General features: G+C 71.0%; 52 protein-coding genes (1 of these 52 only partly in view). 27 read left to right on the top strand and 25 right to left on the bottom strand.

Annotated features, from left to right (window positions below):
• Positions 1 to 480: the 5' portion of an alpha/beta fold hydrolase gene (locus tag ACFSKW_RS41835; RefSeq protein WP_379579742.1), read on the bottom strand. 369 nt of this gene lie to the left of the window's left edge; only the first 480 of its 849 coding nucleotides appear in the window; its start codon is at positions 478 to 480; the stop codon falls past the left edge of the window.
• Positions 481 to 490: 10 nt separating this feature from the next.
• Positions 491 to 3,892, bottom strand: a complete 3,402-nt coding sequence (locus ACFSKW_RS41830) for a serine/threonine-protein kinase (protein WP_379579739.1) — start codon at positions 3,890 to 3,892, stop codon at positions 491 to 493.
• A 120-nt stretch (positions 3,893 to 4,012) separates the two neighbouring features.
• On the opposite strand from ACFSKW_RS41830, the gene ACFSKW_RS41825 reads away from it, so the two are divergent.
• Both ACFSKW_RS41825 and ACFSKW_RS41820 read left to right on the top strand, forming a co-directional pair.
• Positions 4,013 to 4,234 (top strand): hypothetical protein, encoded by a 222-nt coding sequence (locus ACFSKW_RS41825; RefSeq protein WP_379579737.1) that lies wholly within the window; start codon positions 4,013 to 4,015, stop codon positions 4,232 to 4,234.
• A gap of 23 nt (positions 4,235 to 4,257) precedes the next feature.
• Positions 4,258 to 4,929, top strand: coding sequence for a type 1 glutamine amidotransferase (locus tag ACFSKW_RS41820; protein ID WP_379579735.1), 672 nt, complete (start codon positions 4,258 to 4,260; stop codon positions 4,927 to 4,929).
• On the opposite strand, the gene ACFSKW_RS41815 is transcribed toward ACFSKW_RS41820, so the two are convergent.
• Positions 4,901 to 5,548 carry an HXXEE domain-containing protein gene (locus tag ACFSKW_RS41815; RefSeq protein ID WP_379579733.1) on the bottom strand — a complete coding sequence of 216 codons (648 nt, stop codon included), beginning with the start codon at positions 5,546 to 5,548 and terminating at the stop codon, positions 4,901 to 4,903. The genes ACFSKW_RS41820 and ACFSKW_RS41815 overlap by 29 nt on opposite strands.
• A gap of 74 nt (positions 5,549 to 5,622) precedes the next feature.
• On the opposite strand from ACFSKW_RS41815, the gene ACFSKW_RS41810 reads away from it, so the two are divergent.
• The 3 genes from ACFSKW_RS41810 to ACFSKW_RS41800 all read left to right on the top strand — a co-directional run bounded on the left by ACFSKW_RS41810 (position 5,623) and on the right by ACFSKW_RS41800 (position 10,722).
• Entirely contained in the window at positions 5,623 to 9,066 is a 3,444-nt protein-coding gene (locus ACFSKW_RS41810; RefSeq protein ID WP_379579731.1) for a bifunctional [glutamine synthetase] adenylyltransferase/[glutamine synthetase]-adenylyl-L-tyrosine phosphorylase, read from the top strand.
• A gap of 61 nt (positions 9,067 to 9,127) precedes the next feature.
• The gene (locus ACFSKW_RS41805) at positions 9,128 to 10,174 is read left to right on the top strand and encodes a hypothetical protein (protein WP_379579729.1); all 1,047 of its coding nucleotides are present in this window, start codon (positions 9,128 to 9,130) and stop codon (positions 10,172 to 10,174) included.
• 41 nt (positions 10,175 to 10,215) lie between these two features.
• Positions 10,216 to 10,722, top strand: a complete 507-nt coding sequence (locus ACFSKW_RS41800; protein WP_379579727.1) for a hypothetical protein — start codon at positions 10,216 to 10,218, stop codon at positions 10,720 to 10,722.
• Positions 10,723 to 11,087: 365 nt separating this feature from the next.
• Here the strand turns inward: ACFSKW_RS41800 and glnA are convergent, their stop codons facing one another.
• Positions 11,088 to 12,512, bottom strand: coding sequence for a type I glutamate--ammonia ligase (gene glnA / locus ACFSKW_RS41795; protein WP_379579725.1), 1,425 nt, complete (start codon positions 12,510 to 12,512; stop codon positions 11,088 to 11,090).
• Between the two features lie 95 nt (positions 12,513 to 12,607).
• Positions 12,608 to 13,531: a hypothetical protein gene (locus ACFSKW_RS41790; RefSeq protein WP_379579723.1), complete on the bottom strand. Its 924-nt coding sequence runs from the start codon at positions 13,529 to 13,531 to the stop codon at positions 12,608 to 12,610.
• A 72-nt stretch (positions 13,532 to 13,603) separates the two neighbouring features.
• On the opposite strand from ACFSKW_RS41790, the gene ACFSKW_RS41785 reads away from it, so the two are divergent.
• The 4 genes from ACFSKW_RS41785 (at position 13,604) to ACFSKW_RS41770 (ending at position 19,188) form a co-directional block, all read left to right on the top strand.
• On the top strand, positions 13,604 to 14,071 hold the full coding sequence (locus tag ACFSKW_RS41785) for an RDD family protein (RefSeq protein WP_379579721.1): 468 nt from the start codon (positions 13,604 to 13,606) through the stop codon (positions 14,069 to 14,071).
• Between the two features lie 151 nt (positions 14,072 to 14,222).
• Positions 14,223 to 18,470, top strand: a complete 4,248-nt coding sequence (locus ACFSKW_RS41780; RefSeq protein WP_379579719.1) for a GH92 family glycosyl hydrolase — start codon at positions 14,223 to 14,225, stop codon at positions 18,468 to 18,470.
• Positions 18,471 to 18,505: 35 nt separating this feature from the next.
• Positions 18,506 to 19,054: a TetR family transcriptional regulator gene (locus tag ACFSKW_RS41775; RefSeq protein WP_379579716.1), complete on the top strand. Its 549-nt coding sequence runs from the start codon at positions 18,506 to 18,508 to the stop codon at positions 19,052 to 19,054.
• A 2-nt stretch (positions 19,055 to 19,056) separates the two neighbouring features.
• Entirely contained in the window at positions 19,057 to 19,188 is a 132-nt protein-coding gene (locus ACFSKW_RS41770; RefSeq protein ID WP_379579714.1) for a hypothetical protein, read from the top strand.
• Here the strand turns inward: ACFSKW_RS41770 and ACFSKW_RS41765 are convergent.
• From ACFSKW_RS41765 to ACFSKW_RS41755, 3 genes are all read right to left on the bottom strand, one after another.
• A complete protein-coding gene (locus ACFSKW_RS41765; RefSeq protein WP_379579712.1) occupies positions 19,149 to 19,910 on the bottom strand; it encodes a class I SAM-dependent methyltransferase in 762 nt (253 codons plus the stop codon). The genes ACFSKW_RS41770 and ACFSKW_RS41765 overlap by 40 nt on opposite strands.
• Positions 19,910 to 20,590 carry a DUF4191 domain-containing protein gene (locus ACFSKW_RS41760; RefSeq protein WP_379579710.1) on the bottom strand — a complete coding sequence of 227 codons (681 nt, stop codon included), beginning with the start codon at positions 20,588 to 20,590 and terminating at the stop codon, positions 19,910 to 19,912. Before ACFSKW_RS41760 ends, ACFSKW_RS41765 begins: the two co-directional genes overlap by 1 nt.
• 333 nt (positions 20,591 to 20,923) lie before the next feature.
• Positions 20,924 to 23,290, bottom strand: a complete 2,367-nt coding sequence (locus tag ACFSKW_RS41755; RefSeq protein WP_379579708.1) for a beta-glucosidase — start codon at positions 23,288 to 23,290, stop codon at positions 20,924 to 20,926.
• A gap of 248 nt (positions 23,291 to 23,538) precedes the next feature.
• Between ACFSKW_RS41755 and ACFSKW_RS41750 the strand changes: the two genes are divergently transcribed.
• Both ACFSKW_RS41750 and ACFSKW_RS41745 read left to right on the top strand, forming a co-directional pair.
• Entirely contained in the window at positions 23,539 to 24,099 is a 561-nt protein-coding gene (locus tag ACFSKW_RS41750; RefSeq protein WP_379579705.1) for an RNA polymerase sigma factor, read from the top strand.
• Positions 24,092 to 24,352 (top strand): hypothetical protein, encoded by a 261-nt coding sequence (locus ACFSKW_RS41745; protein WP_379579703.1) that lies wholly within the window; start codon positions 24,092 to 24,094, stop codon positions 24,350 to 24,352. Before ACFSKW_RS41750 ends, ACFSKW_RS41745 begins: the two co-directional genes overlap by 8 nt.
• 104 nt (positions 24,353 to 24,456) lie before the next feature.
• Here the strand turns inward: ACFSKW_RS41745 and lipA are convergent, their stop codons facing one another.
• The 8 genes from lipA to ACFSKW_RS41705 all read right to left on the bottom strand — a co-directional run bounded on the left by lipA (position 24,457) and on the right by ACFSKW_RS41705 (position 33,550).
• Positions 24,457 to 25,386 (bottom strand): lipoyl synthase, encoded by a 930-nt coding sequence (lipA, locus tag ACFSKW_RS41740; protein WP_379579701.1) that lies wholly within the window; start codon positions 25,384 to 25,386, stop codon positions 24,457 to 24,459.
• An 18-nt stretch (positions 25,387 to 25,404) separates the two neighbouring features.
• Positions 25,405 to 26,382, bottom strand: a complete 978-nt coding sequence (locus ACFSKW_RS41735) for a M48 family metalloprotease (RefSeq protein WP_379579699.1) — start codon at positions 26,380 to 26,382, stop codon at positions 25,405 to 25,407.
• 32 nt (positions 26,383 to 26,414) lie between these two features.
• Positions 26,415 to 27,089: a lipoyl(octanoyl) transferase LipB gene (gene lipB, locus ACFSKW_RS41730; protein ID WP_379579697.1), complete on the bottom strand. Its 675-nt coding sequence runs from the start codon at positions 27,087 to 27,089 to the stop codon at positions 26,415 to 26,417.
• Positions 27,090 to 27,198: 109 nt separating this feature from the next.
• Positions 27,199 to 27,936, bottom strand: a complete 738-nt coding sequence (locus ACFSKW_RS41725) for a Type 1 glutamine amidotransferase-like domain-containing protein (protein WP_379579695.1) — start codon at positions 27,934 to 27,936, stop codon at positions 27,199 to 27,201.
• A 37-nt stretch (positions 27,937 to 27,973) separates the two neighbouring features.
• Positions 27,974 to 28,867: a TIGR01777 family oxidoreductase gene (locus ACFSKW_RS41720; RefSeq protein ID WP_379579693.1), complete on the bottom strand. Its 894-nt coding sequence runs from the start codon at positions 28,865 to 28,867 to the stop codon at positions 27,974 to 27,976.
• 307 nt (positions 28,868 to 29,174) lie between these two features.
• The gene (gene sucB, locus ACFSKW_RS41715; protein WP_379579691.1) at positions 29,175 to 30,656 is read right to left on the bottom strand and encodes a 2-oxoglutarate dehydrogenase, E2 component, dihydrolipoamide succinyltransferase; all 1,482 of its coding nucleotides are present in this window, start codon (positions 30,654 to 30,656) and stop codon (positions 29,175 to 29,177) included.
• 21 nt (positions 30,657 to 30,677) lie between these two features.
• The gene (gene lpdA / locus ACFSKW_RS41710) at positions 30,678 to 32,042 is read right to left on the bottom strand and encodes a dihydrolipoyl dehydrogenase (protein WP_379579689.1); all 1,365 of its coding nucleotides are present in this window, start codon (positions 32,040 to 32,042) and stop codon (positions 30,678 to 30,680) included.
• Positions 32,043 to 32,080: 38 nt separating this feature from the next.
• Positions 32,081 to 33,550, bottom strand: coding sequence for a leucyl aminopeptidase (locus ACFSKW_RS41705; RefSeq protein WP_379579687.1), 1,470 nt, complete (start codon positions 33,548 to 33,550; stop codon positions 32,081 to 32,083).
• Positions 33,551 to 33,646: 96 nt separating this feature from the next.
• Between ACFSKW_RS41705 and ACFSKW_RS41700 the strand changes: the two genes are divergently transcribed.
• Genes ACFSKW_RS41700 through ACFSKW_RS41690 form a run of 3 tightly spaced genes read left to right on the top strand, consistent with a single transcriptional unit; the run spans position 33,647 to position 35,828 of the window.
• Positions 33,647 to 33,994, top strand: a complete 348-nt coding sequence (locus tag ACFSKW_RS41700; RefSeq protein ID WP_379579685.1) for a GntR family transcriptional regulator — start codon at positions 33,647 to 33,649, stop codon at positions 33,992 to 33,994.
• On the top strand, positions 33,991 to 34,968 hold the full coding sequence (locus ACFSKW_RS41695; protein WP_379579683.1) for a hypothetical protein: 978 nt from the start codon (positions 33,991 to 33,993) through the stop codon (positions 34,966 to 34,968). The genes ACFSKW_RS41700 and ACFSKW_RS41695 overlap by 4 nt, the downstream gene beginning before the upstream one ends.
• Positions 34,968 to 35,828 (top strand): CPBP family intramembrane glutamic endopeptidase, encoded by an 861-nt coding sequence (locus tag ACFSKW_RS41690; protein ID WP_379579681.1) that lies wholly within the window; start codon positions 34,968 to 34,970, stop codon positions 35,826 to 35,828. Before ACFSKW_RS41695 ends, ACFSKW_RS41690 begins: the two co-directional genes overlap by 1 nt.
• Here the strand turns inward: ACFSKW_RS41690 and ACFSKW_RS41685 are convergent.
• The gene (locus ACFSKW_RS41685) at positions 35,821 to 36,573 is read right to left on the bottom strand and encodes an adenosylcobinamide-GDP ribazoletransferase (protein ID WP_379579679.1); all 753 of its coding nucleotides are present in this window, start codon (positions 36,571 to 36,573) and stop codon (positions 35,821 to 35,823) included. The genes ACFSKW_RS41690 and ACFSKW_RS41685 overlap by 8 nt on opposite strands.
• 724 nt (positions 36,574 to 37,297) lie before the next feature.
• On the opposite strand from ACFSKW_RS41685, the gene ACFSKW_RS41680 reads away from it, so the two are divergent.
• On the top strand, positions 37,298 to 38,122 hold the full coding sequence (locus ACFSKW_RS41680) for an ABC transporter ATP-binding protein (protein ID WP_379579677.1): 825 nt from the start codon (positions 37,298 to 37,300) through the stop codon (positions 38,120 to 38,122).
• A gap of 288 nt (positions 38,123 to 38,410) precedes the next feature.
• On the opposite strand, the gene ACFSKW_RS41675 is transcribed toward ACFSKW_RS41680, so the two are convergent.
• Positions 38,411 to 39,820 (bottom strand): bifunctional adenosylcobinamide kinase/adenosylcobinamide-phosphate guanylyltransferase, encoded by a 1,410-nt coding sequence (locus ACFSKW_RS41675; RefSeq protein ID WP_379579675.1) that lies wholly within the window; start codon positions 39,818 to 39,820, stop codon positions 38,411 to 38,413.
• Between the two features lie 3 nt (positions 39,821 to 39,823).
• The gene (locus tag ACFSKW_RS41670) at positions 39,824 to 40,456 is read right to left on the bottom strand and encodes an SCO2322 family protein (RefSeq protein ID WP_379579673.1); all 633 of its coding nucleotides are present in this window, start codon (positions 40,454 to 40,456) and stop codon (positions 39,824 to 39,826) included.
• An 80-nt stretch (positions 40,457 to 40,536) separates the two neighbouring features.
• Here ACFSKW_RS41670 and ACFSKW_RS41665 point away from each other — a divergent pair, with 80 nt between their 5' ends.
• Positions 40,537 to 40,743, top strand: coding sequence for a hypothetical protein (locus tag ACFSKW_RS41665; protein ID WP_379579671.1), 207 nt, complete (start codon positions 40,537 to 40,539; stop codon positions 40,741 to 40,743).
• A gap of 50 nt (positions 40,744 to 40,793) precedes the next feature.
• Here ACFSKW_RS41665 and ACFSKW_RS41660 read toward each other — a convergent pair whose 3' ends face one another.
• Positions 40,794 to 41,792, bottom strand: a complete 999-nt coding sequence (locus ACFSKW_RS41660; protein ID WP_379579669.1) for an aldo/keto reductase family protein — start codon at positions 41,790 to 41,792, stop codon at positions 40,794 to 40,796.
• Between the two features lie 37 nt (positions 41,793 to 41,829).
• Here ACFSKW_RS41660 and ACFSKW_RS41655 point away from each other — a divergent pair, with 37 nt between their 5' ends.
• Together ACFSKW_RS41655 and ACFSKW_RS41650 are read left to right on the top strand one after the other, a co-directional pair.
• Positions 41,830 to 41,970: a hypothetical protein gene (locus tag ACFSKW_RS41655; protein ID WP_379579667.1), complete on the top strand. Its 141-nt coding sequence runs from the start codon at positions 41,830 to 41,832 to the stop codon at positions 41,968 to 41,970.
• Positions 41,971 to 42,038: 68 nt separating this feature from the next.
• Positions 42,039 to 43,040 carry an SMI1/KNR4 family protein gene (locus ACFSKW_RS41650; RefSeq protein WP_379579665.1) on the top strand — a complete coding sequence of 334 codons (1,002 nt, stop codon included), beginning with the start codon at positions 42,039 to 42,041 and terminating at the stop codon, positions 43,038 to 43,040.
• A gap of 1 nt (position 43,041) precedes the next feature.
• Here the strand turns inward: ACFSKW_RS41650 and ACFSKW_RS41645 are convergent, their stop codons facing one another.
• Entirely contained in the window at positions 43,042 to 45,000 is a 1,959-nt protein-coding gene (locus tag ACFSKW_RS41645) for a multicopper oxidase family protein (RefSeq protein WP_379579663.1), read from the bottom strand.
• 107 nt (positions 45,001 to 45,107) lie between these two features.
• Complete coding sequence (locus tag ACFSKW_RS41640; protein WP_379580264.1) at positions 45,108 to 45,692, bottom strand: DUF3043 domain-containing protein; 585 nt, start codon at positions 45,690 to 45,692, stop codon at positions 45,108 to 45,110.
• 152 nt (positions 45,693 to 45,844) lie between these two features.
• On the opposite strand from ACFSKW_RS41640, the gene ACFSKW_RS41635 reads away from it, so the two are divergent.
• The 7 genes from ACFSKW_RS41635 (at position 45,845) to ACFSKW_RS41605 (ending at position 51,434) form a co-directional block, all read left to right on the top strand.
• A complete protein-coding gene (locus ACFSKW_RS41635) occupies positions 45,845 to 46,645 on the top strand; it encodes a PspA/IM30 family protein (protein WP_379579661.1) in 801 nt (266 codons plus the stop codon).
• A complete protein-coding gene (pspAA, locus tag ACFSKW_RS41630; protein WP_379579659.1) occupies positions 46,642 to 46,920 on the top strand; it encodes a PspA-associated protein PspAA in 279 nt (92 codons plus the stop codon). The genes ACFSKW_RS41635 and pspAA overlap by 4 nt, the downstream gene beginning before the upstream one ends.
• 3 nt (positions 46,921 to 46,923) lie before the next feature.
• On the top strand, positions 46,924 to 47,823 hold the full coding sequence (gene htpX / locus ACFSKW_RS41625; RefSeq protein WP_379579657.1) for a zinc metalloprotease HtpX: 900 nt from the start codon (positions 46,924 to 46,926) through the stop codon (positions 47,821 to 47,823).
• A 3-nt stretch (positions 47,824 to 47,826) separates the two neighbouring features.
• Positions 47,827 to 48,384, top strand: a complete 558-nt coding sequence (pspAB, locus tag ACFSKW_RS41620; RefSeq protein WP_379579655.1) for a PspA-associated protein PspAB — start codon at positions 47,827 to 47,829, stop codon at positions 48,382 to 48,384.
• Between the two features lie 57 nt (positions 48,385 to 48,441).
• Positions 48,442 to 49,755: an alpha/beta fold hydrolase gene (locus ACFSKW_RS41615; protein ID WP_379579653.1), complete on the top strand. Its 1,314-nt coding sequence runs from the start codon at positions 48,442 to 48,444 to the stop codon at positions 49,753 to 49,755.
• 132 nt (positions 49,756 to 49,887) lie between these two features.
• Positions 49,888 to 50,658, top strand: coding sequence for a maleylpyruvate isomerase family mycothiol-dependent enzyme (locus ACFSKW_RS41610; protein ID WP_379579651.1), 771 nt, complete (start codon positions 49,888 to 49,890; stop codon positions 50,656 to 50,658).
• Between the two features lie 56 nt (positions 50,659 to 50,714).
• Positions 50,715 to 51,434, top strand: a complete 720-nt coding sequence (locus ACFSKW_RS41605; protein WP_379579649.1) for an SIMPL domain-containing protein — start codon at positions 50,715 to 50,717, stop codon at positions 51,432 to 51,434.
• A 61-nt stretch (positions 51,435 to 51,495) separates the two neighbouring features.
• Here the strand turns inward: ACFSKW_RS41605 and nadA are convergent, their stop codons facing one another.
• Entirely contained in the window at positions 51,496 to 52,638 is a 1,143-nt protein-coding gene (nadA, locus tag ACFSKW_RS41600; protein WP_379579647.1) for a quinolinate synthase NadA, read from the bottom strand.
• Positions 52,639 to 52,960: 322 nt separating this feature from the next.
• Between nadA and erpA the strand changes: the two genes are divergently transcribed.
• The gene (erpA, locus tag ACFSKW_RS41595) at positions 52,961 to 53,314 is read left to right on the top strand and encodes an iron-sulfur cluster insertion protein ErpA (RefSeq protein ID WP_192776512.1); all 354 of its coding nucleotides are present in this window, start codon (positions 52,961 to 52,963) and stop codon (positions 53,312 to 53,314) included.
• Positions 53,315 to 53,413: 99 nt separating this feature from the next.
• The gene (locus tag ACFSKW_RS41590; protein WP_379579645.1) at positions 53,414 to 54,400 is read left to right on the top strand and encodes a carbohydrate kinase family protein; all 987 of its coding nucleotides are present in this window, start codon (positions 53,414 to 53,416) and stop codon (positions 54,398 to 54,400) included.
• 232 nt (positions 54,401 to 54,632) lie between these two features.
• Here ACFSKW_RS41590 and ACFSKW_RS41585 read toward each other — a convergent pair whose 3' ends face one another.
• Both ACFSKW_RS41585 and ACFSKW_RS41580 read right to left on the bottom strand, forming a co-directional pair.
• A complete protein-coding gene (locus tag ACFSKW_RS41585; RefSeq protein WP_379579643.1) occupies positions 54,633 to 55,064 on the bottom strand; it encodes a CBS domain-containing protein in 432 nt (143 codons plus the stop codon).
• Positions 55,065 to 55,191: 127 nt separating this feature from the next.
• On the bottom strand, positions 55,192 to 55,638 hold the full coding sequence (locus ACFSKW_RS41580) for a MarR family winged helix-turn-helix transcriptional regulator (protein ID WP_379579641.1): 447 nt from the start codon (positions 55,636 to 55,638) through the stop codon (positions 55,192 to 55,194).
• Between the last annotated feature and the right edge of the window lie 8 nt (positions 55,639 to 55,646).

Raw genomic sequence — 55,646 nt, 5'->3', positions numbered from 1 at the left:
CGCCCTGAAGAAGGCGACATACTCCTCGGGCGTCGCGAAAGTCCGGCTCAGCCTGGCGATCGCGGGTCCCAGTGTGGCCTCGATCTCCGCGTCCACGTCGGCGTCCGGCGCGGGCGAAGGGAACGGCAGCCCGCCGTCCACCAGCACCACCCTGTCGAAGGGGCGCCGAGCCGCCGCCAGGACCGCCACGTAGGCGCCCATCGAGTGACCGGTGAGCACCGCGTCGGGTCCGGCCCCGACGTGCTCGGCCACGCGCAACACGTCGTCGGCGTGCCTGGGCAGGCCGTAGGGGCCGGGCAGGTCACGGCTGTGACCGCGGCCCCGCAGGTCCATCGCCACGAGCGACCACTCCGGGGGCAGCCTGCGCGCCACCGCCGCCCACGCCATGAGTGAGGCGGTGATCCCGTGGACGGCGACGATCAGCCTGGGACCCGTCCCGAAGATGGCGATCCGCAGGCCTTCGACCTCTTCTTCCCTCATGCGCGCGATCTTAGGGGCAGACCTTCCTGTACGGCAGGGCGGGCACGTACGTCCGCCACTGCGCCTCGGTGAGCGTTCCTCCCGCGCGGGCGCAGACGGCGGCCAGCACCTTGGCGGGAGCCACCGGCTGTTCGCGCACCACCGCCTTGCCGTCCATGGTGAGCAGCGACGAACCGTCGGCGGTGAAGGCCACTGACTTGATCCACCCGCCGCCGGCGAACTCGGCCCCGCCCGCGTCGGGGTAGGTTCCGAGGCTCACCCCCTTGACCGGGTCGAACAGCAGCACCCTGCCCTTGCCGCCGACCGCGACGACGTCCTCGGTGGGGGAGTAGGCGGTGGCGTAGTCGGCGGAGTTGCCCTGGGCGCCCCTGGTGACGGGGTTGAGCCGGCGCCTGGTGGCCGCGTCCCAGAGCGTCAGCCGCCCGCGCGAGTCGAGCACGGCCAACTGCCTGCCCGAGCGGGTGAAGAACACCCGCATGCCTTCCCCTCCGAACGGAGCCCCCAGGGGCTTGCCCGTCGCCGCGTCGAGCAGCGACTGGCGTGGGCCGCTCAGGGCGAGCGTGCGGCCGTCGGGCGAGAGCGCGGCGTCGTTGGTCTCGGCCTGGTCGCCGCTCCACAGCCGTCGTCCGCGCTGCCAGTCCCAGACCTGGGCGGCGTGGCGGAGGTCGGGCCTGCCGTCGTCGGGACTGCGCAACACGATGGCCAGCCGCGCTCCGTCACGGCTGAAGACGGCCCGCACCGGCTCCATGTCGCCCGCGGCCAGCCGTAGCTCGGCGAGAGTGGCCCGCGAGCCCACGTCCACGATCGCGACCTTGCGGCGGAGGAAGAGGGCCAGCCGCTTGCCGTCACCGCTGAAAGCGAGGCCTTCGACGGAGGGCAGCGAGCCGAGGTCCTTGCCTCCGCGTGCCTGGCGCAGCTTCATGGCCCCGCTGTCGTCGGCGGTCACCAGATGGTGGCCGCCCGGGGAGAGCGTCGCCAAGTCCGAGTACGTGCTGTCCCCGTCCCGCCAGGCCAGGTCGGACAGATCCATGGAGAAGACCCTGTCGTCGACGAGATAGCGATAAGTACGGCCGTCGAAGAAGCCCTGCGGGAGGTCGAACTCGTCCGAGTCGCCCCGCACGGGCATGGTGGCGAGCAGCCCCGAGTCGCCCATGCGCCAGATCTGGATCTGCTTGGCGGCGGCGGAGGCGGCGAACCGGCCGTCCGCGCTGATCGCCACCGAGCCCTGGTTCCAGACCCCGTTCTCGCCCGCGCCGTCCCGCACGCCGAGCTCGACCTCGGCCTTGGTCCTGGAGTTGGTCAGGCGCAACACCCTGGTGTCGTCGGTCGTCCTCCACTCGCCCTTGGCGTCGAGCACGAAGTGGGGGACGGCCCGAGTCGTGGCTCCGGTCTCGAGGTCCCATCGCACGTCGGGTCGCTCGCTGACGGACAGGCCGGGACCGCGCTCGTCGGTGTAGAAGAGGTCGGCTCTGCCGTTGACCAGGTCGAGAGCTCGATCGAAGGTCCGCTCCCTGATGAGGCCGCCGTCGCGCAGGTCCCATGCCCTCATGCCCTTGTCGGTGACGACCGCCAGCGTCCGGCCCGAAGGCGACAGCGCGGCGTCCGCGATTCGCTGCGATCCGAGCCCGAGGTCGGGGATGCCTCCTGTGCGCTTTCCCGTCCGGACGTCCCACAGCCGAGCCGCGTTCTCGCTGACGCTCAGCAACGTCCTGCCGTCGGGCAACAGCTTTCTGATCGTGTCGCCGCTCGTGGCGGGATCCCTGAACATCGCCGACTCGCGCTGCGCCAGTGAGGCCACCAGGCCCGCCCTGGTCTGCGGGGCGTGGTCCAGGCTCCACGCCGCCGCGCTGAGCCGCATCGCCAGCCTCGGATCCGTGCCCCGCGTCGAGGCGGCCAGCGCCGTCAGCCTCGTCGCCTCGGAGCGCTCCAACTGCCTGCCGATCTCCGCGGCCCGGTTGTCGGCGACCATGCTCTGCTGGACGGCCAGGCCCCCGGCCACCAGCGAGATCACCAGCAGGCCGCCCAGGCTGAGCGAGACGAGCCTGTTCCTCCTCGCCCTGCGCCTGGTCACCCCCGCCGCCGCCTCGAGGAAGTCGCGCTCGGCGGGGGAGAGCGTGATGTTCCTGCGCGCCGTGGCCGCCCACTGCAGCGCGTTCTCCAGGCTGGAGCCGTGGAACAGGTCGCCGTCCTTGCGGCCGCTGACGTCCCACTGCCGGGCCGCGAGCAGGATCTGCCGATGTACGGCCAGGCCGTCCCTGTTGGTGTCGATCCACCTGCGGTACCTCGGCCACGCCTGGGGCAGCGCGGGACGGGCCAGCCAGATCTCCTCGCCGTCCCTGCCCAGCAGGTAACCGAACACCTTGAGGATCTTGGTGATCGCCGCGACCTCGGGCAGGGGCCTGCCCTCGATCAGTTCGGTCGCCGCGGCGTGCCGTACCGAGAGCTCGCCGCGCTCGTCGACGGTCACCAGGCGCAGGAACACCTCGGGCGCCAGCTCCTTCTCCATGGCGCCGAGCAGCGCGTAGGCCTCCTCTGCCAGCGTGCCGAGCGCAGGATCGTCGGCGGTGACGCTCATCAGCGCCGCCTCACGCCCGCCCCTGGCGAGAAGCCCGGCGGTGCCGAGCCGCGCGTCTCCGCTCACCAGCGCGAGCAGGAGCCTGCGCGAGTCAGGCCGCTGCGCGGGCTCCTTGCTGAGCGCGGCGCCGACCAGCGGGCGCAGTTGCTCGGGCAGGACGGTGAGGTCGGGGTTGGCCGACAGCACCCTGTGCATGATCCCGCCCAGGCTGTCGGCCTCGAAGGGGTCGGCGCCCGTCGCGGCGTACAGCGTGATCGCGCCCCACGCGAACACGTCGGCGGCGGCGCTCGCCCGCTGTCCCGTGAACACCTCGGGCGCCATGTAGCTCGGCGTCCCCTTGACCAGGCCGGTCTCGGTGAGCGACATCTCCTCCGTCCTGGCGATGCCGAAGTCGATCACACGCGGCCCGTCGGGGCCGAGCAGCACGTTGTCGGGCTTGAGATCCCTGTGGACCACCCCCGCCTCGTGGATCGCGGTCAGCGCGGTCGCCACCGCGGTGGCCAGCCTGACCAGGTCGCCGCCGCCGAACCTGCGGCCGTCCGCGACGGCCCTGCGCAGGCTCGGCCCCTCCACGTACTCGCTGACGATGTACGGCCGCGGGCCCCTCAGTTCGGCGGCGATCACCTTGGCCGTGCAGAACGAGGCGACCCGCTGGGCGGCCGCGGCCTCCCTGCCGAGCTGGGCGACCTGGTCGCCGTGCAGCACCTTGACGGCGACCCTGCGGCCGTCCTCCGTGTACGCCTCGTAGACCACGCCCTGGCCGCCCGCGCCGAGCCTGGCGGCGAGCCAGTAGTCGCCGAGCCGTTGCGGGTCCCCGTCGATCAGTGCCGTCGCCATCCGCCTTCTCCGTCATCGTGATCTCTGTGGCTTTTGATGCATAAGGCCGCAATAAGGTTCGATCTGGCGTTCTTGGGGTGGTCGGGCGACACTGAAGTTCCCCCACGAAGGGTGTCAGCGATGAGCAAGCGCTCACGCCGGCGTCGCGCGCTGACCAGCGGCGCGCCCGCCTGGATGCCGGGGTTCGGCCCCGGAGAGCCGCACTGGTCCGATGACCTTCCCGACGAGCCGCCGGGAGGCGAGGGTGGTGTCAGGGAGCCGAGGCGGCCCAAGCCGACACTTCCCGGCCTGTCCGAGTACCTGGACGAACCCGAAACGCCCATTTCCGTGAGGGTCGGATAGACGAAGGCCGGATAATTGCGCATATGCGCATCACCGTGATCGAGCACGAGGCCGGAGCCGGCCTGGGGTTTTTCGAGGACTGGCTCGGCGTCGACGTCAACGTCGTCCGGCCTTATCTGGGTGAGGACGTGCCCTCGCGCGCCGAGGACGGGCTGATCGTGCTCGGCGGCGAGGCCTCGGCGTGGGACGACGAGGGCTACCCCTGGCTGCCCGCCACTCGCGAGCTGCTGCGGGTCAGCGTGGCGGACGGCACGCCAACGCTGGGCATCTGTCTGGGAGCCCAGCTCATGACCATCGCGTGCGGCGGCACGGTGGAACGCGGCGGCGACGGGCTCGAGGTGGGCGCGCGCGAGGTGGCGGCGCTGCCGGAGGCGGCGGGGGACGCGCTGCTCGGCGGCCTGGACACGGCCGTGGCCGTGCAGTACCACCAGGACGCCATGACCGCCCTGCCCGACGGAGCGGTACGCCTGGCCACCGGCGAGCAGTACCCCAACCAGGCCTACCGTCTCGGCGAGCGGGCGTGGGCGATCCAGTTCCACCCCGAGGCCACCCCCGAGATCTTCGCGGGCTGGAATCCGCCTGAAGACCTGGTCGTCGAGGTGAAGAGGGCGGAGGAGGACCTGGTCGCCGCGTGGCGGCCGCTCGCCGCGGCGTTCGGCGAGGTGGTCAGAACCAGCGGTCGTGCCGCCTCGTGAGCAGGCGGCCCAGCACGCCGTCCCCGGGAGTCGTGAGCCGGCGTGCCGCCGCACGGGCACGGGGGCGCGGCGAAGCGGGCTGGGGAGGGGACGTGCCTTCGGCAACGGACGTGCGGTCGTGCGGCGTCGAAGGGTCCCGTGGGGCGATCTGATCCCGCCGTGTCGTGAGGATGTGGGCGGCGGCGTGGACGCCGCCGAGGGCCAGCGGCAGGAGCAGCCAGCTCGATGAGGACAGCCGCTTGTCCTCCATTCGCCGCCACGCCCACACCGAGTAGGGGATGACCACGAGCGGCGCGGTGACCACGCCCGGTGTGTAGCCGCGCACCACGGCCGCCTGCGCCAGGTGCACGACCCCGTGCGCCCCGAACGCGGCCAGCGCCGCCCGGTAGAAGCCGCTGCGCGGGCCGCTGGCCGCGGCGGCCGCCACCACCCCGCCCATGAGCCCGATGGCGACGTTGACGTGCCGCTGGTCGACGTCCATCGCATCCCAGACCCGATCGGGCACCCAGGGAAAGCGTTCGACCAGCCGCGGCCGCGCCCTGCGGGCCCACCCGGCCATCGTGGCCAGTTCCTCGGCGTCGTGCAGCGCCCATGCGGCGAGCAAACCCCAAGCTGCCATGACGTCTCCCCTCTCATAGCAACGCAACGTTGCGTTGCAGTTTTCACTATACGCATACCTGACAAGATGAGAAGGTGCCGAGGATCGAGTCCATCGCCGCCCGCCTGGCCAAGCTCGGCTTCGCCGACCCGGCTCGTGCCGAACGCCTGGTCGCGGAGATCGACGCGGCCTGGCTGCTCGACGCCTTCGCGGCCGTCGCCGATCCCGACCTGGCCCTGCTGTCGCTGACCAGACTGGCCGAGCGGGACCCGTCGGTCCTGGACCTGCTGCGCTCCGACGAGGGGCTGCGCGCACGACTGCTCGGCGTGCTCGGGGTGAGCGCGGCACTGGGCGAGCACGTGATCACCCATCCCGGCCACTGGCGGTCGCTGGCGGGAGAAGCCGCCCTCGCCAGACCGGGCGAGGGCGAACTGCGCGCCACGCTCCTTCGCGCCGTCGCCGCCGACCCGTTCGCTCAGGCGCCCCGCGCCGGCGACCCGGGATCACCCGCGAGCGAACCCCTCCCAAACCCCCCGTCCCCCGCCACACCCACCACCCCCGGGCGCGAAGCCGAGCCTCAGGCTGCCGCGCCCGCGTCCGCGACGTCCCAGTCAGACGCAGGACCGCGGGCCGCCGCGTCTGCGTCCATCGCCCCCGGGTCCGACGGCGAGCCTCAGGCCGTCGCACCCGCGTCCGCCACCCCTGGGTCCGACGGCGAGCCCCAGGCCGCCGCACCCGCTCCCGCAGGTCCTCGGGCCGACGCGCGTCCTCCCGATGCACCCCGGTCCGCCGCGACCCCGCCTGCCGAACTGCGGTTCGCCGCACCCTCACCGGCCGCGCGACACTCGGTCCAGCCCGCGCCTGGGGACACGGCCACCGGGCCCGGGCCCGGCGGGGGAGACCGGGCTCCGGCCGAGCCGGCCCCCGGCGCGGACTCGGCTGGGCTCCACTCCGGCGGAGGCGAGGCGGCCCCGGCCGAAGCCACCCTGAGCAGGGGAGAGGCGGCCCCGGCCGGGGATGCGGCGGGCCTGGCCCTCGCGGCGGACGACGACCCCGAGGGGTTGAAGTCCGCCTACCGGCGGCGGCTCATGCTCCTGGCCGCCCGCGACATCACAGGCGCGGCCTCCTTCGCCGAGGTCACCGCCGAACTGTCCGATCTGGCGGGAGCCGCGTTGGAGGCGGCCCTGGCCGTCGCGCGGGCGGAGGTGCCCGCCGACGACGTACGGCTGGCCGTCATCGGCATGGGCAAGTGCGGCGCCCGCGAACTCAACTACATCAGCGACGTCGACGTCATCTTCGTGGCCGAGCCCGTCGAAGGCGCCGACGAGACCAAGGCCCTGCGGACCGCCACGCGCCTGGCCCAGGCGATGATGCGCGCCTGCGCCGACCTGTGGGAGGTCGACGCGGGCCTGCGCCCGGAGGGCCGTTCGGGCCCGTTGGTGCGCACGCTGGCCAGCCACGTGGCCTACTACCAGCGCTGGGCCAAGACCTGGGAGTTCCAGGCGCTGCTCAAGGCCAGGCCGGTCGCCGGTGACGCCGCGCTCGGCGCGGACTACGTCGCGGCGGTCGACGAGATGGTCTGGCAAGCCGCCGCGAGGGAGAACTTCGTGGAGGACGTCCAGGCGATGCGCCGCCGCGTCGAGGCGAACGCGCGCGAGGACGGGGAGCGGCAGCTCAAACTCGGTCCTGGCGGCCTGCGCGACATCGAGTTCGCGGTGCAGCTGCTGCAACTCGTGCACGGGCGGCTCGACCCGATGCTGCGGCGCAGGGCCACGCTGCCCGCGTTGGCCGCCCTCTCGCGCGGTGGATACGTCGGCAGGGACGACGCCAGGGGCCTGGCCGAGGCGTACACCTTCCTGCGCCAGGTGGAGCACCTGCTGCAGCTGCACCGGCTGCGCCGTACGCATGTCGTGCCGTCGGGCACCGACGACCTGCGCAGGCTCGGCAGGGCGCTCAAGCTGGGCCCCGACCCCGCGGCGGAGTTCACCAGGCAGTGGAAGAAGCATGCGATGGAGGCGCGGCGGCTGCACGAGAAGCTGTTCTACCGGCCGCTGCTGCAGGCCGTGGCCAGGCTTCCCGACGCCGAGGCGCGCCTGTCGACCGCCGCCGCGACCGCCCGGCTCCAGGCGCTCGGCTACCGTGACCCCTCGGGCGCGCTGCGCCACATCGCCGCGCTCACCACGGGGGTGTCCAGGCGCGCGGCCATCCAGCGGACGCTGCTGCCGGTGATGCTGGACTGGTTCGCCGACACGCCCGATCCCGATGCGGGGCTGCTCGGCTTCCGCCAGGTCAGCGACCAGCTCGGCACCACGCCGTGGTACCTGAGGCTGTTGCGCGACGAGACGGCGGTGGCGGCCCGCATGGCGCGGGTCCTGGGCACCAGCCGTTACGCCACCGACCTGCTCACTCGCGCCCCCGAGGCCGTCGCCATGCTCGGCTCCGACTCCGAGCTGGCGCCGAGGCCGGTGGCGGCGCTGCACGCGGAGGCGGCCGCGGCAGTATCCCGGCAGGCCGGTGCCGAGGCCGCCGTCGCCTCCGTGCGGGGGCTGCGCCGCAGGGAGCTGTTCCGTACGGCGGTCGCCGACCTGTCGGACCTGTCGGACATCGAGCAGGTGGGCGTGGCGCTGTCGGAGCTGAACGACGTGACGATTCAGGCCGCGCTCGACACCGCGCTCGCCAAGGTGGGGCTGGAGAGCAGGGGTGAGCCGCCAGGGGCGTTCGCCGTCATCGCCATGGGCCGGCTGGGCGGCATGGAGTGCTCCTACGCCAGCGACGCCGACGTGATGTTCGTCTGCGAACGCCCGGAGGCAGGCTTCGCCGTGGCCAACGAGCTGCGGCGGCTGCTGGCGCTGCCCGCCCCCGATCCGCCGCTGCTGATCGACCCCGACCTGCGCCCCGAGGGCAGGCAGGGCCCGCTGGTGCGCACCCTGGCGTCCTACCGCGCCTACTACGCCCGCTGGTCCTCGCCGTGGGAGTCGCAGGCGCTGCTGCGCGCCCGCTTCTGCGCCGGCGACGCCGGGCTCGGCGAGGCGTTCGTCGAGGTGATCGACGATCTGCGCTACCCGCGTGACGGCCTGTCGCAGGAGGCGGTGCGGGAGATCCGCAGGCTGAAGGCGCGCATGGAGGCCGAACGGCTGCCGCGGGGGGCCGACCCCGCCCTGCACACCAAGCTCGGCAGGGGTGGGCTGGCGGACGTGGAGTGGGTGGCCCAGCTGCTGCAGCTCCAGCACGCCGCCGCGGAGCCCGGGCTGCGGACGACCAGGACGCTCGAGGCGCTGCGCGCCGCCGTCTCCGCGGGGCTGCTCGACCAGGCCGACGCCGAGGTGCTGGCCGAGGGCTGGCGGTTCGCCTCCCGCATCCGCGACGCGATCATGCTGGTGAAGGGCAGGGCGGGCGACATGGTGCCGGCCGACACGCACGAGCGGCGCCTGATCGCCAGGACGCTCGGCTACCCGCCCGACGGTTCGCAGGACTTCGTCAACGACTACCGCAGGGTGACCCGGCGCGCTCGCCAGGTGGTGGAGCGCGTCTTCTACTGATGTCCACCTAAATCGGCGAACGCATTGCGTGTGGCGGGTCTGGCGTGTATCACGGCGTGGGGTGATCGCTTTGCTGTCTCTTTACGTCGATCTCGCACTCGGCCTCGTGATGTGCTTCCTGCTGCTATCGCTGCTGGTCAGCGGCCTGAACGAGGGATTCGTCAGGCTGCTGTCGATCCGCAGCAAGTTCCTGTGGGCCTATCTCAGGGACACCATGGACGGCGCCGACTCCTCCGGCAGGGCGTGGCTGCCCAACAAGGTGGCCGACGTCTTCGCGAAGCTGCCGTTCACGCACGACCCGCGGCCCGAGCACAGCCAGCTGCCGGCGCCGTCCGAGGTCGCGCCGATGCCCACGGCGGAGAGCGCCTCGAAGGAGGCGATGACCGCGCTGTTCTACCAGCGGGTCCGCGAGATCGACCATCCCAAGACCGGCAGAACCAGCATCGCCAACATCCCCCCTGAGCGCTTCGCCGTGGCGATGATGGAGATGGCCTCGGCGGAGAAGGACGGCGTCGAGGGGCTGCTGGTCAAGCTCAAGGGCATCGGCAGTCCGCTCCACGGTCACCTGCAGGGTCTGTGGGAGGGCGCCCAGCGTGACATGGACCGCTTCAGGCAGGGCGTCGAGACCTGGTTCGACTCCGAGATGCAGCGCCTGACCATGCTGTACAAGCGCTACGTCAAGTGGGTCGTCGGCGTGCTCGGGCTCCTGATCGTGCTGCTGTTCAGCATGGACGGCCTGGAATACGCCAAGACGCTGCTGCGTGACAACGCCTACCGCTCGGCCGTGTCGGCGATCGCGGGCAGCGGCTCGGAGCAGATCGAGCCGCTGAAGCAGGAGTGCGACACGCCCGGCAATCCCTACCGGTGCGTCACGGAGACTCTCAGCTCACCCGCCCTGGTCAAGGTCTTCGACCACGCGATCGTCAGCGTCGTCATCCCCGAGGACGGCGATCCGTCGGTCTCCTGGAACGGCGGCGCGTGGTGGGCCCGGCTGACCACGCTCAGCCACTGGCCCGGCTTCCTGGCCACGTATGTGGCGCTGCTGTTCGGCGCGCCCTTCTGGTGGGACGTCCTGCGCCGCATCACCGGCCTGCGCTCCGCGAAGTAAGATCACCCCACTCCCCCCACGTTTCTCAGGGAGGAGTCCTCATGTGGATGATCGCCGGAATCGTCATGATGTCGAGCGTCCTGGCGCCGGTGCCCGATGTGAAGGGCCAGGCGCTGGTTCCCGCGCTCGGGTCGCTCAGGGACGCGGGGTACGAGCGCGTCAGGACCACTGACGTCAGCGGGCGCGGACGCGTGGTGGTCCTGCGCCGCGACTGGAAGGTGTGCGCCCAGAAGCCGGCGGCCGGAGCCGTGCTGAGGCAGGAACGGGTGGAGCTGGCGGTGGTGAAGGTGAGCGAGAGCTGTCCCGTCGGCGCGCCCACGCCGGCCAGGCCCGGATTCATGCCGGACCTGAAAGGCAAGAGCGTCCGGGTGGCCCGCCAGACGCTGCCCCGGAGCACCACGCTCAGGATCAAGGACGCCACCGGCCAGAACCGCATCGTCTTCTGGGACATCGCGTGGCGCGTGTGCACCCAGACGCCGGCAGCCGACAGGCCCCTGGAAGGGCCTGTGTCGCTCGGCGTGGTCAAGTACGGCGAGTCCTGCCGCTGACCAGCCCCGCGCCCGCCTCACACACGGCGAGGCGGGCGCGCTCCTCCCCGGGCCCCAGAACCCGATGGCGGTCCGCAGGGGCCTGGCCCTGCTGCGCATCGCCGACGTCGTCCGACCGCGCCGCGTGCCGTCGCCAGGGCGGTCACTCGGGCACGGGGCGACGGCGCGTCGTGACGGTGGCGCGTGCGGTCCGGGTTCCGGACACCTGGAACCTGCCAAGCGGAAAGCCCGCGGCAAGGTACGGGACCTCGCCACGGGCTCTCGACTCGACGTGCGGCGCCACGGTGCTCGTCGCTCGGAAGGGACAGGCGCGGAACCGGACGGGAGCCGCGCGGCGGCCACGCAGGGCGCCGCGCGGCGACCGGCTAGACGTCGTAGTACATCTCGAACTCGTGCGGGTGCGGGCGCAGCCTGATCGGGTCGACCTCGTTCTCACGCTTGTAGGCGACCCACGTCTCGATCAGGTCGGGCGTGAACACGCCGCCCTCGAGGAGGTAGTCGTGGTCGGCCTCGAGCGCGTCGAGCACCTCCGACAGCGAGCCCGGCACCTGCGGGACCTGACGCGCCTCCTCGGGGGGAAGCTCGTACAGGTCCTTGTCGACCGGCTCCGGCGGCTCGATCTTGTTGCGGATGCCGTCGATGCCCGCCATCAGCATCGCCGCGAACGCGAAGTACGGGTTGCACGAAGGGTCGGGCACCCGGAACTCGATGCGCTTGGCCTTCGGGTTGGACCCGGTGATCGGGATGCGCACGCACGCCGAGCGGTTGCGCTGGGAGTAGACCAGGTTGACGGGCGCCTCGTAGCCGGGCACGAGCCGGTGGTAGGAGTTGACCGTCGGGTTGGTGAAGGCCAGCAGCGACGGCGCGTGCTTGAGCAGGCCGCCGATGTAGTAGCGGGCGGTGTCGGACAGGCCCGCGTAGCCGACCTCGTCGTAGAAGAGCGGCGAGCCGTCCTTCCACAGCGACTGGTGGCAGTGCATGCCGGAGCCGTTGTCACCGAAGATCGGCTTGGGCATGAAGGTGACCGTGTGGCCGTACTCCAGCGCCGTGCTCTTGATGACGTACTTGTAGAGCATGAGATTGTCGGCCGTCTTCAGGAGCGTGCCGAACTTGAAGTCGATCTCGGCCTGACCCGCGGTGCCGACCTCGTGGTGCTGCATCTCGACGTCGATGCCGCACTCGATGAGGTTGCGGACCATCTCCGAACGCAGGTCGGTGAAGTGGTCCATCGGCGGGACGGGGAAGTAGCCGCCCTTGTAGCGGGGCTTGTATCCGAGGTTGCCGCCCTCGGCCGCCTTGCCGGTGTTCCAGGCGCCCTCGATGGAGTCGACGTAGTAGTAGCTCGAGTGCTGGTTGGTCTCGAAGCGCACGTCGTCGAAGATGTAGAACTCGGCCTCGGGCCCGAAGTACACCGTGTCGGCGATGCCGGTGCCCTTGAGGTACTCCTCGGCCTTGCGGGCGACGTTGCGAGGGTCGCGGCTGTAGGCCTCACCGGTCAGCGGGTCGTGCACGAAGAAGTTGATGTTGAGCGTCTTGTGCTGACGGAAGGGGTCGAGCACCGCGCTGGAGGGGTCGGGCAGCAGGAGCATGTCCGACTCGTGGATGGCCTGGAAACCGCGGATAGACGAGCCGTCGAACATGAGGCCGTCGGAGAAAACGCTGGCGCCGAAATTCTCTACGGGAAAGGTGAAATGGTGCGTCGTCCCCGGCAGGTCGGTGAACCTGACATCGACGAACTGCACCCCTTCGTCCCCAATGAACTTCAGGACGTCGTCGGCGGAGTTAAACACTCTCGAACCTCCCGGGGCATGGGCTATCAGGCCGACCTTAGGGGTCGGCCGTTTCCGGGTCGTGTCCCGATTGTTTCGCATGTGTTAAGGGGGGCTCACGTCTCCTCCGAGATGGTGCAGTTCTCGCTCGTGCCCGCGTCCAGGCGGTAGGGATCGCCCGCCTGTTCGGTGGCCTTGGCCGCCACCTCGTCGTGCGGCGAGTCGGGATAGATCGGGTGGGTGAAGCCGTCGTCGATGTCGCACCTGGCCGGGGTGACGCTCCCGGTGTTCCAGTCGTAGACCCAGGCGACCAGCTCGCCCCCCTGCTTGGAGACGTGCACCTCTCCGAGATGGTGGGCCACCACGCGGTGCCTGGTCCACGGCTGGCCCGGACGCTGGATGGCGTAGACGAAGAGGTAGTTGACCGTGACCTTCATGCCGTCCGGGTGACGGGCGAGCGTGGCTTCGCCGTTCACCTTGACGACGTCGGTGGCCAGCTCGGCGGTCTTGGGCGCGAAGCTGTGCACCCACGCCCTGGTGTTGAAGTCGTCCTTCGCTGTGAATCCCGACTTCCGGTCGAGATTCTTCCTGAACCAGGCGCGTTCCTCCGGCACGAGAAGATCGATGAAGGCTTTGGGCCTGCCGCCGAGAACGGTCGTCCTGTCGAGGTGCGAAGCGATCATGAGCTGCTTGACCCGCTTGAGGGCGGCGGCCACGTCCTTCTTCGACAGGCCGTACATGGCCTTGGCGGGCGGCATGACCAGGCCCGCCGCGCCGTTGGCGTAGTTCTCGGCCCTGGAGTCCTCGAAGGGGCCCAGCTCCTCGGGTCTCGCGTCCACCGCCTCAGTCTCCTCAGGCACGGGGCCGATCCCGGGTAACGCGCTCTCGACGGTCGCCATCAGCTCGCGCACCTGGTCTTTCGCCGAGACCAGGCCGGCGGCGCCCGCGATCACCACGACGGTGATGCCGGCCACGGCGAGCTTGCGGCGGCGTGGGCGCCGCCTGGGTTCCACCTGAGTGAAGAAGTCGTCCGGAGACATGCAGTGATCGCGCCTTTCGAGGAGGGTCGAGGCATGATACGGACCGGCGGCCCCGCCGGATACCGTTGGGGTATGAGCAGCAAGGAGCAGCGGCCCCGCTGGACCCAGACCTGGTTGGGCGGGGTGAGGTCGGCCGGTGTGGATCTCGGCTACCCCGGTGAGCGCCTCGGCCTGCCCGAGGAGGGCAGCGGCTCGGTCGCCAGGTTCGGACGCAGGATCGGCGCGCTGGTCATCGACTGGCTGATCTGCACGTGGGCGATCGCGCAGGCGCTGCTCAGGATCAACCCCGCCGAGTCCCCGTGGGTGCCGGTGGCGATCTTCGCGGTGCAGTACCTGCTGCTCGTCGGGTTCCTCGGGCAGACCTTCGGGCACCGCCTGTTGGGCATCCGGGTCGCCGCGATGGACGGCGGCCGGCCGAGGTGGTTCCCTGTGCTGGTCCGCACGATCCTGCTGTGCCTCGCCGTCCCGGCGGTGATCTTCGACAGGGACCAGCGCGGCGTTCACGACCGCGTCTCCAACACCGTCGTCGTCCGCATGTAGGCGCTCACCGCCCGCCTTCGGCAAGCTCACCGCCCGCCTTCATCAAGCTCACGGCGCCTTCATCAAAAGGTGATCCGGCCGGGCGTTGACAACGTTGTCTACACGAAGGATCTTCGGTGACAACGTTGTCAGCTTCCTCGGAGGTCCCGGCATGCGGAGAGCACATCTGGCCGCGTTGGCGAGCGCGCTGTTCCTGGCGTTACCAGGGGTGGCGCTGGCCGATCCGCCACCCTCACCACTCCCCTCGGACGCGCCGTCCGCCACCCCGACCCCGCCCCCTCCACCTCCCGACGTCACCCCGTCCCCCGACGTCACCCCGTCCCCTTCGGCCCGCAGGGCGAAGGTGGACCTCGCCCCCGCAGGCGCGCTCTTCCACACCTCCTTCGAGCCCGGCCAGGCCCAGCCGACCTGGGTCAACACGGTCGACGAAGGCAAGGGAGCCGAAGGCGTCACCGGCTCCACCACCGGCGGCATCCCGGGCAACGTCACCGACGAGGTCGTCGAGGTGGCGGCCAGCGGGGAGTTCGCCGAGGCGGGAGAGGTGAAGGAGAACCTCTTCGACGGCGACGTCAACACCAAGTGGCTGGTGTTCGCCGGCACCGGCTGGGTGTCGGCCAAGCTGTCCAAGCCCATCAGGGTCGCCAGGTACGCGCTGGCCTCCGCCAACGACGCCCCTGAGCGCGACCCGCGCGACTGGGCGCTCGAAGGCTCACCCGACGGCCGGACGTGGACCGCGGTCGACACCCGCTCGGGCCAGGTGTTCGACGGCAGGCTGAAGACCCGCGAGTTCGACGTCGCCATGCCGGGCGCCTACCTGTACTACCGGCTGAACGTCACGCGCAACGGCTCCGGCGGCATCGTCCAGCTCGCCGAGCTGCAGCTGTCGGACGGCGACACCTCGCCCAAGCCCCCCTCCGACATGCGCAGCCTCGTCAGCGGCGGCCCGAGCGGAGGCTTCACCGCCAAGCCGCGCGCCGGCTACACCGGCATGAGGGCGCTGCGCTACTCGGGCAGCACCACGACCGAGCGGGGCGGACGCTCCACCAACAAGCTCTTCGAGGTGGACGTCCCCGTCGGCGCCGACACCGAGCTGACCTACAAGATCTTCCCTGAGTTCACCGGGGCGGACCTGCGCTACCCCAGCACCTACGCCGGTGTCGACCTGGCCTTCTCCGACGGCACCTACCTCAGCGACCTGGAGGCGAGCGACCACCACGGCGTCAGGGCGCGGGCACGCGCCCAGGGCGAGTCGAAGACCCTCTACGCCGACCAGTGGAACAACAAGCGCGTACGGCTCGGCGAGATCGCCAAGGGCAAGCGCGTCAAGCGCGTCCTTCTCGCCTTCGACGCGCCCGCGGGGCCGCTGCCGTTCAAGGGCTTCGTCGACGACATCACGCTGGCCGACACCGCGGCGCAGGCCCCGCAGAGCGTCGCCGACCACGTGGTCACGACCAGGGGCACCCACTCGACCGGCGGCTTCTCTCGCGGCAACAACTTCCCCGCGACGGCCGTCCCGCACGGCTTCAACTTCTGGACCCCGATGACGGGGTCGGGCTCCAACACCTGGCTGTACGAGTACCACCGCAACGGCAACCCGGACAACATCCCGACCATCCAGGCCTTCGCCGCCAGCCACGAGCCGAGCCCGTGGATGGGCGACAGGCAGTCCTTCCAGGTCATGCCGTCACTGCTGGCCACGCCCAACCCCGACAGAGTGGCCAGGGCGACCCAGTTCACCCATGACAGGGAGACGGCCAGGCCGTACTACTACTCCGTCGACCTGCTCAACGGCATCCGCACCGAGATCGCCCCCGCCGACCACTCGGCGGTGTTCCGCTTCACCTTCCCCGACGAGCGGGGCAGTCTGATCTTCGACAACTACAACAACAACGGCGGCCTCACGATCGACGGGGGAGTCGTCACCGGGTTCACCGACACCCGCAGCGGCCTGTCGGCCGGCGCGACCAGGATGTTCGTCTACGCCGTCTTCGACCGGACACCGACCGGCGGGGGCAAGCTGACCGGGGCGGGGCGCGACAACGTCACCGGTTATCTCGCCTTCGGCGCCAAGCAGGTGACGATGCGCATCGCCACCTCCTTCATCGGCGTCGCCCAGGCCAAACGCAACCTCGAGTTGGAGGCGGGCACCTTCGAGGAGGTCAGGGCCAGGGCGAAGAAGGCCTGGGAGGACAAGCTCGGCGTCGTCGAGGTCGAGGGCGCCACGGACGACCAGCTCACCACCCTCTACTCCAACCTCTACCGCCTGTTCCTGTACCCGAACTCGGGTTTCGAGGACACTCCGGAGGGCGCCCGCTACGCCAGCCCGGTGGCGCCGCGCAGCGGACCGGACACACCCACCCAGACCGGAGCGAAGATCGTTCCGGGCAAGATCTACGTCAACAACGGCTTCTGGGACACCTACCGGACCACCTGGCCCGCCTACTCGCTGCTCACTCCCGACAAGGCGGGCGAGCTGATCGACGGGTTCGTCCAGCAGTACCGCGACGGCGGCTGGATCGCCAGATGGTCCTCGCCCGGCTACGCCGACCTGATGGTCGGCACCAGCTCCGACGTCGCCTTCGCCGACGCCTACGTCAAGGGCGTGCGCGGCTTCGACGCCCAGGGGGCCTACGAAGCCGCGCTGAAGAACGCCACCGTCGTGCCGCCCAACGGCGCGGTCGGCCGCAAGGGCATGCAGACCTCGGTCTTCCGCGGCTACACCGCCAGGGACGAGGTGGGCGAGGCGATGTCGTGGGCCGTCGACGGCTACATCAACGACTTCGGCATCGCGAACATGGCCCAGGCGCTGGGCAGGACGGAGGAGGCGGAGTACTTCCGCGCCAGGGCGCTCAACTACGTCAACATGTTCGACCCCTCGGTGGGCTTCTTCCAGGGCCGCGACTCGTCCGGCAAGTGGCGCTGGACCCCCTCGGCGTACGACCCGCGCGTGTGGGGCTACGACTACACCGAGACCAGCGGCTGGAACATGGCCTTCCACGCGCCACAGGACGGCGTGGGCCTGGCCGCCCTGTACGGCGGGCGCGCGGGCCTGGCCAAGAAGCTCGACGACTTCTTCGCCACCCCCGAGACGGCGACGTTCCCCGGTTCCTACGGCGGCATCATCCACGAGATGCGCGAGGCCAGGGACGTGCGGATGGGCCAGTACGGCCACAGCAACCAGCCCTCCCACCACATCATCTACATGTACGACTACGCGGGCCAGCCGTGGAAGGCGCAGGCCAAGGCCAGGGAGGCGCTCTCGCGGCTCTACCTCGGCAGCGAGATCGGCCAGGGCTACCCGGGCGACGAGGACAACGGCGAGATGTCGGCCTGGTACCTCTTCAGCGCCCTCGGCTTCTACCCCCTCCAGATGGGCAGCCCGCACTACGCGGTCGGCTCCCCGCTGTTCACCAAGGCGACCGTGCACCTGCCAGGCGGGAAGGACCTGGTCGTCAACGCGCCGAAGAACAGCGCGCGCAACGTCTACGTCCAGGGGCTCAAGGTGAACGGCACGGCGTGGACCTCCACCTCGCTGCCGCACGACGTCCTGGCCAAGGGCGCGGTGCTCGACTTCGACATGGGGCCCGAGCCCTCCACGTGGGGCGCGCCGCTGCAGTCGATCACCCCTGAGGGGCGGTCGCCGCGCCCGATGCGCGACATCCGGGTCACCGGCGGTCCCGCCGCGCTGTCCGACGACACCTCGGCCACCGAGGCGGTGTTCAGCGGGCCCGTCACGCTGGCGGCGGCGGGCAGGGAGCCCGTCACCTTCTACACGCTCACGTCGGGAGCCTCGGCGGCCCCGGCCGCGTGGAAGCTCGAGGGCTCGTACGACGGCGTGAGCTGGGCCGTCATCGACGAGCGCAGGCAGGAGAGCTTCGCCTGGCAGAAGCAGACGCGGCCCTTCAAGATCGCCAAGCCGGGACGGTTCGGGCACTACCGTTTCACAACGTCGGGGAACGTCGCCGAGCTGGAGCTGCTGGCCGTACCCGACCAGGCCTGTTCCAGGACCGTCAGCGGCACCCACAGGGGGCCGCTGACGGTGGACGAGGGCGTCACCTGCCTGACCGAGGGGGCCACCGTGACGGGCCCCGTCACGGTACGGCAGGGCGCCACGCTGCTGGCGAAGGACGCCAGGGTCGAGGGCCCCGTCACCGCGCACAAGGCCGCCGCGCTCGTCCTCACCGGCGTGTCGGTGGGCGGGCCCGTGAGCGTGTCGGGCGTACGCGGCGAGGTGAGCCTGGAGGCGGCCGGGATCGGCGGCCCTGTCACGCTGACCGGCGGCACGGGGCCGCTGGTCAGCGCCAGCACCGTCGGCGGCCCGCTCACCTGTTCGGGCAACGATCCGGCGATGCGCGACAACGGACTGGCGAACACGGTACGAGGTCCGCAAAACTGCTGAACCCGGTTCGTAACTAAACCGGGTATGGCTTGAGGGTGGCCGGACTTCGAGAGCGCAAGAAGGAACAGACGCGGTGCCGCATCTCCCAGGCGGCACTGCGTCTGTTCGCGGAGAGAGGGTTCGACGACGTCACCGTCAACGAGATCGCCGAGGCGGCGGAGGTGGCGAAGGTGACGTTGTTCTCGTACTTCCCGACAAAGGAGTCGCTCGTCCTCTCCGGAGTGAAGGAGGATCTCGCGGGCATCGTGGCGGGACGGGAGCCCGGCGTCTCCGTCGTCGACGCGCTGCGCGCCCACTACGGCAAACCCGTCGAGCCGGTCGGCGAGGAGCTGACGACCGTGGTGCGCATCATCACCGAGAGCGCGACGCTGACGGCGGGCGTGCAGCGCATCTACGCGGGGCAGCGCGCCGAGCTGGCCGACGTGCTGATGCGGGAGACCGACGAGACCACCGCCCACCTCATGGCGGTACAGATCGCGGCGACGGTCACCACCCTCCAGGAGCTCTCGTTCAGACGGGGGCTCACCGCGGAAGACACGCGGATCGCCTTCGATCTGCTCGACAACGGAATGAGGGGACGCTGACCATGCGCGCGAAGGGCATCAACTACGACACCGGCTTCCTGCCCGACCTGTCGCGGAAGGACTTCCAGGCGGAGACGGGTCTTCCACGCCATGGCTACGCGCTACAGGTGAAGATGGCCGTGCCGGGCAGGTGACGGCCCCTGAGCGGGCTCCACCCGCCCCAGACCCTGTCGTGACCGTCCGGCCACTCCGGCTCCATGAGCGAGGTCAGGGTGAGCCCGCTCGCCGCGATCAGGCCGACCCAGTCGCCCATGGTCCTGTGGTGCTCGACGTAGGTGGGCGTCCCGTCGTCGTCGGCCTCGACGTACGGCGTGCGGTCGAAGTAGGAGCGGTCGGAGGTGAGCCCGCGCTCGCCGGGGTCGTCGGGAAAGGCCCACCTGATCGGATGGCTCACCGAGAACACGAACCGGCCGCCCCGCCTGAGCACCCGCTTCACCTCGGTGAGGACGCTCAGCGGGGCGGCCACGAACGGCATCGCCCCGAACGCCGAGCACGCCACGTCGAACGCGCCGTCCCTGAAGGGCAGGCTCTCGGCGTCGGCCTGGAGCACGGGCACCCGCAGGCCGGTCTCCAGGTCGATCCGCTGGGAGTGGCGCAACTGCCGGTGCGAGATGTCGAACGCCACCACGCGTGCCCCACGCGTGGACAGCCAGCGCGAGCACTGGGCGGCGCCGCAGCCGATCTCCAGCACGTCCTTGCCCTCGACCGCGCCGAGCAGCCGCGCCTCGGCCTCGTCGACGCCCTCGGGGCACCACATGAAGCCGGCGTCGCGCAGGAACTCGCCGTGCTCCACCTGGTACTCGTCCGCGTTGCCGTCCCACCAGAAGCGGTTGGCCCGCGACGAAGCCGACAGCACTAGCGCATCTTCGGGCCGCGCGGCATCCGCGTGCCCTTGGGCATCGGGCCCTTGGGCATCGGCAGGTTCTTCGGCAGCGAGCGCAGCCGGTCCTTCACCTGGTTGACCGCGGGCTTCTTGAGGTTGCGCGGCAGCTTCATCAGGTGCCGCTGCAGCTTGCCGAGCGGGATCTGCCCCTCGCCGTCACCGCACTGGATGTCGTAGACGGGCACGTCCATGACCACGCGCTGCAGGCGCTTCTTCTCGCCGACGAGCATCTTCTGCACGCGGTTGCCCGGGCCCTCGGAGACCAGGACGATGCCGGGGAAGCCCACGACCAGGTGCACGAGGTCCTGGTCGCGGTTGGCGGCGATCGCCGGGGTCACCTCCCAGTTGCCCCGCATGCCCTGCAGCACCGCCGCGGCCGCGCCTGTCTGGCCGTCGAGCATGCGGTACTGCGCCCGCTGCGCGAGCTGGCCGAACACGACCAGGCCCACGGTGAACGCGAGCATGATGCCGATGACGATCGAGTACCAGAAGTAGTCCGTGACCAGACCGATCACGATGACCACCGCCAGCGTGGCGACCGCCGAAAGGAAGACGATCGGCATCCCCTTGGGATTGGCCTGCTGGATGATCTTCGCGATCATGCGGAGCTGCTTGATGCGCCCCGGCTTCTCTGGGTCTACGGGCTTCGCCATGTTGTGAAGGATACAAACACCCCCCGCCGGAGATGAAAACGTGACCCGACGTTTCGTCGCGTTTCCGGCGGAGACCCCCTTCTGGGAGATCGGTTTCACCTCGGAGAAGCGTCCGGTCCGCCCCTCGAACAGCGCGTTTCCGGTGAACCGCGGCTCGCGCCTCCAGCCGCTGCAGGCCGCCCGCGACGACCTCCGCGAAGGGCCGCACTCCCGTGTGACCCTCCGCGTCCACCTGGAGGGACGGCTTGGCGAATGTCCTCGGCGCGGCCCCTCCGGTCGTGAGACCTCGGGCCGGCCGAACGGGCCGTCGCCGGCCCGAGGACTGCGGCCGTGTCAGATCTTGACGGTCGCGCTCGCCCTGAGGTCGGCGACGCTGCGGCCCGCCTCGACCGTGTACTCGCCGGGCACGGTGCTCCAGCCCTCCTCCGTCCACACCTGGAAGGCCCGCTGGGGCAGGAAGAGCGTGGTCAGCACCGTCTCGCCCGGCGCCGCCTCCACCACGTCGAACCCGGCGAGCCACCTGGCGGGCCGGTCGTCGGGCGTCACCGCCGAGAGGTACACCTGGACGACCTCGCGGCCGCGGCGTGGCCCCGTGTTGGTGACCGCCAACGTCACCGTCGAGCCCTCGGCCGCGATCGAGTCGTAGGACCAGGTGGTGTAGCCGAGGCCGTGGCCGAACCAGAACGCGGGAGCGCGTCCCCTCTTCTCCCAGGCGCGGTAGCCGATGAAGACGCCTTCGTCGTAGGGGACCTCGCCCTCGACCGGTGTGACGTTGACGACGGGGCTGTCCTCGAGCCGTACGGGCCAGGTGGTGGGCAGGCGGCCGCCGGGCTCGGCGTCGCCGTACAGGACGTCGGCGAGCGCGTGCCCCACCTCCTGGCCGGGGAACCAGGTCAGCAGCACCGCGGCCACGTCGGACACCCACGGCATCTCGACGGGCGAGCCGGCGTTCACCACGACGATCGTGCGCGGGTTGGCGGCGGCGACGGCGGCGATGAGCTCGTCCTGGCGGCCGGGCAGGCGCAGGTCCTTGCGGTCGAAGCCCTCGCTCTCCACCTCCAGCGTCGTGGAGGCCACCACGACGGCCACCTCGCACGAGCGCGCCAGCTCGACCGCCTCGGCGATGAGCGCGTCCTCGCCGGGGGAGGGGTTGGCGTGGCCGAGGGTGTAGGCGACGAACGCCATGCCGCTGAAGGCCCCGGCGGGGTGCGTCACCTCCAGCTCGTACGGCCGGCCCGCGACCAGCTCGACGACGACGCGCTTCTCCGGCGGCGAGAGGAAGGCCGCCGCCGGGTCGTCGCCCTCCAGCTCGATCGTCTCGTCGAACACCGTCGCGCCGTCCACGCGCACGGTGAAGGGCCCCACTCCTGCCACCGACAGCTCGTGCGGACCCGTGAGGTCAGGGGTGTAGGCGGCGCGCAGCCGCACCGCGCTCAGCAGGCCGCCGTCCACGTCGGACGGCAGCTGTCCGACCCACCTGGCCTCCGTCGTGGCCAGCGGGTGCTCGGCCAGCACGTCGCCTCCGGCGTCGAGGAACTGCGCCGTCGTCGGTACGGCCAGCGGCGCCAGGCGCACGCGGGGGTCGGTGCCGAGCGCGTACCTGACCTCGCCACGGGCCTCGAGCCCCTGCAAGGGGGAGACGGTGCGGTCGGGGAAGACCTGGGCGCTGCCGCCGCCCATGATCCGCGCCTCGTCGGCGGCCGAGCCGATGAGCGCCAGCGTCGGCGTTCCGGCGAGGGGGAGCAGGTCGCCGTCGTTCCTCAGCAGCGTGAACGAGCGCGCCGCGACCTCGCGGGCGAGCGCCACCCCGTCGATCGGCTCGGCCTGCGCGGAGGTCGTCCCGCCGGCAGGGCGGAGCGCGCCGACGCGGGAGGCCAGGCGCAGGACGCGGCGTACCTTGTCGTCGACGGCGGACTCGAGCACCCTGCCCTCGCGCACCGCCTCCTCGAGCTTGTCGCCCCACGGTCCGAAGGGCCCCGGCATGGCCACGTCGGTGCCGCCGAGCGCCGCCGCCTCGGTGGAGCGCACGGCGGTCCAGTCGGACACGACGAGGCCGTCGAAGCCCCATTCGCCCTTGAGCACGCCGTTCACCAGTGCGGAGTGCTCGGTCATCGTGGTCCCGTTGACCGAGTTGTAGGCCGTCATCATGCCCCACGCCCCCGCCTCGGCCACCCGCTCGAAGGGCGCCAGGTACGCCTCCCTGAGCACCCTGTCGGTGACCTTGACGTCGACGGTGAAGCGGTCGGTCTCGAAGTCGTTGGCCACGAAGTGCTTCGGCGTGGTCGCCACGCCGCCCTCCTGGACGCCCTCGACGTAGGCGGCTCCCAGCTCGCCCGTGAGGTGGGGATCCTCGGAGAAGCACTCGAAGTGCCGGCCGCCGAGAGGGGAGCGGTGCAGGTTGATGGTGGGCGCCAGCAGCACGTGCACACCCTTGCGCCTGGCCTCCTGGGCGAGCAGGCGGCCCACCTGGCGTACCAGGTCGACGTCCCACGTCGCGGCCAGCGCGGTCGGGCTCGGCAGCGCGATGGAGGGGTCGGCGGAGCTCCACTGCTCGCCGCGCACGCCGATGGGCCCGTCGCTCATGACGAGCCGGTCGAGGCCGATCTCGGGAATGGCGGGCAGCGACCACATGTCCGCGCCGGTGAGCAGGCGGATCTTGGTGGGCAGGTCCAGCTGGTTGATCAGTTCGTCGATGTCCACGCCGTCAGTGTTAACCAGAAAACCTACCGATAGATAGGTTTGTGACTATTACGTTACTTTGAGGGTCGAGGCTCTTTCCTGTGGCTCACGGTGAATCCTTTGGCGGCGTCCGCGCCTCTCATACGCGTGCCGGTAACAATGGCGGCACGGGATCCGGAGGTTTGTCATGATCATTGGCGCCGTCGTCGCCATCGCGGCCGTCCTCGTCTGCACGTGCGTAGTCGTGCTTCGCCGGCGGGGTCGATCGCGTGGCTGAGCCGACCTGGCCCGCCGAGCGGCTGGTCCTCGCCGCGCAGGACGGCGACGTCGAGTCGATCGCCGCCGTGGTGTCCGGCTCGCACCCGCACGTGCGGCGGTTCGCCCACGCCCTGTGCGCCACGCCCGAGGACGCCGAGGACGCCGCGCAGGAAGCGCTGATCATCCTGTTCCGCAAGATCGGCATGCTACGGGCGGCGGGTGCCCTGGCCTCGTGGATGTTCCGCATCGTCCGCAACGAGTGCCTGCGGCGGTCGCGGCTGATGCTGCGGCCTCACCCGCCGGTCAAGGACGCCCCCACGCCCTCGGCCGAGGACGAGGTGTTGCAGCGCCTGGAAGCCGGCAGGGTGGCGACGGCCATCGCCGCCCTGCCCGCCGGGCAGCGGCGCGTGCTGATCATGCGGGACGTCCAGGGCTACAGCGGGCGGATGGTCGCCGACGCGCTCGGCCTCAGCACCGCCGCGATGAAGTCGCGGCTGCACCGCGCCCGCCTGGCGGTTCACCACTCACTGCAGGGCACCACCGACCCCGCCTTCGGAGGCGACGATGACTGACAGAGGATTCGCGAGCGCTTCGCTGCCCCGGCACCTGGTACGCGGGGCGGTGGGGTTCGGCGCGCTGATCGGTTCGGTGGCGCTCATCCCGGTGCTCGGCCCGGTCGTACTGCTGCTCGCGCCGGTCGGACTGCTCGCCCTGCGCGGCTGTCCGACCTGCTGGGCGATCGGCCTGGCACAGACCATCTCGATGGGCCGGTTGAAGCGTTCGTGCGTGGACGGCCGGTGTGAGCTGACCGTCTCGAACCGCTGAACACCGAAGATCCCGCGCCGCAGGGCGTGCCGCGGGAGTGAAAAGAGATGGGGTGCGCAGAAGAGGAAAGGCCGCACATTGTGCGGCCTTTCCTCTTGTGCGGATCAGACGTTCTGACGGGCCTCCATGGCCTGCTGGTAGAGCCGCCCCGCGCGGTACGACGAGCGCACCAGCGGCCCCGACATGACGCCGGCGAAGCCGATCGCCTCGGCCTCCGCCTGGAGCTCCACGAACTCCTCAGGCTTCACCCACCGGTCGACGGGGTGGTGACGCGGCGTCGGGCGCAGGTACTGGGTGATCGTCACCAGGTCGCAGCCGGCCTCGTGGAGGTCGCGCATCGCCTGGGTCACCTCCGACCGCTCCTCGCCCATGCCCAGGATCAGGTTGGACTTGGTGACGAGCCCCGCCTCGCGCGCCCTGGTGATCACCTCGAGCGAGCGCTCGTAACGGAAGGCGGGACGGATCCGCTTGAAGATCCGCGGCACCGTCTCGATGTTGTGGGCGAACACCTCGGGCTTGCTGGAGAAGACCTCCTCCAGCTGCTCCTGGTTGCCGTTGAAGTCGGGAACCAGCAGCTCGACGCCGCAGCCGGGCAGCAGCGAGTGGATCTGCCTGGCGGTCTCGGCGTAGAGCCAGGCGCCACCGTCGGGCAGGTCGTCACGGGCGACACCGGTCACCGTGGCGTACTTCAGGCCCATCTGCTGGACGGACTCGGCGACCCTGCGCGGCTCGTCCCTGTCGTACTCCTTGGGCTTGCCCGTGTCGATCTGGCAGAAGTCGCACCGGCGGGTGCACTGGTCGCCGCCGATGAGGAACGTCGCCTCCCGGTCCTCCCAGCACTCGTAGATGTTGGGACAGCCCGCCTCTTCACAGACCGTGTGCAGGCCCTCCCGGCGCACCAGCGATTTCAGCTCGGTGTACTCGGGACCGGTCTTGAGCTTGGTCTTGATCCACGGGGGCTTGCGCTCAATAGGGGTTTCGGCGTTTCGCACCTCGAGGCGGAGGAGCTTACGGCCTTCAGGAGCAACGGTCACCGTTAAAGCTTACGTCGCTCAACTTATGAGACCGAACCCGCGTGCCGCTCTTGCGTAGTGCCTGCTCAGCTCGGAGTCGATGACCGCCGACTCGGCCGCTTCCAGCAGCCGCGAACCGGGCGCGGAGGTGAGCACCCCGTCGTCGGCCAGCCTGGACCTCGTCAGCGCCGCCTGCCTGATCTCCTCCACGCTCTCCCCGCGCAGCACCGCCGCCTGCATCGGCGCCAGATAGCTGCGGCCGGCGACCAGCTCCTCCAGCTCGGCCAGGTCGTCCTCGCTCACCGCCCGCAGCATGAGAGCCCGCCGCCTGGCCGCCGCGCGGGGGTCGCCCGAGGGGGCCAGCCGCCTCAGCACGTGCTCCAGCACCAGCACCGGCCAGCCGAGGACCCTGCCGACGATCCGGCCGAGCACGCCCGCCGCGTTGTAGGAGCTGCTCGGGCTCCACGCGCCCAGCGACATCGCCATCGTGAGATCCGCCTCCCTGCGCGCGCTCAACGGCTCGGAGCCGAGCAGCGTGTGACGCCACTCGCCGAGCGTCGACAGCGCCCCTGCGACGATCAGCCCGTCGAGGGTCTCCGCGCTCGCGTAGGCGCTCGCCAGCAGCGTCACCCGCTGCCTCGGCGACAGCGTCAGCCACAGCGGCAGGCCCACGACCAGCGCGGGGGTCCTGCGCACGCCGAGCCGCACGTAGCCGGCGGCCGTGGCCAGATCCATCACCGCCACCTTGGCCGGCCTGGGCACGCCCACCTCGTCGGCGACGCGCGCGGACACGCCGAACAGCATGGGCGCGGCGGCAGGCTCGAGCACCTCGGCGTCGGCGGGCAGGCGGCCCAGCCGCGGGCGCAGCAGCACCCCGATCGCCACCAGCAGGATGCCGAGCAGCCAGGACAGAAGCGGCGCCGAGCTGTTGACGACGGTCGACACGCCGAGCACGAAGAAACCGAGGGTCAGCGCATGGACAGTGAGGGATAGGACGAGAGCGGCGCTCCTTCGCATGCCGCCGATACTAGGAGCGGCTCATCCCGATTTCACCGCAGTTTCGCCACCGCTTGGAGAAGGTCCTCCTCGTGCATGTCCTGCGGCTCCGCCTCCAGCGCCTCGGCCAGGCGCTTCTCCGCGTACGGCATGACCTCGTCGACCACGATGCGCCGTCCCGACTCCTGCGACAGCGAGGTGACCCCCGCGTCGGTGATGCCGCACGGCACGATCCTGTTGAACCAGCTCGGGTCGTTGGCGCAGTTGAGCGCGAAGCCGTGCATCGTGACGCCGCCGACGATCCTGATGCCGACCGCGCCCAGGGCGCGTTCGGGGCCGCCCTCGTCGCGCACCCAGACGCCGCTGCGCCCCTCGACCCTGTGCACGCTGACGCCGAAGTCGGCACAGATCTGGATCATCGCCTCTTCGAGCGCGTGCACGTAGGCGCCTACGTCGCCCACCCGCATGATCGGGTATCCGACGAGCTGACCGGGCCCGTGCCAGGTGATGCGGCCGCCCCTGTCGACGTCGACGACGGGGGTGCCGTCGGCGGGCCGCTCGTGCGCCGCCGTGCGCCTTCCCGCCGTGTAGACCGGCGCGTGCTCCAGCAACAGCGCGGTGTCGCCGAGAGTGCCTGCGACCCTGTGGGCGTGGACGCGTCTTTGGAGTGCCCACGCCTGCTCGTACGGCACGTCCACACCAAGACGGACAATCGTCAGCTTCGCCACAGATAAAGGTTACTCACAAGAAACGACCACGGGACCGCAATGACCTCCCATGGCCGTGCCCGGCCACGTCATCGCGGACCCGTGGGACGCGCCTCCCGCCGTCAGCGGATCACGCGGTGAGCAGCCTCGGCTCGATCCTGAACTCCTTCACGCCGCCCGCGCCGTCGTGCTCCACCCGGTAGGCGTAGCCCGCGGGGTCGACGGTGACCGCCTGGATGAACTCGGTGCCCACGTAGTGCAGGCCCACGCCCTCGTCGGCGGCGTAGCCGTCGGGCAGCTCGCCCGCGGCCACCGACTCGTGCAGCAGCTGCCTGCGCTGCGGGTCGGAGTTGTAGTGGACGCCGCACGAGTAGGGCAGCAGCGCCAGGCCTTCGGCCCACACCCGCAACCGCGGGCCGAAGGAGTCGGTGTTGCCGCCGACATGCCAGCACAGCGCGCCCGCGCTCTGCCCGGCCAGCACCACACCCGACCGCCACGCCTCCTCGAAGGCCTCGTCAAGGCCGTGCAGGCGCCACAACGCCGCCAGGTTGGCCACGCTCCCGCCACTGACATAGATCATGTCCTGGTCGAGCATCCACGCCTTCGGGTCCTCGACATTGGGCATCGGGAAGACCGTCAGATGGCTCACCTCGACGTCCCAACCGGCGAAGGCGCCGTACATCTTCAGCAGCCAGTCCGCGTCGTCACCCGTCGCGGTGGCGAGCAGGCCGAGCTTGGGCCTGTCCTGCCCTGTGAGATCGAGTGCGTAACGCAACAGCGGGCTGGCCTGCAGGAAGCCGTAGCGCTCGGTCGCCTTGAAGGATCCGCCGCCGATGGCGAGGATATGGGACTGCCCTGACCTGGTCATTGTGCTACCCCCCACGGTGAGTCGGACGAATGGCTCACTAGAGTACGGCCGCCAGCGCCTCGTCGAGGGTCGGATGCAGGAACCGGAACTCGCTGTCAAGCAGTTTCGACGGGACGGCACGCTGTCCGATCAGCAACCCTTCGTCGGCGAAACCGCCCAGCCCCGTCCGCAACGCGAATCCCGGCACGGCGATCGGCATCGTCGGCTTCTTCAGCGCCCGGCCCAGCGCCCTGGTGAACTCCTTGTTGGTCACGGGCTCGGGCGCGGCGACGTTCACCGGTCCCTCGATGTCCCGGTTCCGCAGGATGTGGAGCGCGGCGCGGACCCAGTCGTCGAGCGAGATCCACGCCCACCACTGCCCGCCCGAGCCCAGCGGCGCGCCGAGCCCCAGCCGGAAGACCGGCAGCATCCGCTCCAGTGCCCCGCCATGGGCCGACAGCGTGATCGCGGTCCTGAGCTGGGCGGTCCTGATACCCGCCTGCTCGGCCCTTCTCGCCTCGGCCTCCCAGCGCTCGCACAGCTCCGCGAGGAAACCCTCACCGCGCGGGCCGCTCTCGTCGGTCACCCTGTCGCCCGTGTCGCCGTAGAAGCCCGCTCCAGAGGCGGACAGCAGCACCTCGGGCGGCCTGTTCAGCCCCTTCAGCGCCGTGACCAGCGTCCTGGTCCCTGCCACCCTGCTGTCGACGATCTCCCGCCGGTAGGCGTCGCTCCATCGGTGCTCGCCGAGCCCCGCGCCCGCCAGATGCACCACCGCCTGGGCGCCTTCCAGCACCTCCCGGTCGACGAGGCCCTTCTCGGGCTCCCAGAGCGACTCGTCGCCGCTCGCGGGCGGGCGCCGTACCAGCCGGACGACCTGCTCTCCTTCTTCGGTGAGCGCGCCGACCAGCGCCCTGCCGAGCAGACCCGAGGAGCCCGTCACGATGATCGCCATCCTCCCACCCTACGCGGAAGGGGCGCCGCGACCTCGATCCCGCGCCCGTGGAGGGGCGACGTCGCGACGGCAGTCGAAGGACCGGGCGAACGAACCGGCCGCGAACGAACCGAACCGCGAACAGACCGGCGCGAACCGGTGGACCGATGCGAACCGGCCGCGAACGGATCGATCACGAACGGACCGGCGCGAGCGGTCACGAACGGATCGGTCACGAACGGACCGGTCGCGACCCGCCTCGAACGCGGGCGGGCGCCCGCGGAGAGTCTCCGCGGGCGCCCGCATCACGAGCCTGAACGGCAGGGCGTTACGCGAGGCCCAGCTGTGCCTCGAAGCGGCCCTCCTCGAGACGACGCTTGATCGTCGTGAGGAAGCGCGCCGCGTCGGCCCCGTCGACCAGACGGTGGTCGTAGGTCAGCGCCAGGTACACCATCGACCTGACCGCGATGACCTCGCCCTCCGGCGTGTCGAGCACGACGGGCCGCTTGACGACCGCGCCGGTGCCGAGCATGCCGACCTGCGGCTGGTTCAGGATCGGCGTGTCGAACAGCGCGCCGCGGCTGCCGGTGTTGGTCAGCGTGAACGTGCCGCCGGTGAGCTCGTCGGGCGTCACCTTGTTGTCGCGGGTGCGCTCGGCCACGTCGGTGATCTTCCTGGCCAGGCCGGCCAGGTTGAGGTCACCGGCGCTGTGCACGACCGCCGCGAGCAGACCCCGCTCGGTGTCGACCGCGACGCCGAGGTTCTCGACGTCGAAGTAGGTCACCTCGTTGGTCTCGTTGTTGATCGTGGCGTTGAGCTTCGGGTGCTGCTTGAGCGCCTCGACCGCGGCCATCGCGAAGAACGGCGTGAAGGTCAGCTTGACGCCCTCGCGGCGGAAGAAGTCGTCCTTGGCCTTCGCGCGCAGCTTGGCGATCTTGGTCACGTCGACCTCGACGACCGAGGTGAGCTGGGCCGCGGTCTGCAGCGACTCGACCATGCGCTTGGCGATGGTCTGACGCAGGCGCGACATCTTCTCGGTACGGCCACGCAGCGTGGTGTCGACCTGGACCGCCTCGGGCGCGGCGGCCACCGGAGCCTGGGCCGCGGCGGCCGGAGCGGCCTGGGCGGCGGGGGCAGCGGCGGCGGGCGCGGCCTGGGCGGGCGCGGGGGCCTGGGCGGCCGGGGCAGGAGCGGCCTGGTCGCGCCGGGTCTTGGCGGCCTCGAGCACGTCCTGCTTGCGGATACGGCCACCGACGCCGGTGCCGGTCAGCGAGTCGAGGTCCACCCCGTGCTCGTTGGCGAGCTTGCGCACCAGCGGCGTGACGTAGGGGCTGTCGCCCGAGGACGGCAGCGGGCTCGGCGCGGCGGCGGGCGTCGTCGCGATCGGCGAAGGCGCGGGGGCCTGGGCGGGCGCGGGAGCCGGAGCTGCGGCGGGAGCAGGGGCCGGGGCCGGGGCGGCGGCCGGAGCCGGCGCGGGCTGCGGGATCGAGGAGGCAGGGGCGGGCTCGGGCTCAGGCTCGGGCTCAGGAGCGGCCGCGGCCTCCGGAGCGGGAGCGGCGGCGCCGGCCGTACCGTTCTCGTCAATGATCGCAAGCTCGGCGCCGACCTCGACGGTCTCGTCCTCGGCGACGACAATCTTGGTCAGGACGCCCGCCGACGGCGACGGGATCTCGGTGTCGACCTTGTCGGTCGACACTTCGAGGAGCGGCTCGTCGGCCTCGACGCGCTCGCCCTCCTTCTTCAGCCAACGGGTTACCGTGCCCTCGGTCACGCTCTCGCCGAGCTGGGGCATCTGTACGGAGACCGGCATGGGTATGTCTTCCTCGAGTTCTTAGTTGTGGACGTGCAGGGGCTTGCCGGCCAGCGCCAGCATGGCCTCGCCCATGGCTTCGGACTGGGTCGGGTGAGCGTGGATCAGCTGGGCGACCTCCGCGGGGAGCGCCTCCCAGTTGTAGATCAGCTGGCCCTCGGTGACGAGCTCGCCGATGCGGCGGCCGACCATGTGGACGCCCACGACAGGGCCGTCCTTCTGGGCCAGCACCTTGACGGCCCCCGCGGTGCCGAGAATCTGGCTCTTGGGGTTGCCGGCCAGGTCGTAGACCTGCTCGACGATCTCGATGCCCCGCTCCGCCGCCTGCTTGGAGGTGATGCCCACCGAGGCGACCTCGGGGTCGGAGTAGGTGATGCGCGGCACGCCGTCGTAGTCGATCGGCGGCGGGTTGAGGCCCGCGATGTGCTCGGCCACCATGATGCCCTCGGCGAAGCCTGCGTGGGCCAGCTGCGGGGTGGGGATCAGGTCGCCGATCGCGTAGACGCCGGGCACGCCGGTCTGGCAGTGCTCGTCGACGACCACGGTGCCGCGCTCGATCGCGACGCCCTGCTCCTCGAAGCCCATGCCCGCGCTCACCGCGCCGCGGCCCACGGCCACCAGCAGCAGCTCCGCGTCGAGGGTCTTGCCGTTGGCCAGCGTGACGACCACGCCGGTGTCGGTGGTCTTGACGCTGTCGAAGAAGACACCCAGCTCGTACTTGATGCCCCTGCGGCGGAAGGCGCGCTCCAGCAGCTTGGAGCTCGACTCCTCCTCGGCGGGAAGCAGGTGGGGCAGGGCCTCGACGATGGTGACCTCGGCTCCGAAGGAGCGGTAGACGCTGGCCAGCTCCACGCCGATGACGCCGCCGCCGAGCACGATGACCGAGGTGGGCACGCGGTCCATCTTCAGCGTGTGCTCGCTGGTGATGATCCGCTCGCCGTCGATCTCCAGGCCGGGCAGCGACTTCGGCGCGCTGCCCGTGGCCAGGACGATGCTGGCGCCCTCGTAGACCTCGGCGCCCACCTGGACGCGGTTGGGACCGACGAGCCTGCCCTCACCCTCGACGATCGTGACGCCCGCAGACTTGAGCAGGCCCTGCACGCCCTTCCACGCCCGGGTGACGATCTTGTCCTTGAAGGCGTGGACGCCGGGGACGTCGATGCCGTCGAAGCGGGCCTTGACGCCGTACGCCTCGCTCTCACGGGTCTCGTCGGCGATCTCGGCCGAGTGCAGCAGGGCCTTGGTGGGGATGCAGCCGCGGTGGAGGCAGGTGCCGCCGATCTTGTCCTTCTCGATCAGCGCGACCGTCTTGCCCAGCTCTGCCGCCCGCAGTGCGCAGGCGTAGCCGCCGCTACCGCCACCTAGGACGACGATGTCGTAGGCCACAGGAAAGCTCCTTGTCGGATGGTGATGCCGTCATCTTTTCACTTGTTAAGGCCCGTTGCGGCCCTCTCGGCCAGTCCGATGAGGGTGCGGGTGATGGCGCCCGTACCGCCCTTCGGCGTGTAGCCGTGCGGCTCGCCCTTGTTGAAGGCGGGCCCCGCCATGTCGATGTGCGCCCAGCGCCTGCCCTCCGGCACGAACTCCTTCAGGAAGATGCCCGCGGCGAGCATGCTGCCCCAGCGCTCGGGCTGGAGGTTGGCGATGTCGGCGATCGGCGAGTCGAGGCCCTTGCGCAGCTCCTCGGGCAGCGGCATGCCCCACGCGCCCTCGCCCGCCTCGTCGGCGACGGAGACCACGAGTTCGCGGACGTCGTCCTCGTTGGACATGACGCCCGCCGTACGCCAGCCGAGGGCGACGATCTGGGCGCCGGTCAGGGTGGCGACGTCGACGATGAGGTCGGGGTCGTCCTCGACCGCGCGGGCGATGCCGTCCATGAGGACCAGGCGGCCTTCGGCGTCGGTGTCGAGCACCTCGACGGTCTTGCCGCTGTAGCTGGTCAGCACGTCGGAGGGGCGGGTCGCGGTGCCGCTGGGCAGGTTCTCGGCCAGGCAGAGGTAGCCGACGACGTTCACCTTGAGGCCGAGGCGGGCGATGCCGACGAGGGCGCCGAACACCGCGCCCGCGCCGCCCATGTCGGACTTCATCCAGTCCATGGCGGCCGACGGCTTCAGCGACAGGCCGCCGGAGTCGAACGTGATGCCCTTGCCGACGTAGGCCAGCGTCTGGCTCGCCTCGGGGTGGGTGTAGGACAGCCGGACCAGGCGCGGCGGGTTGGCCGAGCCCTGGCCGACGCCGATGATGCCGCCGTAGCCGCCGTCCTTGAGCTGCTTCTCGTCGAGCACCTCGACGCTGAGGCCGGCCTTGGCGCCCTCCTGCTCGGCGATCTCGGCGAACTTCGCCGGCCACAGGTCCATGGGCGGGGTGTTGACCAGGTCGCGCACCAGGGTGACGGCGTCCGCCACGACCGCGACGCGCTCGGCCGAGCCCTCGGCGGCGGTCAGCACGACCAGCTCGCCGACAGGGACCTTCTGCTCACCGTTGGTGCGGTACCTGGCGTAGTCGTAGGCGCCCAGGAGGCCGCCGAGCGCGACCGCCTCGGCCTCCTGCGCGGAGGCGGAGGGCAGCGTGAGGGCGGCGCGTGCCGTACCGGCGAGAGAGCGGACGGCCGTGCCCGCGGCGCGGCGCAGCCCCTCGAGGTCGGCGGACTCGCCGAGTCCGACGGCGACCAGCAGCGGCGCGGTGATGGCGCCGAACGTGGGGACCTTGGCCACCTCACCCGGCTTTCCCGCGAAGCCGACGGCGTTCAGAGACGCGGCCAGCTTGCCGTCGAAGGCGGCGTCGAGGCCCTTCGCGGTGGGGCGCGGGCCCTCGGAACCTGACAGGAAACCGACGACCAGGGCGTCGGTGTCGAACGAGACGGGATCTGCTGAGTTCAGCCGCACAGTGGTCACGTAGACCGATGCTATCCACGGTTGGCAGCTTATTCATAAACAGGGGTTCATCCTACCAATACGGTGCCGAAAAATGATGCTATTGTCATTAGCACCATGTTGCTCACGCTCGATCTCAACGATCCCCGGCCCCTGCACGAACAGGTGGCAGGGGCGATCAGGCGCGCCATAGGCGAGGGCTCCTACCAGGCAGGCGATCGCCTCCCGCCGGCCAAGGACCTCGCAGACGCGCTCGGCATCAACGCCAACACCGTGCTGCGCGCGCTGCGCGACCTCCGCGACGAAGGCCTGCTGGAGTTCAGGCGGGGCCGGGGGGTGAGCGTGGCCGGGGTCCCGACCGGCCGCGCGCTCATCGTCCAGCGGGCGCGCGAGCTGCTCGAGGAGGCGAAGAGGTACGGCTACAGCCGCGACGACCTCATCGACGTACTGAAGGAGCTGCCATGACCAGCAGGAACCGCGCGCTGCTCGCCGCGGGGGCGTGGGGACTGACCGTCTCCGCCGTCCTCGTGGCGGTCCCCCTCTCCCTGCGCGACAGGTTGCCGGACCCGCTCGCCACTCACTGGAGCGGCTCCGTGCCCGACGGCAGCATGTCCTTCACACAGAACCTGCTGTTCAGCGTCGCCATGGCGGTCGTCGTCCTTGCGGTCATGGTGGGGATCGCGCTCCACGGCACGGCCTTCGACCGGCGGCTGAGCCGCGCCTACTGGTGGGGAACCCTGTTCGGCTGGGGCCTGTTCGTCGTCGGCGCGGAGCTGTCGATCATGTCCGCCAACCTCGACGTCCCGGTGTGGACCCAGGCCAAGAGCCTCGGATGGGACGTCGTGGCCGTCCTGGCCGTGGCGGCCGCGGGCGGCATCCTCGCGGGCTTCCTCTTCAGGGGCGAGCCCGACCAGGCCACGCCCGAGGGCGAGGCGCCGCCGAGGCTACGGCTGCGCCCGGGCCAGCGCTCGGTGTGGGTCAGCCGCGTGTCCAACCTGTGGCTGGTCGCGGTCACCGCGGGCTCGGCGCTGCTGACGGTGGCCTTCGGCGCCCTCACGCTCGCGGGGCTGATGCCGGGCGCGGGCGGGCCGCTGTTCGGCGTGGCCGCCCTCGTGCTCGTGTGCGGCCTGCTGACCTCCTCCGTCACCGTGCGGATCACCGAGGACGGCGTCGCCATCGGCTTCGGGCCGCTCGGCTGGCCGGTCCGCAGGATCAGGCTGTCCAAGATCGAGCGCGCCTGGTCGGAGCAGCGCTTCCCGAGCCAGGTGGGCGGCTGGGGCATCCGCGGCGTCCCCGGAGCCGCGGCGATCATGCTGCGCGGCGGCGACTGCCTCGTCCTGCGCTACCGCTCCGGCGGCCAGCTCCTCGTCAGCATCGACGACGCCGCGCGCGGCGCGGCCCTGCTCAACGCCCTCATCGACGAAAGGGTCGGCGCGTGATGGCGCTCTTCCTCCTGGTCACCTTCGGCACAGCGTGGCTGGCCGCGTCACCTCTGTGGCTCGGCGAAGGACTGGCCGATCCGCTGTTCGGCCCGCTGATCGGGCTCATGATGTTCACACCCGGTGTCGGCGTGCTCGCCGTATGGCTGGCCAGGCGCACACCGTTCCGCGCATGGGCCAGGCAGACCGGCCTCACGTTCGGTGAGCACCCGCGCCGCACCGTCGGACTGCTGCTGGTCACGTGGGCGGCCGTCCCCCTGGTCGTGTACGGCACGCTCGCCCTGACCGCGGCGCTCGGCCTGGTCTCCCTCGACCTCGACCGCCTCAGCATCTTCACCTCGATGCTCGGGTCCTCGGCCGACCCGCACACCGCACTGGTCGTTCAGCTCCTGGCCTCGACCCTGCTGTTGCCGATACTCAACATCATCCCGATGCTGGGGGAGGAGTGGGGCTGGCGCGGATGGCTGCTGCCCCAACTGGTCGCATCGCGCGGGGTCTTCGGCGGGCTGGTGCTCTCCGGCGTGATCTGGGGGCTCTGGCACGCGCCCGCGACCGCCCTCGGCTACAACTACCCTTCCATCGGCCCGTGGGCCGCCGTGCTCTTCGTAGGGTTCTGCGTGCTGGCCGGGATGCTGTTCGGCTGGCTGCGCCTGCGCACGGGCAGCCTCTGGCCCGCCGTGATCGGCCACGCGGCGCTCAACCCGGCCGCCTCCCTCGCCCTCCTGCTCGGCGACGCGGCCGACCCGCCCAACACCGTCCTCGCCGGCATCACCGGTCTCGTCGGATGGGCGGTGCTGGCCGTCATCACGGCCGTGGTGTTCAAGCTGTCCCCGGTACGGCAGGCGCAGCCGGTCAGCTGAACACCGCGCATACGACGAGCACGGTGGTGGCGGCCGTCTCGACGAGCGCGCCCAGCACGTCTCCCGTGACGCCGCCGAGCCTCCGTACGGCGTGCGCCAGCAACCCGGTCGCCACCCCCAACCCGGCGAGCACGGCCAGTGGGAGGACGAACCCCCCTCCCGCAGGCCCGGCCCCTGCAGCTCCCGCGAGGACGGCCGCCGACAGCACGACCAGGGTGGCGACGAGCGCCGCGCCCCGCCGTACGGTGCCCGCCACCATGGCGCCGAGCCCGCCGGGCCGCGCGGACGGCACACCCGGCGTACAGGCCCACGTCAGGGCCAGCCGCCCGGTCACGCAGGCCGCGACCAGTGCCACGGGGCCGGCCTCTGCCAGCGCCGCGCACTGCACGATCAGCGTGAAGACCAGGGTGACAACCCCGAACGGCCCGATATCCGACTTTTTCATCACATCCAGGGCTTGAGCGGCGGGCCTGCCGCTCCCCAGCCCGTCCGCCAGGTCCGCGAGCCCGTCCAGGTGCAGGCCCCTGGTCAGCAACGCGAGCAGACCCAGCGCCAGCGCCGCCCCGAGCAACTCCGAGCCGGGCAGGGCCAGCGGCAGGCAGCTGACGGCCCCGAGCACCAGCCCGGCCAGCGGCGCGAGGACCATCGCCCGCCCTGCCACCTCACGGTCGACCCGATCCACCCTGACGGGGAAGACGCTCAACGTCCCCACCGCGAACCGCACCCCGTCCGCCCACCCGGTCATGGCCGTCGATCCTACGTTCACCACCCCCGTCCTCTCGGCCCCAACCCGCCCCTCGCCCTGCCTCGCCCCGGCCGCCTGCCCCCACCCTCCACCGCCACCCTCTTCTGGCCGCTCGCGCCCGCCCACCACCACCCTCGATCGCCACGGCCGCGTGCTCCGGCTCTCCGCTGTCATCGCACTCCGGGCTGTCTGCCTTTCGCTCTCCGCTGTCATCGCACTCCGGGCTGTCTGCCTTCGCTCTCCGCTGTCACCGCCTCCTGGCCGCTTGCCTTCGCTCTCCATGCACGCCTCCCCGCTGCCGGCCCCGGCCTCCGACACCATCAGCTGCTGCGGACCCAAGCGGGGCCCGTCTCGTCCCTCGCCTCGACCACGAGCCGCCATGCCGGCGTCAGCCGGGGCCCTCGGCGGCCACTCGCCATCCCCAGGACTCCGCGACGCCTCGCCTCGGGTGCGTCTCGTGGAACCGGCTCCTCGGAACCGTCAGGAGCCGGTGCCGGCGACCCGAAGCGGGCTCGGGAACGCTGAAGGGGCCCGATGCGGATCCGGACAGCGGGCCGTCGGGTGGCGATCGGAGTGGCCCGAGGCGGACTCGGAAAAGAGCCCGAGTGCGGCGGCGGGGCGGCGGCCCGAAGCCCGCGCGGGGAAGAGCACGACTGCGGCGGTGGTGACCGCTCGAAGCGGACCCGGGGAGAAGGCACGCCCGGCTGGTCGTTAGGGTGTCCGGATGCACGCCGTGGAACTCGAAGGTGTCGGTGTCAGGGTGGTCGGCAAGACACTGCTGGCCGGGATCGACTGGCAGGTCGCCTACGGTCAGCACTGGGTGATCCTCGGTCCCAACGGGGCGGGCAAGACCACCCTGCTGTCGCTGGCCGCCGCCGTACGGCATCCCAGCGAGGGCGCCGTCACCATCCTCGGCCGCCGGATGGGCCGGGTGGACCTCCGCGAGCTGCGCAGGGACATCGGCCTGGTCGCGGCGAGCCAGCGCCTGGTGGACGAGGCGCTGCTGGAGGAGGAGGCCGCGACCGCGCACACCGTGGTCCTCACCGGGCACACGGGCACGAGCGCGCCGCTCTGGGACCGGTACGGCGAGGCCGAGCACGACAGGGCCCACGCGCTGCTGGCCGAGATGGGTTGCAAGGATCTGGCCGACCGGCTGTTCGTGGTGTGCTCGCAGGGGGAGCGGGCCAGGATCAGGGTGGCGAGGGCGCTCATGGCGGACCCGGCGATCCTGCTGCTGGACGAGCCGTTCGCCGGGCTGGACTTCCCCGCCCGAGAGGACCTCATCACCTCGATCGAGGACCTCGCGGGGCGCGACGGGCTGACGACGGTGACCGTCACACACCACCTGGAGGAGGTCCCGGCCACGACCACGCACGCGCTGCTCATGCGGGACACCCGCATCCTGGCGGCGGGCCCGGTCGAGGAGACCCTGACCGCGTCTGCGCTGTCGGAGTGCTTCGGCCGCGAGCTCCGCGTGGACCGGCTCGACGGCCGCTGGTCGGCCCGCGCCGTCCGCACCCCCGCCTCTAGCACCCCGGTCCGTCTCTAGCACCCCGGTCCGTCTCTAGCACCCCGGTCCTCCACGTCCGCCCGGGACTCCCAGCGCTCGGGTGCGCCGCTCCACGTCCGCCCGGAACCCCGCGCCCGGCTCAGCCTCTACGTCCGGCCGGAACCTCCGGCGCTCGGGTTCGCCGCTCCACGTTGGCCCGGAACTCCCAGCGCTCGGCTTAGCCTCTCTGCGTCCGCCCGGGACCCCGCGCCCGGGTCAGCCTCTCTACGTCCGGCCGGAACCTCCGGCGCTCGGGTCGCCGAACCCGCGTGGTGGGCGGAACGGACGTCAGGTGAGGGGGAGCAGGCGTCCGGCCACGACGAGCGTGACGTCCTCCGACTCGGCGGCCAGACGCTGGTTCAGGCGGCCGAGCGCGTCCCGGAAGGCCCGCCCGCTGGAAGTGGAGGGGACGACGCCGAGCCCCACCTCGTCCGACACCGCGACGATCCGCTGGCGGGTCGAGCGCCAGGCCTCCACCAGCTCGTCGCAGCGCCGTACCACCTCGTCGCGACGCGAAGGCTCCTCCCACGCGCCGGCCTCATCGAACATCGCCGCCAGCCACGTCCCGAGTCCGTCGACCAGCAGCGGCGTCGTGGCGCGGTCGATCGCCTCGGCCAGTTCGGTGGTCTCCTCGCTCGACCAGTGGGCGGGCCGTCTGGCGCGGTGGGCGGCCACCCGCGCCGCCCACTCGGGGTCGCCGTGGCCCGAGGGTCCCGTGGCGAGGTAGGTGACGTGGGGCTCGGCCGCCAGCCGCAGCTCGGCCTCGTCGGACTTGCCCGAGCGCGAGCCGCCCAGCAGCAGCGTCCGTCGTGGCGGGGCCGGGGTGGGTGGGGGAGCGTGGGCGGTGTCCACGACGGTCCCGTCCGGTACGGCCCGCGCCCCCCACAGCGCGAGCCGCCTGGCGAGTTCGGACTCCGACCTGACGCGATGGTCGAGCCCGACGGCGACGACGTGGGTGGCGGCGGTGACGATCCCGCGCCTTCGCAGGTCGCCGAGGACGGAGGGGTCGTCGAGCAGGTCCACCAGCACGAGGTCGCACGCCGGGGAGGTGTCGTTCACGGGCGTCGGGAGAGCGGTGCCCGTCGAAGGAGCCGCCGCGGGTCCTGGCGGCCCAGGGTCGAGCGGCGTGGCCCGCCGCTGCTCCTCCGGGTCGAGTGTCGTCTGGCGAGGGTCTCCTGGAGTGGCGGGCGCGGTGGGAAGAGGGGGGCCCGGGGTGGCGGGCGCGGCGGGTCGAGGGGATCCCGGGTCGAGTGGTGTGGTCTGGTGAGGGTCTCCTGAGGTGGCGCGCGCGGTGAGTGGAGAGGGCGCCGGGGTGGCGGGCGCGGCGGGTCGAGGGGGGCCCGGGTCGAGCGGTGCCGTGGGGGGAGGGGGTCCCTGCGAGGGGGCCGTCGGGTGAGGGGATCCCGGTGGGGGCGGCGCGGTGGTGCCGTCGCGCTCGTCGGAGGCGGTGCCGTACCTCTCGGCAGAGGCGGGGGCACGGGACAGGTCGAGGAGCCGGGAGCCGTCAGGTGCGACGACGAGTGCTCCCTCGGCCTCGTAGCCGGGGGGAGGCGCGTCGTCCCCCAGCGTCAGCACGCCGTCGATCTCCACCCGCAGGGGCGCGCGCCAACCCGGCGGCAGTCCCGCGCACGAGACGCACGAACACCCGGGCGAGGGCCAGCCGTCGCGCCCCGCCGTACCGATGAACCTGACAAGCACGCCTCACAGCGTGGCACGCCCACGGGAGCGGCGGGCCACCAGCACCCCGCCGCCCACGATCGCGACGGCGGCCACGCCGCCCGCGATCCACAGCACCGGCGGCCCTCCATCCTGGGCGGGTGAGGGGGCAGGGGCGGCGCCGCCCTTCGCCCTGGCGGGGTAGTCGTTGACCGCGAGGACCGTTCCAGAGGACTCGGCGCGCACCCTGGCGGCCAGGGCGAGCGCCTGCATCCCCGTGGCGCCTTCCGCCCCTGCCACGCACGTGGTGACGGGAGCGGGTGGGCGCTCGCCCGGGTAGGCGTCGGTGCCGGTGTCGCCGAAGTCGATCACGAGGGCCACGCGCTGGTGGCCGGAGGCGGCGGGCTCCTTGCCGCAGATCTGGTCGAACGCCGGCAGTTCGCCGCCGGGGGATTCGGCGGCCGAGCCGTCGGGGGCCGCGGCGAAGCGCCAGCCGATCACCGAGCCGTCGCGTACCGCGGCGTCCGCCTGGCCCGACAGCCACGCGGTGCCGTCGCTCTGCCAGTAGCTCCACAGGCGGGCGGCGTTCGGATCAGGCGCGCCGGGGGCGGGGTCGGCGAAGGCAGGAGCGGAAACGAGCAGGGCCGCCGCGCAGGCGAGCCCTAATGCGCGCAGCATCGATCAACCTCCATGCTCCAGGGGTATGGTGCGGGTGCCGATGTGAGCTCGGGCGATCCCGCGGAAAAGGAGCGTATGGCATGACATGGCGCTGGCGTTATGAAAACGCAAATGGTGGTGAGGTGACCGACCGCCCCTTGCCGCGCGAGGTTTTCCCCAGCCAGGCCGACGCCGAGTCGTGGCTTGGTGAGAACTATCGTGACCTGCTGGAATCGGGGGTCGAGCAAGTGGCTCTGCTCGACGAAGACCGGGTTGAATATGCGGGAATGTCGTTGCGAACGGAGTGAATGAAAAAACCCCTTGGGAACCAAGGGGTTTTTCGTTTCATGCGTAACCGCTATGGCCGGGTGGCCGGGGAGATCGTCTTGGCCGGGTCGCGCTCGATGATCGGGCCGAGCACGTCGTCGATCTTCTTGAGCACCTCGGCGTCGAGCTTGACGCCTGCCGCCTTGACGTTGTCGCGCACCTGCTCGGGCCTGGAGGCCCCGACGATGGCGCTGGCGACGTTCGGGTTCTGCAGCACCCACGCGATCGAGAGCTGGGCCATGGACAGGCCGAGATCGGCGGCGATCGGCTTGAGGTCCTGGACGCGGGTCAGCACGTCGTCGTTCATGAACCTGTCGATCATCTTGGCGCCGGTCTCGTCCGTGGCGCGCGAGCCCGCGGGAACGGCCTGGCCGGGCAGGTACTTGCCGGTCAGCACGCCCTGGGCGATGGGCGACCAGACGATCTGGCTGACGCCCTCCTTCTCGCTCAGCGGCACGATCTCCGACTCGATGACCCGCCAGATGGCGTTGTACTGCGGCTGGTTCGACACGATCCGGTCGAAGCCCATCTCGTCGGCGATCTTCAGCGCCTGGGCGATCTGGTCGGCGTTCCACTCGCTGACGCCGACGTAGAGGACCTTGCCCTGCCGTACGAGGTCGTCGAAGGTCTTGAGGGTCTCCTCGAGCGGCGTCGCGTAGTCGAAGCGGTGGGCCTGGTAGAGATCGACGTAGTCGGTCTGCAGGCGGCGCAGCGAACCGTTGATCGACTCGGTGATGTGCTTGCGCGACAGTCCGCGGTCGTTGGGGCCGGGGCCCGTGGGCCAGTAGACCTTGGTGAAGATCTCCAGCGACTCGCGCCTGACGCCCTTCAGCGCCCTGCCGAGCACCTCCTCGGCGCGCGTGCCCGCGTAGACGTCCGCGGTGTCGAAGGTCGTGATCCCCTCGTCGAGGGCGGCCTTCACGCATTCGTTCGCGGCCTCCTCCTCGACCTGGGAGCCATGGGTGATCCAGTTGCCGTAGCTGATCTCGCTGACCAGGAGACCGCTGCGGCCGAGGTGACGGAATTCCATGCACACGACTGTATCGGTTCGGGATAGTGTGCCCGGCGTGGTGAAGCTTGTACGGCACGCGCTGACCGCCGCGATCCTGACGGCTGTCGTGGTACGGCTACGCCGCCGCGCCCGTACGACGTCGCCCGAGGTCGCACCGCGGGAATCGGCGGAAGGGCGGCGCGCCGGAGCCCGGTGAGCGAGCGCGGCGGCCGTCGGTGATCTCCGCCGAGCCGGTCCCCGGGTGGGTCCGGTAGGGTGCCGCGCGTGCTCAAGCTCCTGCGGATGGCGCTGATCGCCGTCGTGCTCGCCGCGATCGCGATCAGGATCGACAGAAGGACCTCGCCGTCTGCTCCCGTGCGGGAGCCGGTGCTCGGCCGTCCCACTCCGGAGGACCTCGAGCGTTACCACCGGCGCCCTGTCAGCCGCTTCCTCAACGGCCTGCTGGCGGGGTTGATCCTCGGCCTGCTGGTGGCCGGCGTCGGCACGGTCGCGGCGATCACCTCGGCGGGGGAGGCGGAGAAGGAGCGCGAGCAGTTGGTGAGCATGCGCGCCCGATCCGGTACGGCCGAGCAGGGTCACGCGCCCGAGCCGTCCATCGCCGACGTCCCCACGCCGTCGCCGTCGCCGTCGCCGGCGATCGCGCCCACGCCCGACCCCGCCTGCGCGCCCGAGCGGCGCGCCGTGGTCGTCAGGCCGCTCGACCCTCAGGTGAAGCGCCAGGTCGACGCGCAGTGGCGGCGCCTCGAGCGCTGGCTCAGGCGCAACGCCCCTGTCACCTACGCCTCGCTACGCGGTCCCGGCAGGGCGCGCACCATCGCCGTCGCCGAGTCGCAGACCGGCCTGCGGTTCCCGGACGACCTGCGCGCCTCCCTCCTGCGGCACAACGGCGGCATGCCCCTCGGCCCCGACAAGGGCGTGGGACTCGGCATCAGGGAGATCCGCGACGGCTGGCGGTCGATGTGCAGGGGGGACATGGTGGAGGGTGACGACCCGCGCGCGGAGTACTGGAACGGCAGGATGATCCCGTTCCTGCTCTACCCCGAGAACGACGAGAACCGGATCTACGCTGTGATCGACTCCGTCGTGGGCGACGTCCGGTGGGTCGACGGGTGGGACGACGGGGGTGCGGGCGTCGGCCCTTCACACCGGCCGTCCTACCTGGACCTGTTGCGGGCCAACGCCGACGCGCTGCAGCGCGGCGCCGCTGTCGACGGATGGCGGCCCCGCGTGGTCCGCGGGGCCGTCCGCTGGGAGCCGGCCGGGTGATCTATCGCTGTCGCAGGCGGGCCTCGTCGACGAGGGCGTGCCTGTGGTGGCCGTGCTGCCCGCGCAGCGCCAGGACGGCGGGCGGGAAGACGACCAGCGGCCGCATCATGCCCTCGTCCTGGTGCTCGAGCAGGTGACAGTGGTAGGCGAAGCGCCCGCTGCCGCCCTCGAACCGCCCTGCGACCTTGACGACCTCGGCGCCGCCGACCCTGACGACGTCCTTCCAGCCCTGCTCGTTCGGGTCGAGCACGCCCGCCTGCTTGAAGACGACCGGTGTCTCCGTCGTCCCCTTGTCCACCTTGAATCCGGAAATATCGTAAATATCCCGGCTGAGGACTTGGAAGCGCATCAGGTGGATGTGCATCGGGTGCAGCGCGGGAGCGACGTTGACGAACGTCCACACCTCGGTCCCGCCCAGCGCGGCGAAGAAGTTGACCGCGTCGTCGGGCATCCTCGCCACCCGCCGGTAGGTCTTGACCGTGCCCGACGCGTCCTTGATCTGCACGACGCCCTCGGCCCCGACCGGAGCCCCGGGATCCTCGGCCATCTCCCACATCTGCGCGTGGTCCCCGCCGCCCACCATCGTGAGCACCACCCTGTGCCCGTGGTCGGCGGGCAGGTTGTCGTGCGTGGTCCGCACGAAGCTCGGCGAGATCACCGCGGGCAGCGTGAAGGAGTCGTTCGGCCTGCGGTCGGCCACCCTGAACTGCATCACGTCGGGGAAGGGGATGTTGGCCTGCGGGGCCGGCTGCCCTGGCACGCCGGGACCGCAGTTGACCATCTTCACCCTCTTACCGGCCAGCGCCCTGAAGTCGACGAGCACATCGGCCCGCTCGGCGGGCGCGAGCACCAGGTCCCCGTCGATCGCCACCGGCGCGGGCAGCAGCCCGCCGTCGCTGCCGATCTGCTTGACCGCGCCCGTCACCGGCTGCCCCGTCGCCTCGTCGAACAGGCGCAGCCTGAACGTCCGCGCGTTGGAGGCGTTGAGCATCCTGAACCTGTACCACCGCGGATCCACGTCCATGTACGGCCAGACCACCCCGTTCACCAGCGTGTACGGCCCGGCGAACGCCCTGGTGACCACCTTCGGCGTGGTCGTGGTGATCTGCACCTTGTGCAGGAGTTCCCCGTTGAGCAGCCCGCCCGCGTCGGTGTCGAAGTTGCGGTCGCACAGGATGAGCGGGACCTCGTGCCTGCCGCTGGGCAGCCTGAGCGCGTCCTCCTCCTCGTCCCTGATCAGGTAGGCGCCGAGCAGTCCCGAGAAGACGGTCCACGTGCCCACGTGCATGCCGTGGTCGTGGTACCAGAGCCCGGTGGAAGGCTGGTCGTTGACGTACTCCACCGCCTCGGCCTCACCGGCCAGCAACCCGTTCTCGCCCCATCCGTCGTTGCCCGCGTTGGTGATGGCCCCGTGCAGGTGGACCACCAGCCATGGCGGGATCGCCGCCACGTCGGCGCGCGGCGTCGCCCCGTCCCTTCCCGGATTGTTGATCGGGATCGTCGGACCGGCGGGCACCTGGACCGCGGTGACCGGCACGGTCTCGCCCCTGATCGTGTTGGTCCACGCCAGCTTGACCTTCTGGCCGCGCCGCACCTCGATGGTCGGGCCAGGGAAGCTGCCGGCATACGTCCAGAGCCGTGTGGCGGCAGCTGGGAGTGCAGGCGCCTGCGCACCGAGCGCATCTCGAGCGCGACCTCCTTGCCCCTGGGCCTCAGCACCTGAGGGACGGGCAGGGCGTCGAGGAACGGTGTGAGCGTGGCGGTGGTGGGCCTGTCGACCCCCGCCGGCTCGAAGCCGTCCCCGACGAGCGGTTCGGCGTCGGCGACGCCCGTGGTGGTGGCGGTGACCGAGGCCGCCGCCCCTACGACCACGCCGAGAAACCCCCGTCTTGTCGTTCGCATGGTCTCCCCGTGAGTGAAGATCCGGACCCCACCGGGTGTGACGATCGTGACGACTCACAGGTTTCCCGCTTTTTCAGGAAACTTTAAGTTCCTGATGTCATGCCCACATGCTCGTACGGCCCGCGTCCTTGTGTCAGGACGCGGGCCGTACGGGATGAAGAGGGATCAGGCCTTGGGCGGCGCGGGCTTGCCGCCGGGCAGGAACTGCGGCGGAGGGAAGCGGAGCCTGCGGATCTGCAGAGCGCGCATGGCCGCGTAGAAGCCGACGCCCCTGAGGTCCTCGCTCGGGAACTTCTCCGCGGCGACCTTCTTGACCTTCCACGACACCCAGATCGAGGTGGCCAGCACGCCGACCATCATGATCGGCCAGCCGATCGTGATGACCCCGAAGTAGACCCAGTTGCGGATCTCGGGCGGGAAGGGAACCCACGTCAGCACCAGGATCACCAGCGAGAACGGCAGGAAGTACTGGCTGATGACGCGCCGCGAGTCGACCCAGTCGCGCGCGAACTTGCGCACCGGGCCCTTGTCGCGTGCGGGCAGGTAGCGCTCCTCGCCGCGCGACATGCCCTGGCGGGCCTTGTCCCGGTCGGATGCCTGCCTGGCCCGCATCTGCTTGTAGGCCTCTTTGCGGTTGGCAGGGGCGGTCACCGGCTGGCGCCGACGCCCTTCGGCGTCACGGCGCTTGGGGGTGGGACGACCTTTGCCCTGGGGCTTAGGATCGTCAGTGGGGACGGGGGATTCGTCCACTGAGGTCTGGGAACGGCGTCGCAACACAGCGTCAACCCTACCTGGAGTGCAACTTAGTGACGCCCCCGTGCGTTATGCGTAGGGTAATCCCAAGGCGGCTGCGCTGCACTGGGTGATCACAGCACGACCTAAGAAGGGGACGGCCGACGCGCATGAGCGTGATGAAGAGACTTTCGATGATCTTCAAGTCCAAGGCCAACAAGGCCCTGGACAAAATGGAGGATCCGCGCGAGACCCTTGACTACTCCTATCAGCGGCAGCTCGAGCTGTTGCAGAAGGTGCGCAGGGGTGTGGCCGACGTCGCCACGTCGCGCAAGCGGGTGGAGCTCCAGATCAACCAGATCGAGCAGCAGGCCACCCGTCTTGAGGATCAGGGGCGCAAGGCGCTTTCCGTCGGGCGCGAGGACCTGGCGCGCGAGGCGCTGACCCGTCGCTCCAGCCTGCAGACCCAGATCGCCGATCTGCGGGTCCAGCATGACAACCTGCAGGCCGAGGAGGAGAAGCTCACCACGGCCTCCCAGCGCCTCCAGGCGAAGGTCGACTCCTTCCGCCACAAGAAGGAGACCATCAAGGCCACCTACACCGCGGCCGAGGCGCAGACCCGCATCAACGAGGCGTTCTCCGGCATCTCCGAGGAGATGGGCGACGTCGGCCTGGCGATCCAGCGGGCCGAGGACAAGACCGCGCAGATGCAGGCCAGGGCCGGCGCGATCGACGAGCTGCTGGCATCCGGCGCGCTCGACGACTTCAGCGGCAGCCGTACCGACGACATCCAGGCCGAGCTCGACCGCATGGGCGGCGGCAGGGACGTCGAGCTGGAGCTGGCCAGGATGAAGGCCGAGCTCGGCCAGGGGTCCGCACCGCAGCCCTCCATCGAGCAGGGGCAGCCGCAGGCTCAGCCCCAGCCGCAGCAGCAGACCCAGCAGTTGCGTCAGCCCGGGGAGCCCGCATGATCGTCAGAATCATGGGCGAGGGCCAGGTCCAGATCGCCGAGGCCGACCTCGGCGTGCTCAACGAACTCGACGGCGAGCTCGAGGCGGCCATCGAGGCCGACAACGAGCCGGAGTTCCGCGAGAAGCTTCACGCTCTGCTCGACAAGGTGCGCCACGTGGGCAAGGCGTTGCCTGACGACAGCCTGGAGCCGTCCGAGCTGATCCTTCCCCCCGCTGACGCCTCGATCGAGGAAGTCAGGGAGATGCTGGGCGACTCGGGGCTCATCCCGGGCTAGGCCGTGAGCACCCGGTTCGCGCCCGACCGTGGCCTCACCAGCCGCATGGTCGTGACGATGTTCCTGCTCGGGTTGCTCTACGTCGTCTTCGTCGGCGCCCTCATCGCCCTGGGCGTGCGGGCGCTGAGCGTATTGCTGATCGCCGGTGTCATGCTGCTGGCGCAGTACTTCCTGTCCGACCGGATCGCGCTGTTCGCGATGGGCGGGCGGGAGGTCTCGCCGCAGGAGGCGCCGGAGCTCCACGGCCTGGTCGACAGGCTCTGCGCGATGGCCGACATGCCCAAGCCGCGGGTGGCGATCGCCGACTCCGACGTGCCCAACGCCTTCGCGACGGGCCGCAACCAGAAGAAGTCCGTCGTCTGCGTGACGACCGGGATCCTGCGCCGGCTGGGGCCGGAGGAGCTCGAAGGCGTGCTGTCGCACGAACTCTCCCACATCGCCCACCGCGACGTCGCCGTCATGACGATCGCCTCCTTCCTCGGGATCGTGGCGGGCCTCATGACGCGCTTCGCCCTCTACACCGGCCTGGGCGGCCGCAGGGAGGGCAACCAGGGCGGGCTTCCCATCGGGCTGATCGTCATGCTGGTCTCGATCGCCGTCTACGCCGTCAGCTTCCTGCTCACCCGTGCCCTTTCCCGCTACAGGGAGCTGGCCGCCGACCGGGCGGGCGCCCTGTTGACGCAGAAGCCGTCGGCACTGGGGAGCGCGCTGGTCAAGATCAGCGGCGAGATGGCCAGGATCCCGACGCGTGACCTGCGCGAGGCCCAGCCGTTCAACGCCTTCTACTTCGCGCCCGCGGCGGCCCCTGGAAGGACGCTGGCGAACCTGTTCTCCACGCACCCGCCGCTCGAGCGCCGCCTGGATAACCTGGCGAAGATCTCCGCGCAACTCGGAAAGGGCTGAGCGATGGGCTGGATCGACGTGATCCTCGGCAGGTCCAAGCCGGCCGAACCCAACCTCGACGCGCTGTTCGCGCTGCCGTCCGCGGCCGTCACGCTGGAGGCCGCGACGGGGTTCGCGCCGACGGGCGTGGGGTCGGTCAGCTACCGGGCGGCCGAGGGCGGCGCGTTCGCGACGCTGGAGAGCGAGGTCAAGGCCCTGCTCGGGGACCGGGTGGAGGAGACGCGCGACGACTACGGCTACTCGTGGCTGTTGGTCAGGCGCGCGCCCGAGGCGATCGGCGACCTGGTCACCGAGCTGCACGCGGTCAACTCCTCCTTGGAGGACGCGGGGTTCGGGCCCTCCCTGCTGTGCTCGCTGGTGTCCTTCGCGGACCGGCGGGGGCGCAGGCTGGCGGTGGTCTACCTGTACAAGCGGGGAACGTTCTATCCGTTCGCCCCGCTGGACGGCCAGACCAGGGACAACGCGCTGGAACTGCAGGCGCGGGGCGTGCTGGAGGGTGAGCTGAAGATCGAGGAGGACCTCAGCAGGTGGTTCCCCGTCTGGGGCGCCCCGGGCCTCTGACCAGGGGTGAGCCACCCGGTGTCCCTTATATGTCACTTTGGGTGATTTACTGGTCACATGGAGCGACGACTCACTCTTGCGGCCGCCTGCGCGTTCGTCGTCGGTGCCGTCCTCTACAGCGCGTGGCTGCCGGGCCAGCTGGCCGCACCGGCCCTCGACAGGCTCGACGGGTACGTCGGCGAGCTGGCCGCCCGTGATCAGCCGTGGTCCAGGATGTTCAGAGCCTGCGACGGGCTCGCGGGACTGGCCTGCATGGGCGGCGTCGCCCTGGTGGCCAGGGTGCGCGAGGAATGGCAGGGCTGGCTGGCGATGGCCCTGTTCGGGCTGTTCACCACCGTCGCCGCGCTCTTCCCGCTCGACTGCGCGACCTGCGGGCGCGCGCTCTCCCCTCAGGCCTGGCTGCACGTGCCGGCCAGCGGCGCCGCCAACGCGGCCGTGCTGGTCGCGATGGTGGTGCTGAGCGCCGCGTGGCGATCGGCGGTCGGCTGCGCGTTCGCCGTCGTCATGTTCACCGCCAGCGGGACCACGCTCGTCGCCGACGCGATCGGCAGGTACGCGGGGCTGGCCCAGCGCGTGCAGGTGACGCTGATCGCCGTCTGGCTCATCTATCTCGCCACCCGGCTGCTCGGCGCGGTCACCCCCCGGGTGGAGACGGGGCCGATGCACGTCGTCCACGAAGGCTCGGGCCTGCCCGTCCTGGTCAGCTCGGGCCCCGCCGACGCGTGGTTCCACGGCGACGAGCTCGCCGAGGGGCTGCGCCGCGACCGCAGCGTCATCCGCTTCGACCGGCCAGGTCTCGGCCGCAGCCCGGCCGCCCCCACCCCGCCCACCCTGTACGGCGAGGCCGCCCGCCTGGCCGCCCTCGTCCCCGACTCGATCCGCGCCACGGTCGTGGCGCACTCGGTGGCCGCCTGGCACGCCGAGGCCTTCGCCAGGCTGCACCCCTTGCGCGTCGCGCGCCTCGTCCTCGTCGAGCCGGCGTGCGAGGTGCGCAGGCGGCGCAGGGCGCTCGTGGCGGGGCTCGGGTGGTGGATGCCCGCGCTGGGCGCCACGTGGGGGGCGACAGCGCTGGCCAGAGCGCTGGGGCCATCGCTCCACCGGCTGCGCAGGCGCATGGCGGACCCGTACGGCGTCTACGGAACCGGCCGGGTGGTCGCGGCGGTCGTGGGGGAGTGGCTGGCCCACAGGGAGATGGCCGCCGCCCTGCGGAAGGTCAGGGAGCGGCACCCCCTGCTCACCGTGCCCGTGACCGTCATCAGCGGGGGACGGCCGAACCGCTGCCACGAACGGCTGGCCGCGGCGCTCGGGGCGCGGCTGGTACGGGTGCCGGAGAGGGAGCTGTCCGCCGCGGTCGTCGAGGCCTGCCGGTAGCCGAGCCGGCCGGACGGTGACACGATCAGCCTGTGCCGAGCGCCCGGGCGACCCCTCCGCCGCCGGGCGGGCGGGACGAGCGGCGGGCGGATCGCCGTGCAGGGCGGGCGAGAAGGCGGGTCGGGAGGGCCGATGGTCAGGGACTGGACGCACGAGGACCACACCGAGGCGGCGGTCACGCAGATCGAGCGGATGGCGGACACCGTCCGGGAGGCCGACTTCGGCGCCCCCGTGCCCACCTGCCCGGGATGGAACCTGGAGCAGCTGGTGAGGCACACCGGATCCGTCCACAGGTGGGCGGCGCGGATGGTGCGCGAGCTGGCGCCCAAGCGGCTCGACAGGACGGCGATCGAGGCCGAGGCGTCGGGGAGGCCCGCGGGCGAGCTGCCCGGATGGCTCCATGACGGCGCGAGGGCGCTGGGCGAGGCGCTGACGCTCCAGAAGCCGGGCGAGCCCGTGTGGGCGTGGGGCGGCGACAGGCACGTGCGGTTCTGGTCGCGCAGGCAACTGCACGAGACGGCCGTCCACCACGCCGACGCCGCCCTGGCGCTGGGCCGCCCGCTCGCGATCGACGAGAACGTGGCGGCCGATGGCGTGGAGGAGTTCCTCGACGTCCTGCCGTACGCCAGATGGCGTCCGCAGGTCGCCGAACTGGCCGGCGAAGGGGAGACGATCGCGTGGCGGACCGGCACGGGCGCGGCCTGGCTGATCACCCTGCACCCGGGCGGCTTCACCTACGAGCGGGCGGCTGAGCGGGCGACGGCGGACGTCACGGCGACGCTGCACGCGGACACGGCCGCCGACCTGTTGCTGCTGGCGTGGGGACGGCGCTCGGTCGAGCAGCACAGAGTCGAGGGCGAGACCACGTTGCTGTCGTGGTGGGCGGATCGTTCCATGATCTAGTCAAATGGCCGCGTCGGTTCGCCGGAACGCATCGGACCGATGGTGACATGGCGCCTATGATCAAGCTTGCTGACGCGCTTGCGGCCACGGCCGTCGCGCTCGGGATGATGGGCACGCTCGGCGGTACGGCTCACGCGGCGCCGGAATCAGCGAGGGTGGTTGCGGACGAGGCGAGAAAACAGGTCGCGGTCGTCGGACACGGAACGGTCTCCACCGCGCCCGATGTCATGCGGCTGTCGGCGGGTGTCGAGGTGCGCGGGGCCACCGCGGGCAAGGCGTTCGCGGCGGCCAGGGGTGCGGCCGCGAGGCTCACCAACGCACTGATCAAGGCGGGAGTGTCCGTCGACGACCTGACGACGAACGAACTGTCGCTCGGCCCCGAGTACGAGACCTACCCGAAGGTGTCCGGCTACCGTGCCGCCCAGGGCGTCGAAGCCATCGTCCGTGACCTTTCCAAGGCCGACAGGATCATCGACGCGGTCGCCGCGATCGGCGAGGAGGTCAGGCTCAACGGCGTCAGCTTCGAGGTGTCCGACCCCGCCAAGGTGATGGAGGGGGCACGCGCCGCCGCGTTCAAGGACGCGGCGATCAAGGCCAAGCAGTACGCCGCGCTGGCGGGACGCAGGCTCGGCGAGGTGGTCGAGATCAGCGAGGAGATCCCGGGCGGGCCCGCCCCGATGATGTTCACCGGCGCGCTCGCGCAGGACAAGGCGTCGGTGAGCCCCGGACGCCAGACCCTGGGGGTCAACGTCCGGGTGGTCTACGCGCTCGACTGACGCCTCCGGGCGGCTCCCGGACACCGGCAACCCCCAGGGTCCCGCGACCCTGGGGGTTTCGTCACGGCAGGGCCAGCATGCGCTCCAGCGCGACCTTGGCCCAGTGGGTGGTGTCGGCGTCGACCGTGATCTGGTTGACCACCTCGCCGAGCGCCAGCGACTCCAACGCCCACACCAGGTGCGGCAGGTCGATGCGGTTCATGGTGGAGCAGTAGCAGACGGTCTTGTCCAGGAACGAGACCCCCTTGTCGGGGAACATCTGCGCCAGGCGCTTGACCAGGTTCAGCTCGGTGCCGATCGCCCACTGCGAGCCGGCGGGCGCCGCTTCGAGCTTCTTGATGATGTACTCGGTCGAGCCGACGTAGTCGGCCTTCAGCACCACCTCGTGCTTGCACTCGGGGTGGACCAGGACGTTGACGCCCGGGATGCGGGTCCGTACGTCGTCGACCGACTCGGCGGTGAAACGGCCGTGCACCGAGCAGTGGCCCTTCCAGAGGATCATCTTGGCCCTGCGCAGCTCGTCCGCGCTCGGCGGCCGGTGCGGGTTGTAGACGACGCAGTCCTCCAGTGACATCCCCATCTCCAGCACCGCCGTGTTGCGGCCCAGGTGCTGGTCGGGCAGGAAGAGCACCTTCTGGCCCTGCTCGAAGGCCCATTCCAGCGCCCGCTTCGCGTTGGACGAGGTGCACACGGCGCCGCCGTGCCTGCCGCAGAACGCCTTGATGTCGGCGCTGGAGTTCATGTAGGTGATCGGCACCGTGATGTCGGCGATGCCTGCTTCCTCCAGCAGCTCCCACGCCTCCTCGACCTGGTCGAACGTGGCCATATCGGCCATCGAGCACCCGGCCGCCATGTCCGGCAAGATCACTTTCTGGGAGTCGTTGGTCAGGATGTCGGCGGACTCGGCCATGAAGTGCACGCCGCAGAAGACGATGTACTCGGCCTCGGGGCGCGCGGCGGCCTGCTGGGCGAGCTTGAAGGAGTCGCCGGTCACGTCGGCGAACTGGATGACCTCATCACGCTGGTAGTGGTGGCCGAGGACGAACAGCTTGTCGCCCAGCGCCTCCTTCGCCTTGCGCGCCCGCTCCACCAGCCCCGGGTCGGAGGCCGGGGGGAGTTCACCGGGACAGTCGACACCCTTCTCGCTGTGCGGATCGGTGCCCTGCCCGAGGACGAAGAGCGGCAGCCCTGTCTGGGTGGCCATGGCCGTACCCCCTTATCGTCGAAGTGACGACTAATGATGACACACGGCTTGGGGCGCTTTGTTCCTGGCACCCCCTTGGCCTCGAGGGCGCCGATCAGCGCAGGTCGGGGGTGCAGGGGCGGCGCCGCGTGGAGAGGAAGGGGGTCAGGGCGTCCCCGATGCGGGCCGGCCAGAGTTCCGTTTTCCGATTTTTCTGGACGATCTATAACAACCCCTCAGACGCGGAATGCATAGCAAGCCTCCGGTGTTGGTAGCGTCTTAGTAGGACGTCAGAAACAGACAGCCGTGACACTGCGGCTGATCCAGACGCGGGAGTCAGCACATGACGGTTGAGAGCAGCGAGACCACGACGCAGGGCCTGATCCTGACCGACGCGGCCGCGGCCAAGGTCAAGAGCCTGCTGGAGCAGCAGGGTGAAGAGGGCCTCCAGCTGCGCGTGGCCGTGCAGCCGGGCGGCTGTTCCGGTCTGCGTTATCAGCTCTTCTTCGACGACCGCTCGATGGACGGCGACATCGTGTCCGACTTCGACGGTGTCGGCGTCGTGACCGACAGGATGAGCGCGCCGTACCTGATCGGCGCCACGATCGACTTCGTCGACACGATCGAGAAGCAGGGCTTCACCATCGACAACCCCAACGCCACGGGCTCCTGCGCCTGCGGCGACTCGTTCAACTAGATCGACGCGCGAAGGTCCCGCGCGCCTTTGTGCGCGCGGGACCTTCGCGTATTCTCTTGGGGCTTCATTGGCTTGCTGACAACGAGGAAGAAGAATCCCGTGCGCATCGCCGTCACCGGCTCCATCGCGACCGACCATCTGATGACCTTCCCCGGGAGTTTCGGGGACCAGCTCATCGCCGACCAGCTCGACCGGGTGTCCCTGTCGTTCCTCGTCGACGATCTGCAGGTCAGGCGCGGAGGTTGCGCGGCAAACATCACCTTCGGGATGGGCTGTCTCGGCCTCACCCCCATCCTCGTGGGCGCGGTCGGCGCCGACTTCGCCGACTACCGTTCGTGGCTGGAGCGGCACAGGGTCGACTGCGACTCGGTGCATATCTCCGACGTCCACCACACCGCCCGGTTCCTGTGCACCACCGACGAGCAGCACAACCAGATCGCCTCGTTCTACACCGGCGCGATGGCGGAGGCGCGGCTCATCGAGCTGCAGCCGATCGCCGACCGGGTCGGCGGGCTCGACCTGGTGCTGATCAGCCCGAACGACCCCGACGCCATGCTGCGCCACACCGACGAGTGCCGCCAGCGGGGCATCCCGTTCGCCGCGGACCCGTCGCAGCAGCTGGCCAGGATGGCGGGCGAGCAGATCCGCCAGCTCGTCGACGGCGCGGCGTACCTGTTCTCCAACGACTACGAGAAGGGGCTCATCGAGCAGAAGACCGGCTGGTCCGACGCCGAGGTCCTCGACAGGGTCGGCGTCCGCGTGACCACGCTCGGCCCGAAGGGCGCCGTCATCGACCGCAAGGGTGAACCGTCGATCCACGTGACTCCGGCGCCCGAGCTGGGCAAGGCGGACCCGACGGGTGTCGGCGACGCGTTCAGGGCGGGCTTCCTCGCGGGCGTCGCGTGGGGGCTGCCGCTGGAGCGGGCGGGTCAGGTCGGCAACCTGACGGCCACGCACGTGCTGGAGCGGGTGGGCTGCCAGGAGTACGAGCTCGGCCAGCGCGTGTTCCTCGAGCGCTTCGCCGCCGCGTACGGGCAGGCGGCCGCCGACGAGGTGGCCGAGCACGTGCGCTGCCACTACGCCTGATCATCAGCCGCCGTCCGCCGCGCCCGGCCCCTGTCGGGTCGCGCGCGGCCCGCGGTTGGGCTCATGGGCCCGCCGCGCGCGGCCCTTCACGATCCGTCCGTACGGCAGGCCGGGTCACGGCCACCGAGGTCACCGGTGGCCGTCCGCCCATCACGCCGCTCCAGCGGACTTCGCCTGCCGCCGTCACGCCGCGATCCTGGCTGTCCTGATGGACCGTGTGCGCGGGCACGCGTCAGGACGCGTAGATCCGGTGGCAGAAGGCGGCGAGCTGGTCGTCGGGCAGGTGCCTGGCCAGGTCGGCCTCGCTGATCATGCCGATGATGCGGTGCTGCTCGATCACGGGCAGCCGTCTGATCTGGTTCTCCTCCATGCGGGCCAGCGTTTCTTCGACGGTCGCGTCGGCGGCCACCCAGACGAGCCCCGTCGCCAGGTCGGACGCCGTCATGCGCGAAGGGTCGTGTCCTTGCGCGATGCACTTCACGACGATGTCCCTGTCGGTGATGATGCCCTTGAGGCGGTCGTCGGGCCCGCAGACGGGCAGGGCCCCCACGCCCATGTCGCGCATCATCTGCGCTGCGCGGTCGAGGGTCTCGTGGGCGGCTATGCACTCCACGCCCGGGTTCATGAGGTCACGCGCGGTGTTGTGCGGATGTCCGCTTGTCATCTGTTCCCCCCGAAGTCGATGACGTTGTTCGGGGAGGTTTCTACCCATTTAGTGCCATTTGTGACCCCTGGCGGTGGCACGGGTCTTCCGGTCTCGCGCGCCGTCGTGGCGGTGGGCGGTGCGCTCGTCAGCCGGGGATGCCCAGCAGCTTGCCGAGGAGCGTGGCGAGCTGCGTGCGCTCGTCGGGCGTGAGCGCCTTGAAGGTGTCGTCGAGGTGCCCGGGGGTGGAGCGCTCGGCCACGGCGAGCTGCCGCCTTCCCGCGTCGGTGATCGTGACAGCGTAGGAACGCCGGTCGTGAGGGTTGCGCTCGCGTCTGACACACCCGCCCCGCTCCAGGTCGTCGCAGATCGTCACCATCACGCTGCGGTCGATGCGCAGCTCCTCGCTGAGCGCCTGCTGGGAGCAGGGGCCGACGGCGTGGAGCATCTTCAGCACCAGGTGCTGGCCCACGCCCAGACCCTGTTCCGCCGCGTGGGTGTCGGCGGCGCGGGCGACGGCGGCCGAGGCCCTGCACAGCGCGATGTCGAGCCGCTCGCCGGCGAGCCGAGGAAAGTACGTCGGCCTGACCTGCATCGGATCCT

The organism is Nonomuraea mangrovi (assembly GCF_042681425.1).
GTDB classification, from domain to species: Bacteria; Actinomycetota; Actinomycetes; order Streptosporangiales; family Streptosporangiaceae; genus Nonomuraea; species Nonomuraea mangrovi.
Note: the sequence above shows the minus strand (reverse complement) of the source record. Positions and strands in the feature narration are given on the sequence as shown.

What these genes read in the sequence shown, in the direction of transcription:
- ACFSKW_RS41830 (WP_379579739.1), bottom strand. Translation starts at nt 3,892, where the DNA reads ATGGCGACGGCACTGATCGACGGGGACCCGCAACGGCTCGGCGACTAC.
- ACFSKW_RS41825 (WP_379579737.1), top strand. Translation starts at nt 4,013, where the DNA reads ATGAGCAAGCGCTCACGCCGGCGTCGCGCGCTGACCAGCGGCGCGCCC.
- ACFSKW_RS41820 (WP_379579735.1), top strand. Translation starts at nt 4,258, where the DNA reads ATGCGCATCACCGTGATCGAGCACGAGGCCGGAGCCGGCCTGGGGTTT.
- ACFSKW_RS41815 (WP_379579733.1), bottom strand. Translation starts at nt 5,548, where the DNA reads ATGGCAGCTTGGGGTTTGCTCGCCGCATGGGCGCTGCACGACGCCGAG.
- ACFSKW_RS41800 (WP_379579727.1), top strand. Translation starts at nt 10,216, where the DNA reads ATGTGGATGATCGCCGGAATCGTCATGATGTCGAGCGTCCTGGCGCCG.
- ACFSKW_RS41790 (WP_379579723.1), bottom strand. Translation starts at nt 13,531, where the DNA reads ATGTCTCCGGACGACTTCTTCACTCAGGTGGAACCCAGGCGGCGCCCA.
- ACFSKW_RS41785 (WP_379579721.1), top strand. Translation starts at nt 13,604, where the DNA reads ATGAGCAGCAAGGAGCAGCGGCCCCGCTGGACCCAGACCTGGTTGGGC.
- ACFSKW_RS41780 (WP_379579719.1), top strand. Translation starts at nt 14,223, where the DNA reads ATGCGGAGAGCACATCTGGCCGCGTTGGCGAGCGCGCTGTTCCTGGCG.
- ACFSKW_RS41770 (WP_379579714.1), top strand. Translation starts at nt 19,057, where the DNA reads ATGCGCGCGAAGGGCATCAACTACGACACCGGCTTCCTGCCCGACCTG.
- ACFSKW_RS41760 (WP_379579710.1), bottom strand. Translation starts at nt 20,590, where the DNA reads ATGGCGAAGCCCGTAGACCCAGAGAAGCCGGGGCGCATCAAGCAGCTC.
- ACFSKW_RS41745 (WP_379579703.1), top strand. Translation starts at nt 24,092, where the DNA reads ATGACTGACAGAGGATTCGCGAGCGCTTCGCTGCCCCGGCACCTGGTA.
- ACFSKW_RS41735 (WP_379579699.1), bottom strand. Translation starts at nt 26,382, where the DNA reads ATGCGAAGGAGCGCCGCTCTCGTCCTATCCCTCACTGTCCATGCGCTG.
- ACFSKW_RS41725 (WP_379579695.1), bottom strand. Translation starts at nt 27,936, where the DNA reads ATGACCAGGTCAGGGCAGTCCCATATCCTCGCCATCGGCGGCGGATCC.
- ACFSKW_RS41720 (WP_379579693.1), bottom strand. Translation starts at nt 28,867, where the DNA reads ATGGCGATCATCGTGACGGGCTCCTCGGGTCTGCTCGGCAGGGCGCTG.
- sucB (WP_379579691.1), bottom strand. Translation starts at nt 30,656, where the DNA reads ATGCCGGTCTCCGTACAGATGCCCCAGCTCGGCGAGAGCGTGACCGAG.
- ACFSKW_RS41700 (WP_379579685.1), top strand. Translation starts at nt 33,647, where the DNA reads ATGTTGCTCACGCTCGATCTCAACGATCCCCGGCCCCTGCACGAACAG.
- ACFSKW_RS41695 (WP_379579683.1), top strand. Translation starts at nt 33,991, where the DNA reads ATGACCAGCAGGAACCGCGCGCTGCTCGCCGCGGGGGCGTGGGGACTG.
- ACFSKW_RS41690 (WP_379579681.1), top strand. Translation starts at nt 34,968, where the DNA reads ATGGCGCTCTTCCTCCTGGTCACCTTCGGCACAGCGTGGCTGGCCGCG.
- ACFSKW_RS41685 (WP_379579679.1), bottom strand. Translation starts at nt 36,573, where the DNA reads ATGACCGGGTGGGCGGACGGGGTGCGGTTCGCGGTGGGGACGTTGAGC.
- ACFSKW_RS41680 (WP_379579677.1), top strand. Translation starts at nt 37,298, where the DNA reads ATGCACGCCGTGGAACTCGAAGGTGTCGGTGTCAGGGTGGTCGGCAAG.
- ACFSKW_RS41670 (WP_379579673.1), bottom strand. Translation starts at nt 40,456, where the DNA reads ATGCTGCGCGCATTAGGGCTCGCCTGCGCGGCGGCCCTGCTCGTTTCC.
- ACFSKW_RS41665 (WP_379579671.1), top strand. Translation starts at nt 40,537, where the DNA reads ATGACATGGCGCTGGCGTTATGAAAACGCAAATGGTGGTGAGGTGACC.
- ACFSKW_RS41660 (WP_379579669.1), bottom strand. Translation starts at nt 41,792, where the DNA reads ATGGAATTCCGTCACCTCGGCCGCAGCGGTCTCCTGGTCAGCGAGATC.
- ACFSKW_RS41635 (WP_379579661.1), top strand. Translation starts at nt 45,845, where the DNA reads ATGAGCGTGATGAAGAGACTTTCGATGATCTTCAAGTCCAAGGCCAAC.
- pspAA (WP_379579659.1), top strand. Translation starts at nt 46,642, where the DNA reads ATGATCGTCAGAATCATGGGCGAGGGCCAGGTCCAGATCGCCGAGGCC.
- pspAB (WP_379579655.1), top strand. Translation starts at nt 47,827, where the DNA reads ATGGGCTGGATCGACGTGATCCTCGGCAGGTCCAAGCCGGCCGAACCC.
- ACFSKW_RS41615 (WP_379579653.1), top strand. Translation starts at nt 48,442, where the DNA reads ATGGAGCGACGACTCACTCTTGCGGCCGCCTGCGCGTTCGTCGTCGGT.
- ACFSKW_RS41610 (WP_379579651.1), top strand. Translation starts at nt 49,888, where the DNA reads ATGGTCAGGGACTGGACGCACGAGGACCACACCGAGGCGGCGGTCACG.
- ACFSKW_RS41605 (WP_379579649.1), top strand. Translation starts at nt 50,715, where the DNA reads ATGATCAAGCTTGCTGACGCGCTTGCGGCCACGGCCGTCGCGCTCGGG.
- nadA (WP_379579647.1), bottom strand. Translation starts at nt 52,638, where the DNA reads ATGGCCACCCAGACAGGGCTGCCGCTCTTCGTCCTCGGGCAGGGCACC.
- erpA (WP_192776512.1), top strand. Translation starts at nt 52,961, where the DNA reads ATGACGGTTGAGAGCAGCGAGACCACGACGCAGGGCCTGATCCTGACC.
- ACFSKW_RS41585 (WP_379579643.1), bottom strand. Translation starts at nt 55,064, where the DNA reads ATGACAAGCGGACATCCGCACAACACCGCGCGTGACCTCATGAACCCG.
- ACFSKW_RS41580 (WP_379579641.1), bottom strand. Translation starts at nt 55,638, where the DNA reads ATGCAGGTCAGGCCGACGTACTTTCCTCGGCTCGCCGGCGAGCGGCTC.